The organism is Streptomyces sp. NPDC021012 (assembly GCF_044333355.1).
Taxonomy (GTDB): domain Bacteria; phylum Actinomycetota; class Actinomycetes; order Streptomycetales; family Streptomycetaceae; genus Streptomyces.
Genome location: NZ_JBIRQU010000003.1, coordinates 68647 through 123325 on the forward strand (window position 1 = coordinate 68647; position 54679 = coordinate 123325).

The window sequence follows — 54679 nt, forward strand, 5'->3', positions numbered from 1 at the left end:
AAGTCCGGACTGCACCGGCTCACCGACCGGACCTACGGCAAGCTGCGGACCCGCGCCGCCGAGCGGGGCCTCGCCCCCGACGAGTACACCGCGACCCTCCGCTGCCTCCTCCTCCCCGCCGACCCCGAGTGCCGCACCCGGGTCTTCTTCGGCATCGGCGGCGGCGGTCTCTTCCGGCTCCGCGACGGTTCCTGGCAGGACCTCGAACCGCTCCTGCCCGAACCGGCCGCCGTCACCGGCGCCCCCGTCGTCGGCTTCGGCTCCCCGACCGCCGTTCCCGAGGCGTCCGAGGACGGCGACCGGTTCACCATGGACCTCGGCATCACCACCGCCCCGCCGCTCATCGAGGAGCCCGTACCGGCCCCCGCCGAGCCCTTCCGCTTCCGCGCCTCCGTGGCCCGCCCGGGTGACACCCTCCTGCTCGCCTCGCCCGGCCTCGCCGAGCCGATGCGCGGCGAACCCGCCCTCGCCCACGAGCTCGCCGCCCGCTGGGCCGACCCCGAGCCGCCCGGCCTCGCCGCCTTCCTCGCCGACACCCAGCTGAGGGTGACGGGTTACGCCGACGACCGCACGGGGGTGGCCGTCTGGGAGGCGTAACCCGCCGGGCCGTGTGTTGATGGAGCCATGGCCAAACAGAACGTGGCGGAGCAGTTCGTCGACATCCTCGTCCGCGCGGGCGTCCGGCGGCTGTACGGCGTGGTCGGCGACAGCCTGAACCCGGTCGTCGACGCGATCCGCCGTACCCCCTCGCTCGACTGGATCCAGGTGCGGCACGAGGAGACCGCCGCCTTCGCCGCGGGCGCCGAGGCCCAGATCACCGGCGGCCTCGCCGCCTGCGCGGGCTCCTGCGGGCCCGGCAACCTCCACCTCATCAACGGCCTGTACGACGCCCACCGCTCCATGGCCCCGGTCCTCGCGCTCGCCTCGCACATCCCGTCCAGCGAGATCGGCCTCTCCTACTTCCAGGAGACCCACCCCGACCAGCTGTTCCGCGAGTGCAGCCACTACAGCGAGCTCATCTCCCACCCGAAGCAGATGCCCCGGCTGCTCCACACGGCGATCCAGCACGCCGTCGGCCGAGGCGGCGTCAGCGTCGTCTCGCTGCCCGGCGACATCGCCTCCCAGCCGGCCCCGGAGAAGACGGTGGAGACCGCGCTCGTCACCACCCGGCCCACCGTCCGCCCCGGCGACACCGAGCTCGACGCCCTCGTCCGGATGATCGACGAAGCCGACCGGGTGACGCTCTTCTGCGGCAGCGGGACGGCGGGGGCGCATGCCGAGGTGATGCGGTTCGCCGAGCGGATCAAGGCGCCGGTCGGGCACGCCCTCCGCGGCAAGGAGTGGATCCAGTACGACAATCCGTACGACGTCGGCATGAGCGGACTCCTCGGGTACGGCGCCGCCTACGAGGCCACCCACGAGTGCGACCTGCTGATCCTGCTCGGCACCGACTTCCCGTACAACGCCTTCCTGCCCGACGACGTGAAGATCGTGCAGGTGGACGTCCGGCCCGAGCACCTCGGCCGCCGCTCCCGGCTCGACCTGGCCGTCTGGGGCGACGTCCGCGAGACCCTGCGCTCCGTGACCCCGCGCGTCCGCGCCAAGACCGACCGCCGCTTCCTCGACAAGATGCTGAAGAAGCACGCCGACGCGCTGGAGGGCGTCGTCAAGGCGTACACCCGCAAGGTCGAGAAGCACGTCCCGATCCACCCCGAGTACGTCGCCTCCGTCGTCGACGAACTGGCCGACGACGACGCGGTCTTCACGGTCGACACCGGTATGTGCAACGTCTGGGCGGCCCGCTACCTCTCGCCCAACGGACGGCGCAGGATCATCGGTTCGTTCAGCCACGGCTCCATGGCGAACGCCCTGCCGCAGGCGATCGGCGCCCAGTTCACCGACCGGAACCGCCAGGTCGTCTCGCTCTCCGGCGACGGCGGCTTCTCGATGCTGATGGGCGACTTCCTGACCCTCGTCCAGTACGACCTGCCCGTGAAGGTCGTCCTGTTCGACAACTCCTCGCTCGGCATGGTCGAGCTGGAGATGCTGGTCGCCGGACTCCCCTCGTACGGCACGACCAACAAGAACCCGGACTTCGCCGCCGTCGCCCGCGCCGCCGGGGCCTACGGCGTCCGCGTCGAGAAGCCCAAACACCTCGCGGGCGCCCTCAAGGACGCCTTCAGGCACAAGGGACCGGCCCTGGTCGACATCGTCACCGACCCCAACGCGCTCTCCATCCCGCCCAGGATCAGCGCGGACATGGTGGCCGGCTTCGCGCTCTCCGCCGGGAAGATCGTCCTGGACGGGGGAGTGGGCCGGATGCTCCAGATGGCCCGCTCCAACCTGCGCAACGTGCCCAGGCCCTGAGGGAGTGTCCGTCGTCACCTCATGAATGCGGACGGTGACACGGGGCATGCATCCCCGTGAGCCTGTTCGACGCGACCTGTGGGTGGGGGATATGGCCGGGGAGGCACGACAGCCGACTCAACTGCTCAGAAAGGTGGGATGCGCGGATCTCACCGCGGTGCCGGAGGTGCGACATGCCTTGCGTGAACTGCTGCGGAAGTGGGGCGGACCGGGCGCCTCCGACGTGGCCGAACTGCTCACCAGCGAACTGGTGACGAACGCCCTGGTCCACACCGAGCACGGGGCCGTCGTGACCGCGACGGTCGTCCCGGAGCAGCTGAGGGTCGAGGTCCGCGACTTCGTGCCCGGACTCAAACGGCCGCCCGTACCGCCCGCCGACGACGGTACGCACGGCCGGGGACTCGTCCTCGTCCAGGAGCTCGCCGACTCCTGGGGCGTCGAGGACCACGGAGTGGGCAAGGTGGTGTGGTTCGAACTGAACGGCGGGGCCGCCTGAGAGGCGGCCCCGCCGGATTTCCGTGTCGGCTCAGCCGAACTGCTGCTCCAGGTCCTTGAGCTTGCGCTCCAGGGAGTCGAGACGGGGCAGCGCCTGGGTGTCGTCCTCGGCGGTGAGGTCCACCGTCCGGGACTCGCCGGGGCGGGGCTCATCGCCCCTCACGGCTTGCAGGGAAGGCCGGGGTCGAAGCGGCAGCTGTCCGGGGTCCGCTATGGCGGGCTCCGCGACGGCGGCCTGCACGGCGGCCGTCGCGGAGCCCGAACCACTGCCCGCACCGGGGCCCTGGCCGGTGCCGGAAGAGGCGCCCAGTGCCGCCATCTCGACCTGGCGTCCGCCGCCGCGGCCGAGCCCGAAGGACCGGTGCTGACGGTTGATCGCCTTGAGTCTCGCCCGGTCCAGCTTCACCTGGTCGCGCCGGCGGAGCCGGTTCTGCTCCTTCTCCCGCCGGTCCTCGCGCACCTCGTCGACCGCCTCGTCCAGGGTCCGCACGCCCTCCAGGAGCATCAGCGACCAGGCCGCGAAGGTCTCCCGGGGTGCCCTCAGCCACCGCACGATGCGGATCTGCGGCAGCGGGCGGGGCACCAGGCCCTGCTCGCGCAGCGCGGCCCTGCGGGTCTGCTTCAGCGCCCGGTCGAAGAGGACCGCCGCCGAGAGGGACATGCCCGCGAAGAAGTGCGGAGCCCCGTCGTGACCCATGCCGCGCGGTGCGTGGACCCAGTTGAACCAGGCCGCCGCGCCCGCGAACAGCCAGACGAGCAGGCGCGAGCCGAGGGCCGCGTCGCCGTGGCTGGCCTCGCGGACCGCGAGCACCGAGCAGAACATGGCCGCGCCGTCGAGGCCGAAGGGTACGAGGTACTCCCAGCCCCCGGCGAGGTTCAGGTTCTGCCGGCCGAAGCCCACGAGGCCGTGGAAGGACAGCGCCGCCGCGACGGCCGCGCAGAGGAAGAGCAGCCCGTACGAGGCGAATCCGTAGACGGCCTCCTTGCGTCTGCGACGCTCCTCGCTCCGCTCCCAGGAGTCGTCGGCCGCGGTCTGGTCACCGGCGCGCTTCCCGCGCGCGAGCACCGCCACCGCCGTCAGGACCCCGGCCACCATCACGCCGCCCGGAAGCAGCCAGTCCAGCGATATGTCGGTCAGTCTCATGCGGTGTCCCTTGCATCGCAGTAGGGCGTTTGGCGGCCCATACTGGCCGACCCCATGGGGCGCTCAAGGGGTTTCCGGGCAAGAGCACGCCATCGGGGTCGCGGGGCATACGAATAGGTGCGATCTGGTCGAACGCGCGTACAGGGAAAGGGGTTTGAGTTCGATTTACGGCACTCGTACGGGTGGCGTAATCCCTCGGGGTTCAGGCGGTCGCGGCCAGCCGGCGGACGCGCTCGGCGTCGCAGGTGCGCGGGCAGGTGAGGCAGGTGTCCTCGGGGCGCAGCGTGTAGAAGAAGCAGCAGGCGGCCCGGTCGCGGGTGGCGCGCGGAGCGCCGTCCGGCCCCTCGGACCCGGGCAGCTCGCGGAAGGCCGCCCCGCCCGCGTACGGCTCGTACGGCTTGGGGGTGCCGGGCAGGAGGAGTTCGAGCTCGGCCCTCGCCCGCCGCTCCTCGCCCAGCAGGGCCGCGACGTACCAGAGGCCCTCGACGATCTCGTCCGTGGCCATCCCCCACAGGGCCCGGCGGCCGCGCCGCATCCGGGGCCCGAAACCATCGAGGACGGCCTCGAAGTGCTCGGCGAGCGAGGCGCGCACCTCGGCCCGCAGCGCCTCCTCGCCGTCGACGACCCGGGCGCCGGGCAGGGCCGCCGCGGGGTCGCCCGGTAGGCAGGAGAACTCCTCCACCCGGACCACCAGGCGGCCGGTCGTGCGCTGGAAGGCCACGTTCCGGACGGGCAGGCGGGGCACCCGGCGGTCCAGGAACCACGGGACGGTGACGAGGAGGCAGGCGGGCCAGGCGTACCGGTGCAGTCCGAAGCTCGCGACGACGTCGGGGCGGGCCCGGGTGCCGTAGTCCCGCAGCACCTGCGCGTCGTCCCAGGCGAGGAAGGCGTCGAGGGCGGGGCCGCCGGCCGCCAGCGCCTCCGCGCCCACCCAGCCCGCGCCGTCCGGCAGCCGTTCGCCCCGGCCGGGTTCCTCTATCCGCAGGTTGGGGAAGACCTCCGCGAGCCGGGCGTAGGAAGCCGCGACGGGCGAGGCGAGGGGGGCGGGCAACAGGGCGGGGACGGTCATGCGGACCACCGAATCGCGAGCGTTGGCAGGTTAGCCTTACCTTACCCGATTCGGGGTGGCCTCCCACCTGCGGAGGCGGCCCGTATGCCCCGGATGTCGGTCCGTTCGCCTATGGTGCACAGAGGACCCGGGCGACGCGAGCCGAGCCCGGCACGAGGCCGCAGGAGGGACCCGGGTGGAGCAGGGCGCAGCGCGCGAGCGGACGACGGACCGACCGTCCCCGCCCTTCGTCGACGCCACGGGCCCGCTCGGCGCGTCCGCACGCGTACCGGAACAGCAGACACGCGGCACGGAGACCGCCCGAGGCGAACACACCCACGGCGAGCCGACCTCCGGTGCCGAGGGCAGGCGGGACGGGTTGGCGGCCGGTACGCCCCGCGTCGAGTCGGGGGCCCTCGGGCCCCGGGTCGTGCACCGGCACTCCGTTCGAGGGCAGGTCCTCGAAGCGCTGCGTACGGCCCTCGTCGGCGGTGAGCTCCGGCCCGGCGAGGTCTACTCCGCCCCCGCGCTCGGCGAGCGCTTCGGGGTGTCCGCCACGCCCGTCCGCGAGGCCATGCAGCGCCTCGCCGTCGAGGGGGCGGTCGAGGTCGTGCCGAACCGCGGCTTCCGGGTCACCGAGCGCACCCCCCGGGAGCTCGCCGAGCTCGCCGAGGTCCGGGCGCTCATCGAGGTGCCCGTGATGCTGCGGCTGGCCCGCACGGTCCCCGCCGCCCGCTGGGCCGAACTCCGGCCGCTCGCCGAGGCGACCGCGACAGCCGCCGCCCGGGGCGACCGCGCGCACTACGCCGAGGCCGACCGGGCCTTCCACCGGGCCGTCCTCTCCCTCGCCGGGAACGAGCAGCTGCTCGCCGTCGCCGACGACCTCCACCGCCGCTCCCAGTGGCCCCTGATCAGCGCCCCCGCCCTCCGCCACGGCGACCTCGTCGCCGACGCCGCCGAGCACACCGCCCTGCTCGACGCCCTGATCGCCCAGGACCTGACCGTCGTCCAAGCCCTCGTACGAGAGCACTTCGCCGGATCGGAGTGCTAGGGGGCGCCGTGCCGGCCGGGCTCGTGGCGCCTGGCACCCGCACCTCGCCGCGTTGTCGTCGGTCGCCGGCGCTCCGCGTCGAACTCCCTCCTCCGCCTTGCGGGGCACGGCACCGGACGCCGCTCCCTGATCCGGCCTGCCCGACACGGCACCCCCCGAGCCCCGGGCGACTAAGGTCGGAGGCGTCAGCCGCTCGCACCGCGTCGCCCGTGAGGTGTCCCATGCCGTCCGCGCCCCCGTCCCCGGCATGGGACGGTACGGAAGCCGAGGCCAGTGAGCTGCTCGGCTGGCTGACCGATCCCGAGGCGCCCCGGCTCTGCCTGGTCACCGGGGCCCCGGGCAGCGGCAAGACGGCCCTGCTCGGCTGGCTCGCCGCGTACGGACCGCGCTCCGGCCGGTCCCGCCGCCGGGCGCACCGGATGCTCGTCCCGCTCGCCGGGCAGAGCGCGCTCGGCGCTGCCTGGACGATCGCCGACCGCCTCGGCGTCGTCGCCCGCTCGCCCGGCGACCTCGTCCACGCCCTCGCCACCAGCGAGACGCGGCCCGCCGGCCGGACCGTCCTCCTCCTCACCGACCTGCACGCCGCCGCCGAACCCGCCGCGCTCACCCGGCTCATCGCCGAGCTCGCCGGGGTCGGGAGGGTCCGCCTCGTGGTCGAGGCCCGGAGCGGCACCCCGGCCCCCGCCGTCCTGCGCGCCGAGCGCCGGACCACCGTCGTCGACCTCGACGGCGAGCCGGAGACCCCCGATACCGCCTCCGCGGAGCCCGCCCCGCCGCTGCCGGACCTCTCCGACCCGGCGGCCGTCTGCGCGGCCGACCCGCTGCTCGTCACCACCGCGTACGTCACCGGCGCCGCGCTCGCCGGGGTGCCGGGCACCCTCGACGGGCCCGAACCGTCCGCCCGGCCCGGCGAGGGCACCGCCGACGGGCACGGCGGGCTCCGCACCGCCTGGATGCGCGCCGGACAGTCGCTCTGCCGCGAACAGGCCCCGGCGGAGCGGGCGTTGGTCCTCCTCGCCGCGCTCGGCGACGGCGCCGACCCCCGGCTGCGCCCCGCACTGGCCGAGCTCGCGGCGGGCGCGCCCTGGCGGGTCCGATGGGCCCGCCACCGCGGAGACCTGAACCCGCCCTGGCCGGGCCCGGTCGCCGTGCTCGGCGCGGCGGGCGGCCCGCTGGAGGGCACCCTCCTCGTCGGCGATCCCACCGGCACCGTACGGCTGCTCCACGAGGCCGACGCGAGTCCCGCCGGGCGCCTGGCGCATGCCGTCCCCGGCCGGATCACCGCGCTCGCGCCCGCGCCGGACGGCACGGTGCTGCTCCTGGACGACCGGGGGCGGCTGCATGCCGTACGGGGGACGGCGCCCCGGCCCCCGTATCTGGAGCGGCTCACCGAGGCGGTCTCGGCGACCCTGGCCCGCCATCCGGGCACGGCCCTCGCGGCGATCGCGGGATCGGTGGTGGTGGGGGACCGGCTGGGCTCCGTCCACGCCTTCGGCCTGACGGGTCTTCACCAGTCGGCCTCGCACAGCGGCCGGGTCACGGCCGTCGCGGCGGTCGAGTCCGAGACCCCGTTCGTCTGCTCCGGCGGCGCCGACGGGAGCGTCCGGCTCTGGACCCCCGGCCGTGACACGCACTCCGAGCCCCTCGCCGAACGGCCCTCGCCGGTCGTCTCCCTGCATGCGACGGAGACCCCGCACGGGCCGCTGGTCGCCGCGGCCTGGGCCGACGGCCTCGTCGAACTCCACCGCCCGGAGGGCGGCCCGACGCTCTCCTTCCGTCCGGGCCCCCCGGTCCGCGCGGTCGCGGTCACCGGTGCCGGCTCCCTGCTCGTCGGCACCGACGACAGCCTGGTGTGCCTCGCTCCGAAGGAGAAGTGACGGGACATCACCAGGCTGTCAGCACAAGGGACTTCAGGTGGCGGGCCGGGGTGTCAGCTGGGCCGACAGCCAGGTCGGCACCCCGCCGAGGAGTTGGAAGAGGCGCCGGGCCTCGGCGCGCAGGCGGCCCGCCTCCGGTTCGGTCTCCGTGGTCGCCAGGGCCGTGAGCGCCGGGGCCGTACCGACCAGGTAGCCCAGTTCCTCGCGGATCCGCAGGGACTCCGCGAAACCGTGTCGCGCCTCCGCCAACTCCCCTTCGCGCAGGGCGAGTCCGGCCAGGTGCCGCCAGGTGAAGGAGAGCAGGAGCGAGTCCCCCTGCGCCGTCGCCCCGGCGTGTGCCCTGCGGTACGCGGCGCGGGCCGCCTGCGGGGAGTCGCCGAGGTTCTGGGCGATGAGCCCGCGCCGGAAGTCCAGGAGCGGGCGGCGGCCGCCGGAGGGGGCGATCAGGGCCGCCGCCCGGCCCAGCGCCATCCGGGCCTCGTCGGCCCGGTCGCGTACGCCCAACAGCGTGGAGGCGTAGGCGAGATAGCCGCGTTCGCAGGCCGCCGCGCCGCGTTCCTCGTCGGTGCCGGCCACCGCCTCGGCCGCGCGGAGCGCCTCCTCGGCGTCGGCCCAGCCCTGTTCGGTGTAGAGGCAGCGCTCGATCAGCAGCGCGGCCCGTTCGAGTGCGGCCGCCGGTTCGGACGCGTGCGGCGCGAGCAGCGCGGCCGCGTCCGTCCAGCAACCTCGGGAGCGGAGACGCCATATGGCGGTCTCCACGGGTGTCTCCTTGCCGTAGGCGAGGGACGGATCTTCGCCACCCCTTGATTCGGAACCAGACATGGCGGTATCCGCCACATTGCCCTCCCCGAGCGCGCCATCGAGCTGTTGAGTAGGACGGCATCTCAGCACGAACGGCAGTACCCGGCCAAGGGGTCGGGTGAAAAATTTCACAAACTCGAGCCGGGGTGGAGAGCCGCGCCCCGACCCGGTCCGGCCGGCCGGCGAATCGCCGATCGGCCCGTGATCAAGCCGCTGATCAGGCCCGGGCCCGGTCCGCGGAACCTGACGCCGAAGGCCCGCCGAGGGCCCGGACGCCACTCCTCCGGACTCGCCCGAAAGAGTGAAGCGCCGGGGCCCTGGGCGGGCCCTGGAACGTGCGGATCAGCCGGTGCGCGAGCCCGCTCAGCTCATCCGCAGCGCGAGGAAGAAGTCGAGCTTGTCCTCCAGGCGGGAGAGGTCGCGGCCGGTGAGCTGCTCGATCCGGCCCACCCGGTAGCGCAGCGTGTTCACGTGCAGGTGGAGGCGGGTCGCGCAGCGGGTCCAGGAGCCGTCGCAGTCGAGGAACGCCTCCAGGGTCGGGATGAGCTCCGCCCGGTGGCGGCGGTCGTAGTCGCGCAGCGGGTCGAGGAGGCGGGCCGTGAAGGCGCGGCGGACGTCGTCGGGCACGAACGGCAGCAGCAGCACGTGCGAGGCCAGCTCGTGGTGCCCGGCGGCGCAGACCCGGCCCGGACGGGCGGCGGCCACCCGGCGGGCGTGCCGGGCCTCCTCCAGGGCCCCGCGCAGGCCCTCCGCCGACGCCACGGCCGCGCTGACGCCCAGCGTGAGGCGCCCGTCGCCGTCGAGACCCGAGGAGAGCGGCGCCCGTACGGCGGCGAGCAGCGCGTCCGCATGCAGGCCCAGGGCGGGGGCCGGGCCCTCGTCCTCGCTCTCCGGCAGCGGGCCCGCGGCCAGCGGGACCAGGGCGATCGCCTCGTCGCCGCTGTGCGCGACCGCGATCCGGTCGGCCGACTCGGCGCCGACGGTCGCCGGGTCGACGAGGATCTCCTCCAGGAGCGCCTGCGCGACCGGCCCGCTGTCCACGGGGGTCTGGCCGGCCTCCTGCTCCCACTCCACGCGGGCGACGACGACCTGCCAGTGCGGGGCCGTGCCGAGCCCGGGCAGCAGCACCGGGGCGGCGACCCGCAGCCGGGCCGCGATCTCGGCGGGCGCGGCGCCCGTCTGCACCAGCTCCAGGACCTCCTGGGCGAGCCGGCGCCGTACCGTGCGGGCCGCGTCGCGCCGGTCCCGCTCGACGGAGATCAGCTGGGTGACGCCCTGGAGCAGGTCGAGCCGGGCGGCGGGCCAGTCCCCGGCGTCCGCCTCGACGGCGAGCAGCCAGTCCGACAGGACCGTCTCGCGCACGTCCCGGGAGGCGGGCGCGGCGCCCCGGCCGGTGTTGCGGATCGGGAAGAGCGAGTACGTGGACCCGGCGACGCTCAGCCGGTGCGGGCCGCGCCGGCCGGTCCGGGTGGCGGCCAGGTGCTCGCCCGCCAGGGTGGCGGCGAGCCCGGCCTCCAGGGGCTCTCCCGCGCCCGCGATCTGGCGGCCGGTGGGGGAGAGGACCCAGGCCCGCAGGTCCAGGTCGGAGCCCAGGAGGTCGAGGACGACCTCGGGTCCGCCGCCGGCCGGCCCGGAGGTCATGAGCCTCCTGTGGCGGTCGACGACAGCCGCCAGGTCCCCGGCCCGCTCGCCGGAGACCTGTCGAACAACGTGCTCGGTGATCGTCGCGAACGCAACGGACTCGTTCACTGCGAACAGCGGGAGCCGGTGGCGCAAACACGCCGCCACGAGATCGTCGGGGACGGGACCGAGCTCGGCCTCGCCCGCGGCCAGGGCGGCCACCCCGGCCGCGGCCAGGATCCGGACGAAGGGCTCGCTGTCGGCGGGCTCCGCCCGCCAGGCGAGGCCGGTGAGCACCAGCTCGCCGCCGGACAGGTACCGGCTGGGGTCCTTGAGGTCCGTCGTCATCACGCCTCGGACGGTCCGGTCCAGCTCGTCCTCGCCGCCGAGCAGGCGCAGCCCGAGCGCGTCGTTCTCCAGCAGTGCGCGCAGCCGCATCGTGTCGCCGCCGTTCCTTCGTTCGGTGATGGTGAAAGTGTCGTGTTGTCGACGGTGGCGCGGTGCCACCGTTCCCAGGGGGAAACGGTGAGGTTTCCGTTCTCCGCCTTTCGTTCGAATCTACAAGACGACGACGGGCACCAGCCAACTCCTTCATGGTTTCGGTGACTGCACCCGGGCGATCGTGGCTTGTGTACTAGGCCACACACCGCGTGAACAGCACATGAACACGTCGAGGGCCGGCCGTCCCCCCGGACCCACTGCTCGACCCCCGAACACCAGAATCACTTAGAAGAGAGCCACCATGGACTTCCTTCGCCCCGCCAGCTGGGAGGAGGCGCTCGCCGCCAAGGCCGAGCACCCCACGGCCGTGCCCATCGCCGGTGGTACCGACGTCATGGTCGAGATCAACTTCGACCACCGGCGTCCCGAGTACCTCCTGGACCTGAACCGCGTCGAGCTGCTGCGCGAGTGGGAGGTCGGCGAGGAGAACGTACGCCTCGGCGCCTCCGTCCCGTACACGCAGATCATGGAGAACCTGCGCGCGGAACTCCCGGGTCTGGCCCTGGCCTCGCACACGGTCGCCTCCCCGCAGATCCGCAACCGCGGCGGCGTCGGCGGCAACCTCGGCACCGCGTCGCCCGCCGGTGACGCCCACCCGGCCCTGCTCGCCGCGGGCGCCGAGGTCGAGGTGGAGTCGGTGCGCGGCAACCGCTTCATCCCGATCGACGAGTTCTACACGGGCGTGAAGCGCAACGCGCTCCAGCCCGACGAGCTCATCAAGACCGTCCACATCAAGAAGGCGGACGGCCCCCAGCAGTACTCCAAGGTCGGCACCCGCAACGCGATGGTCATCGCGGTCTGCGCCTTCGGCCTGGCCCTGCACCCGGAGACCCGGACCGTGCGCACCGGCATCGGCTCCGCCGCGCCGACCCCGATCCGCGCCAAGGAGGCCGAGGCCTTCCTGAACGCGGCTCTGGAGGAGGGCGGCTTCTGGGACAACGGAAAGATCATCACCCCGTCGATCGCCAAGCAGTTCGCCGACCTCTGCTCGGCCGCCGCCAACCCGATCGACGACGTCCGTGGCACCGCCAAGTACCGGCGCCACGCCGTCGGCATCATGGCTCGCCGCCAGCTCGGCTGGACGTGGGAGCAGTACCGCGGCGCGGGCCGCACGCTTGAGGGAGCTGCATAACCATGCGCGTCAATTTCACGGTCAACGGTCGTCCGCAGGAAGCCGACGACGTCTGGGAGGGCGAGTCCCTCCTCTACGTTCTGCGTGAGCGTCTGGGCCTGCCCGGCTCCAAGAACGCCTGCGAGCAGGGCGAGTGCGGTTCCTGCACCGTCCGTCTCGACGGAGTGCCGGTCTGTTCGTGCCTGGTCGCCGCCGGCCAGGTCGAGGGCCGCGAGGTCGTCACCGTCGAGGGCCTGGCGGACTACGCCAAGCAGCGTGAGGAGCATGCCGGCTGCGCGAGCGGCGCCTGCGGCACCTCGGTCGACGAGGCCAAGCGCTGGGAGGCCAAGCCCCAGGACTCGCAGACCGGCGAGGGTGTCGAACTCTCCCCGATCCAGCAGGCGTTCATCGACGCCGGCGCCGTCCAGTGCGGCTTCTGCACCCCCGGTCTGCTCGTCGCGGCCGACGAGATGCTGGAGCGCAACCCGTCCCCGACGGACGCGGACATCCGCGAGGCGCTCTCCGGCAACCTCTGCCGCTGCACCGGTTACGAGAAGATCCTCGACGCGGTCCGCCTCGCGGCCGCCCGTCAGGGAGAGGCGGTCTGACCATGGCTGGCACCACCACCGGCATCCCCGGCAACGTCACCCAGAACCACACCAAGGGCGGCGTCGGCGAGTCCACGCTCCGCCCGGACGGCACCCTCAAGGTCACCGGCGAGTTCGCCTACTCCTCGGACATGTGGCACGAGGACATGCTGTGGGGCCAGGTCCTGCGCTCCACCGTCGCGCACGCCGAGATCGTGTCGATCGACACCTCCGAGGCCCTGAAGGTGTCGGGCGTCTACGCCGTCCTGACCCACGAGGACCTGCCGGCCGCGAAGAACTACGGCATGGAGTTCCAGGACACCCCGGTCCTCGCCTACGGCAAGGTCCGTCACCACGGCGAGCCGGTCGCCCTCGTGGCCGCCGACCACCCGGAGACCGCCCGCCGCGCCGCCGCGAAGATCAGGGTCGAGTACCGGGAGCTCCCGGTCATCACCGACGAGGCCTCGGCCACCGCCCCGGACGCGATCCTCGTCCACGAGAACCGCACCGACCACGCCTTCGCCCACGTCACGCACCCGAACATCGTGCACCGCCAGCCGATCATCCGGGGCAACGCCGCCGAGGCCGCCAAGCGCGCCGACGTGATCGTCAAGGGCGAGTACACCTTCGGCATGCAGGACCAGGCCTTCCTCGGCCCCGAGTCCGGCCTCGCCGTACCGTCCGAGGACGGCGGCGTGGACCTGTACGTCGCCACCCAGTGGCTGCACTCGGACCTCAAGCAGATCGCCCCCTGCCTCGGCCTGCCCGAGGAGAAGGTCCGCATGACCATGGCGGGCATCGGCGGCGCGTTCGGCGGCCGCGAGGACATCTCGATGCAGATCCTCGCCTCCGTGCTCGCCCTGCGCACCAACAAGCCGGTCAAGATGGTCTACAACCGGTACGAGTCCTTCTTCGGGCACGTCCACCGGCACCCGGCGAAGCTCTACTACGAGCACGGCGCCACCAAGGACGGCAAGCTCACGCACGTGAAGTGCAAGATCGTGCTCGACGGCGGCGCGTACGCCTCCTCCACGGTCTCGGTCGTCGGCAACGCCTCCTCCCTCTCGATCGGCCCCTACGTCGTCGACGACGTGGAGATCGAGGCGATCGGCCTCTACACCAACAACCCGCCCTGCGGCGCCATGCGCGGCTTCGGCGCGGTCCAGGCCTGCTTCGCCTACGAGGCGCAGATGGACAAGCTCGCGGCCAAGCTGGGCATGGACCCGGTCGAGCTGCGCCAGCTCAACGCCATGGAGCAGGGCACGATCATGCCGACCGGCCAGGTCGTGGACTCCCCGGCCCCGGTCGCCGAGCTGCTGCGCCGGGTCAAGGCCCGCCCGCTGCCGCCGGAGCGCCAGTGGGAGACCGCCGGTGAGAGCGCGGACGTCCGCGCGCTGCCGGGCGGCCTGTCCAACACCTCGCACGGCGAGGGCGTCGTACGGGGCGTCGGCTACGCGGTCGGCATCAAGAACGTCGGCTTCTCCGAGGGCTTCGACGACTACTCGACCGCCAAGATCCGCATCGAGGTCATCAACGGCGAGGCCGTCGCCACCGTCCACACCGCCGCGGCGGAGGTCGGCCAGGGCGGCGTCACCATCCACGCGCAGATCGCCCGTACCGAGCTCGGCGTCCAGCAGGTCACCATCCACCCCGCCGACACCCAGGTGGGCTCGGCCGGTTCGACCTCCGCGGGCCGCCAGACGTACATGACCGGCGGCGCCATCAAGAACTCCTGCGAGATCGTCCGCGAGAAGGTCCTGGAGATCGGCCGGCGCAAGTTCGGCTCGTACCACCCGGCCTGGGCCAACGCCGAACTCCTCCTGGAGGGCGGCAAGGTCGTCACCGACGGCGGCGAGGCCCTCGCGACCATCGCGGACGTCCTGGAGGACCAGGTCGTGGAGGTCGAGGAGGAGTTCCGGCACCGTCCGACCCAGGCCTTCGACATCGTCACCGGCCAGGGCAACGGCCACGTCCAGTACGCCTTCGCCGCGCACCGCGCGGTCGTCGAGGTGGACACCGAGCTCGGCCTCGTCAAGGTCATCGAGCTGGCCTGCGCCCAGGACGTCGGCAAGGCGGTCAACCCGCTCTCCGTGGTCGGCCAGATCCAGGGCGGCACCACCCAGGGCCTGGGCGTCGCGGTGATGGAGGAGATCATCGTCGACCCGAAGACCGCGAAGGTGCGCAACCCCTCCTTCACGGACTACCTGATCCCGACGATCCTCGACACGCCGACCATCCCGGTCGACTACCTCGAACTGGCCGACCCCAACGCGCCGTACGGCGTCCGGGGCATCGGCGAGGCCCCGACCCTCTCGTCCACCCCGGCCGTCCTCGCGGCGATCCGGGCGGCGACGGGCCTGGAGCTCAACAAGACGCCGGTCCGCCCCGAGGCGCTCACCGGCACCCTGTAGGACTCTCCGGGCGGTGCGTGCCTCCCAGGAACGTCACACTTCCACCGCCCACACCGCCCGGAGCACTCCCTCGACGGAGTACCCGCACCACCCGCAGTACCCGCTTCACAGCAGTACCCCGTTCGTCTCGGGCCGTCCCCCGGGTCGTGCAGCCAACTCAATATCCCAAATCCCGCAGCTTCACGTCAGAGCTTCGAAGTCTGATGCGGGTGCCCCTTTGAACCTTGGGAGTAGGCCCCATGACCCAGTCGTCTGTGGAGCCCAAGACCACCGCGGAGGACGCGGGCTCCGGCTCGCGCAACCCCGCCGGACGTTCTTGGCTCGACCGGTACTTTCACATCTCGGAGAGAGGATCCACCGTCGCGACGGAGATCCGCGGCGGCGTCACCACCTTCATGGCGATGGCGTACATTCTCCTGCTCAACCCCCTGATCCTCAGCGGCAAGGACGTCAACGGCGATCTGCTCGGCCAGCCCGCGCTGATCACCGCCACCGCCCTCTGCGCGGCCGCGACCACTCTCCTGATGGGCTTCTGGGGCAAGGTCCCCCTCGCCCTCGCCGCCGGTCTGAGCGTCTCCGGTGTGATGGCCTCCCAGGTCGTCCCCGTCATGACCTGGCCGCAGGCCATGGGCATGTCCGTGGCGTACGGCGCCGTGATCTGTCTCCTGGTCGTCACCGGCCTCCGCGAGATGATCATGAACGCGATCCCGCTCGCCCTGAAGCACGCCATCACCATCGGCATCGGCCTCTTCATCGCGATCATCGGCTTCGTGAAGGCCGGCTTCGTGCACGAGAACCCCGCCCCCGGCGGCGGTCCCGTCACCCTCGGCCCGGCCGGTGAGCTCCAGGGCTGGCCCGTCCTGATCTTCGCCTTCACCCTGCTGCTGATCTTCGCGCTCCAGTCCCGGAACGTCCCCGGCGCCATCCTCATCGGCATCGTCGCCGGCACCGTCGTCGCGGTCATCCTCAACGCGGTCGCCGACATCCCGGCCAAGGCCTGGTTCTCCGGCGCGCCGGAGCTGCACGGCAGCGCGGTCTCCGCACCGGACTTCTCCCTCATCGGGAACGTGTCCTTCACCGGCTGGGGCGACGTCGGCTACATCACGATCACCATGATCGTCTTCACCCTGGTGCTCGCCGGCTTCTTCGACGCCATGGCCACCATCCTCGGCGTCGGCACCGAGGCCAAGCTCGCCGACGACAAGGGCCGGATGCCGGGCCTCTCCAAGGCGCTCTTCATCGACGGCGCCGGCGGCATCGTCGGCGGCATCGGCGGGGCCTCCGGCCAGACGGTCTTCGTCGAGTCCGCGACCGGCGTCGGCGAGGGCGCCCGTACGGGCCTGGCCTCCGTGGTCACCGGCGGATTCTTCGCCCTCTGCCTCTTCTTCACGCCGCTCACCGCGATCGTGCCCCAGGAGGTCGCCGCCGCGGCCCTGGTCGTCATCGGCTCGATGATGATGCAGAACGCCAAGCACGTGGACTGGAGCGACCGCGCCGTCGCGATCCCGGTCTTCCTCACCGTGGTCCTGATGCCGTTCACGTACACCATCACCACGGGTGTCGCGGCCGGTGTGATCTCCTACGTCGTGATCAAGACGGCGCAGGGCAAGGCGCGCGAGGTCGGCGGCTTCATGTGGGGCCTGACCGCGATCTTCATCGTGTACTTCGCGATCCATCCCATCGAGAGCTGGCTCGGCGTCAGCTGACGCCGCACCGCAGCCCTCCCCACACCTTCCAAGGAGAACCCAGATGCTGGACATCGCCGAAGAGCTGCACCGGTGGGTCGAGCAGGGACGCGCGTTCGCCGTCGCCACCGTGGTGGCGGTCGGCGGCAGCGCGCCCCGGCAGCCGGGAGCCGCGCTCGCCGTCGACAGCGAGGGCACGGCGATCGGATCGGTCTCCGGCGGGTGTGTGGAGGGCGCGGTCTACGACCTGTGCGTCCAGGCCCTCGAAGACGGCAGGACCGTCGTCGAGCGCTTCGGCTACAGCGACGAGGACGCCTTCGCGGTCGGCCTGACCTGCGGCGGCATCATCGACATCCTCGTCACCCCGGTCCGCGGCGGGGTCTTCCCCGCCGCGCTGGCCGCCGCCGTCTCGGGGGAGGCGGCGGCCCTGGCCCGGATCGTCTCCGGCCCCGAGGAACTGATGGGCCAGGCCCTCCTGGTCCACCCCGACGGCTCGTACGAGGGGAAGCTCGGCGGCCACCCCGAGCTGGACCGCACCGCGGCCGGCGAGGCCCGCGCGATGCTCGACGCGGGCCGCACCGGCACCGTCGGGATAGGCGAGGACGGCAGCCGCTGCGGACAGCCGCTGACCCTCCTGGTCGAGTCCTCCGTCCCCGCCCCCCGCATGATCGTCTTCGGCGCCATCGACTTCGCCGCCGCCCTCGTCCGCGTCGGCAAGCTCCTCGGCTACCACGTCACCGTCTGCGACGCGCGGCCCGTCTTCGCGACGCGCGCCCGCTTCCCCGAGGCCGACGAGATCGTCGTCGAGTGGCCCCACCGCTACCTCGCCTCGACGGAGGTCGACGGCCGCACGGCCCTCTGCGTCCTCACCCACGACGCCAAGTTCGACGTCCCCCTCCTCCAGGCCGCACTGAGGCTTCCCGTCGCCTACATCGGCGCGATGGGCTCCCGCCGCACCCACGAGGACCGCAACGAGCGCCTCCGCGAGGTCGGCGTCACCGAACTCGAACTCGCCCGCCTCCGCTCCCCGATCGGCCTCGACCTCGGCGCGCGCACCCCCGAGGAGACCGCCCTCTCGATCGGCGCCGAGATCGTCGCCAACCGCCGCGGCGGCAGCGGCGTCTCCCTCACCGGCGCCCACACCCCGATCCACCACGACGTTCCCCGCGAACCGGACGGACGCATAGGTTCGGTCGCATAGCTCCGTTCCCCGTACCGCACCCGCGCCGACGGATGGATTCCCGGTGTGGACCCGCTCACCGCCGAAGACCCGACGCACATAGGTCCGTACCGTCTCGTCGCCCGACTGGGGGCGGGCGGGATGGGCCTCGTCTATCTCGGCCGCGACGACGTCGGCCGTACGGTCGCCGTCAAGGTCGTCCAGTCCGAGTACGCCGCACAGCCGGAGTTCCGCAGACGCTTCGCCCGCGAGGTGGCGGCCGCCCGGAGGGTGGGCGGGAGCTGGACCGCCGACGTCCTCGACGCGGACACCGACACCGGGGTCGCGGTGCCCTGGGTCGCCCCCCAGTACATCGCCGGCCCCGACCTGACCACCGTCGTCGCCAGGGACTTCGGCCCGCTGCCCGAGCACTCCGTCCGCGTCCTCGCCAACCGCCTCGCCCTCGCACTGGGCGTCGTGCACGAGGCGGGCCTCATCCACCGCGACCTCAAACCGTCCAACGTCCTGGTGACGGTGGACGGGCCCCGCGTCATCGACTTCGGCATCGCCCGCGCCATGGACAGCCTGGCCGGGGACAGCCTGCACACCCGCACCGGCATGCTGATCGGCTCGCCCGGCTTCATGTCCCCGGAGCAGGTCCGCGGCCTCGAACTCACCCCCGCCAGCGATGTGTTCTGCCTCGGGGCCGTCCTCGTGTACGCCGCAACCGGTCGCCTCCTCTTCGGCGCCACCGACACCGGTCTGAACGCCCACCTCTTCCGGGTCGCCGAGGAGGAGTCCGACCTCACCGGCGTACCGGAGTCGCTGCTCGGCCTGGTCCGCGCCTGCCTGGAGAAGGACCCGGCCGCCCGCCCCACACCCGAGCGGATCGTCGCCCTGACCGAGGGGGGGCGACGGCGGGGTGTGGCTGCCGGGCGAGGTCCTGGCCCAACTGGGGAGACACGCGGCGCAGTTGCTGGACTACGTGCCGGCGCCGCGGGCGGAGCCGCCTGCGGCGGAGCCCGCCGCCCGGCCTGTCGCGCATCCGGTCACGGAGACGGCACCCGACGGTGCGGTGCCGTGGCCCGGCCCGAGACGTGCCCCCTCCCCGGCGCGTCCGCCCGCCCCCGCGTACACCCCGACGGCTCCGGCGCCCGAGGTGCCCGCACCGGCGCCCCGGCGCCCGAAGGGCCTGGCCGTGATCGTGCTCGCGCAGCTGGCTGCGCTGTTCGGCACGATGACGCAGGATCCCTTCGACTTCGACTTCGGCCGGGACGCACCCGAGTTGTACGCCTTCGCGGTCCCCTTCGGTGCGCTGCTGCTGCTCGGCGGGCACCTCGCCGACCGGCTGGGCGGCCGACGGATGCTGGGCGTCGGCCTGACGGGTCTCGTGGCGGCCTGGGTGCTCGGCGGTTCGGACGGCGCCGCACTGATCGTCGGCCGCGTCCTCCAGGGCGGGTTCGCCGCCCTGGTGACGGCGGCGGTGCTGACCCTGGTGGCCACCGCCTTCCCCGAACCCGGGGCGCGCGTCAGGGCTTTCGGTGTCTACGCCACGGCCGGTATCGGCGGGGCGGCCGTGGGGCCCACGGCCGTGGAGATGGAACAGAAGGCGTTCATGGGCCTCGTCGTCATCCTCGCCGTGATCGCCCTGGTCGGGATCCGCGTCCTGCCGAAGGACCGCCCGCACCGCACCGGCACCCGTCTCGACCTGCCCGGAGTCCTGCTCGGCACCCTCGGGACCGCCGCGCTGCTGTACGGCTCCGTCAAGGCGTGGCCTGAGTGGGGCTCCCCCCTGACCCTGGGCCTGCTGGTGGGCGGAGCGGTGCTGCTCGTGGCCTTCCTGGGGTGGCAGAGCGCCGCGGCGGACCCGCTGCTGCCCCCGTACGTCCTCAAGGACCGCAACCGGCTCGGCGGCCTCCTCGCCGTGTTCCTCTCCGGTGCGGGCATCCTCTCGCTGATACCGTTCCTGGGCTTCATCCTGATGGCGGAGTTCGGATACAGCCCGGCCCGCGGTGGGATGGTGGCCATGGCCCCCGTGATCGCGGCGATCGCCGTCGGCGCCACCCAGGTCTCCCCGCGCCTGCTGCGCCGGGGTGTGGCGCCCCGCCTCCTCATCGTCGCCGGCCTGGTGACCACGGCGCTCGGTGCGGCCCTGACCATGGTCGGCATCCAGAGCGGCGTCGCGTACGGGACCCTCCTCCCGGCCATGATGCTCATGGGTCTGGGCATCGGCCTGCCCTTCGCGCCGCTCTTCGCCACCGTGGTCGCCGCCGGCCTCGGGCGGCACACCGGCGCGGCCGCCGCCGCCGTCGCCACGGCCCAGACGCTGGGCACGAGCCTCGGCACGGCACTCGTCATCGACGACGGCGTGCGGCCCTGGTGGGCGCTCGTCTTCCTGTTCCTGCTGCTCGCGGGTCTCGTCGCGGGCCTGATGGTGACGGCCAAGGGCGGTGACGGACAGGCCCTAGACGCCCAGTAGGCCCCGCAGATGGGCGCAGGCGTCCGCCTCGGTCGCGTGCGTGGCGACCGGTTCGTACGTGCCGCGCTCGTACACCCCGGTCTCCCAGCCGCCGGTGCTCCTGCGCAGGTAGACGAAGTCGGGCGGGGTGGGCGTCGGTTCGTGGACGTCTTCGATCCAGTAGTACGCGGCGGGCACCCCGGTCTCCCGGAGTGCCCGTTCCAGCGCCCGGCGGTCGGTCACGCGGGGACGCGTACCAGGTAGCCGTTGTCGAGGAGCCACTTCACGTTGAGGCGCTGGCCGTCGCCCGGGTCGAGGAAGGCGGGGTCCAGCTTGATCTGGCGGCCGCCGCCCGGCTGCTCGAACCAGGGGGCGATGGAGCCCTCCCAGACGACGAACTCCCTCGTCACCTCGTACAGGTGGTAGTCGCAGGGGAAGGCGGCGTCGCGGGTGTTGAGGTTCTGCGGGGGCAGGGCGCGCTTGGCGTAGTCGTCGCCGGCGGGGGCCAGGTAGCCGCCGTACTCCGAGCCGAAGCGGTCCAGGCGCTCGCCCTCCTCCAGGAGTTCCGGCGCCTTGTCGACGGTGCCGTTGACCTCGGCGAAGCCGTCGTTCGGCGGGTACTTCCAGCTGCCCGTGTCGGCCGGGCCCTCCCAGTACTTCTTGAGGAAGTCGGCGGAGGAGAGCTGCCCGGTGCGGTGGTAGCGGTTGAGGAGCGGGCCGACCGGCTCCTGCCACTTCTTCGGCAGGAACTTCGGGCCGAGCCGCTTGTCGCCCTCGAACTCCCCGGTGCAGGGGGCCGGGGGAGCGGCGACGGGCTTCCCGGCGGGGGCGGCCTGCGCCGCGGGGGCCGCGGCGAGGGCGGCGGTGACGCCCATGGCGGCGAGGACGGTACGGATCCTGAGGACGGTACGGCTGCGCTCCACGCGGAGGCTCCCTGGGGTGGGGTGGAGTGGTCAGTGGCGCCGCACACAGTAGTGGATCACCTGCGCTGAGTGATCGAACGCGGGCGGAAACCGGCCATGCGCGTCCGGTGGGTTCGGTCAGGCCCTGCGGAGGCCGCTGAGCAGCAGTTCGGCCAGCTGGTCGTACGCCTCGGCGTCGGCGAGGCCGGTCGCCGCGGCCACCTGGCGGCGCTGGATGCGGACCATCACCGAGGAGATGACGTCGGCCGCGAAGGTCACGTGCACCTCGCGGAACACCCCGGCCCGCACCCCCTCCTCGATGAGCTGCTGCACCCGGCCGGCCGCCGCGCGCGTATTGCGCTCGTACACCTCCGCCGCCGGCTCGAAGGCCGCCACGTCGTCGAAGAACTGCGGCGAGACGGGGGCCAGCTCGGCCGAGACCGCCCGGAGGTACGCGGCGAGCCGCTCGGCCGGATCGCTCGCGGCGGCGAGGACCGCCTCGACCCGGGCCGTGGCGCGCCGGAAGAAGTGCACGACCGCCGCCCGCACCAGCTGCTCCTTGCTGCCGGCCAGGCCGTACAGGGTCCGCTTCGAGCAGTGCAGCCGCGCGGCGAGGTCGTCGAGCGTCAGCCGGGCGAAGCCCTCGCCGACGAGGAGGGCGACGAGGTTCTCGAAGAGGGCGGAGCGCCGCGCGGCTCCGCGGCCCGTCAGCTGCGGGGCATCGGCGGCGGAGGTCTCGATCACCCCGCCAGTATTCCAGGCCGCCGTTCGAGGGGGTTACGTCAGCACCCTTCTGCGCTACGCTAACCGGTACTGCAGTACCTCCCCCAGTACCACTTTGCGCGCCGCTGGAGTCGCCATGGATGTCGACCGCCTGCTTCCCACCCCCGAGGCGGCGGACCTCATCGCCCTCACCCGGGAGATCGCCGACAAGGAACTCTCTCCGCGGGTGGACGAGCACGAGGCCGCCGAGACCTATCCCGAGGGGCTCTTCGCCACCCTCGGCGAGGCCGGGCTCCTCGGCCTGCCGTACCCCGAGGAGTACGGCGGCGGAGGCCAGCCCTACGAGGTCTACCTCCAGGTCCTGGAGGAGCTCGCCGCGCGCTGGGCGGCCGTCGCCGTCGCCACCAGCGTCCACACCCTCGCCAGCCACCCCCTGCATGCCTTCGGCACCCCGGAGCAGAAGGAGCGCTGGCTGCCCGCGATCCTCGAGGGCCGGACCATCGGCGGCTACAGCCTCTCCGAGCCGCAGGCCGGATCCGACGCCGCCGCCCTCACCTGCAAGGCCGAGCGCCAGGAGGACGGCAGCGGGTACCGGGTCACCGGCACCAAGGCCTGGATCACCCACGGCGGCAAGGCCGACTTCTACGCCCTCTTCGCCCGCACCGCCCCCGGCAGCCACGGCATCTCCTGCTTCCTCGCCCCCGGCGCCACGGAGGGCCTGAGCTTCGGCGCGCCCGAGCGCAAGATGGGCCTCCAGGCCGTGCCGACGACCGCCGCGTACTGGGACGGCGCCCTCATCGAGGAGGACCGGCGCATAGGCGACGAGGGCCAGGGCCTCCAGATCGCCTTCAGCGCCCTCGACAGCGGCCGCCTCGGCATCGCCGCCTGCGCCACCGGCCTCGCCCAGGCAGCCCTGGACGCCGCCGTCGCGTACGCCAACGAGCGCACCACCTTCGGCCGCCGGATCGTCGACCACCAGGGCCTCGGCTTCCTCCTCGCCGACATGGCCGCCGCCGTCGACGCGGCCCGCGCCACCTACCTGGACGCGGCCCGCCGCCGCGACCTCGGCCGCCCCTTCAGCCGCCAGGCCAGCGCGGCCAAGCTCATCGCGACCGACACGGCCATGCGGGTCACCACGGACGCCGTCCAGGTCTTCGGCGGCTACGGCTACACGCGGGACTTCCCGGTCGAGCGCTACATGCGCGAGGCGAAGATCATGCAGATCTTCGAGGGCACCAACCAGATCCAGCGGCTGGTCATCAGCCGTGGCCTGGCGACGGCCCAGAACTCCGCGCGGTAACCGCCCGCAGCGTCGTGTACGCGGCCCAGGCGTCCAGGAGCGGCGGCATCGCCGATCGCCGGCGCCCGGGCCCGTGCGTCACCGCGTACCGTACGGCCGCCGGGGTGGCGTCCGGGAACGCCGAGCGGAGCAGGGCGACCGCCCCCGTGACGAAGGGCGCGGCGGCGCTCGTACCGCTCAGGAGGACGGGGCGGCCGTCGAGGCCCACGCCGGGGACGCGGTCGCCGGGAGCGCCGACTCCGTTGCGGCCGATCGAGATGCCCCGGTTGGAGCGGGGCAGGGGGCGTCCGGCGTGGTCGTACGCGACCACCGGGATGACCCACGGGTGGTCGGTGAGCGGGGAGGAGCCCGTCCGGCCCTGGTTCCCGGCGGCCACCACGACGATCACGCCCCGGTCGGCGGCGTGACCGAGGGCCGCATCCAGCGCGCGGTCGCGGACACCGGAAGGCGCGGGCTGGGCCAGGCTCAGGTTCAGGACGTGGGCGCCCGCGTCGACGGCCTCCGTGATCGCCTCCGCCAGCTCCGCGACGCGTACGCCAGCCAGGCAGGTCGCGGGGCCGCCTTCGGTCGGATGGTCCGTGAAGAGGGGCCGGGACAGCAGCGTGCAGCGCGGGCACACGCCCCGGTCCCCGGCGAGGAGCGCGGCGACGGCGGTGCCGTGGGCGCAGCACACGTCCGCGCGGGCGCAGGATCCCGCCCCGGCGGCCGGACGCAGTTCCCGGACCGGACGGCCCGCGAAGGCGGGGTGGTTCGGGGCCACGCGGCCGTCGATCACGCCGACCACGACCGAGGACCGGCCGGAGGTGCGCGCCATGAGCGGCGTGAGTTCGACCAGGTCCAGGGGGTCCATGCGTACCTCTCTCCACCGCTGCCGGGGGACTAGTAGGTGTACAGGTGGCCGTACGGGTCTACGGGGCCGACCGGTTCGCACTCGTAGTGACACCTCTCCGAGCAGGCGTTCAGGCAGTCGCCCGCTGCGTAGGAAGGGCTGTCCTGGCACTCGTCGGCGCAGAGGTTCGAGCACATCGTGTCGCAGTGGGCGTCGATCTGCGGGCGGAGCAGGTCACCGGGGGCGGTGGGCCGGGCGGTCGGGAAGGCCCGGGTGAACCCTGGCAGGCTCATGGCGACTCCAGCAGGGGAGGAGCCGGTCGCCCGGCGTTGCGGGGGCCGGGCGAGCGTTCTCGTGGGCACTCTCGTGCGCGGGTTCGAATCGGGGGACGCCCGTCAGGCGTCACTACCACGGATCCTTCGAGCAGAACGCGTCCAGGCACTTCCTCACGCACTTGCGGAAGTCATGGCTTCCTCTGCAGTTGTTGCGGCAGACCGGGCCCAACTCCAGCTCGCAGAGGGCGTCCTGAGGGCGGACCAGATCGCCGGTCCGTGTGTCGCGCGTCGGCGGTTCGACGGCGAATCCGGGGATGCTCATGTCCGTTCGCCTCCTTCTCTCTTCCTTCTCTCTGTCGCCCGGGCCGGCGTTGCCCGGGTCAGCGGACGAAGTACTCCTGGAACGGTGTCACCAGGAAGGGGAAGAACCCGGCGAGACCCACGCGGACGAAGTACTTCTCGACCACGTTGGTCTGGAGGTCGGTGTAGGAGAACACGACCGTGATGACGGCCTGCGACCGGGTGCTCAGCCGGGAGGGACCGGCTTCCACCGAGGAGAGGACGCAGCCCGCCGCGCGCTTCTCGTTGGTCTTCTGGTACATCTCCTGGCAGCGCACCGTCAGGTAGTTGAGGGCCCGGCCGACCGGGTCGGTGCCGGCGTTGTCGCTGAGCTGGAGCAGCCGGTCGAGCAGGGATCCGACGACCTTCGCGAACTCCTTGCGGGAGGCGCCCTGGGGGCGGTCGATCGCGCCGATGAGTTCCTTGCGGTCGAACCCCCAGGTCTTCACCACTCTGACGACGGGGACGGAGAGACCCTGGCAGGCACTCGGGGGCGCGATCGGGCCGAGCGCGCCGACCACCACGGCGAGGTCGCGCCCGTCGGCCACCGGACGCAGCGCCTCCACCAGCTCGTCGAGACCGGTGGGGTCCGTGGCCTCCAGGATGTAGGTGTCGACGCCCTGGACGGACAGGACGAAGCACATCTGCCGGGCGAGATAGCGGTTCTCCGGGGCGGAGAGCACGCGGTACATCGCGTCGGCGTCGGTGCTGTCGGTGTGCCCGCCGGCCCCCGCCACCTGGAAGAACTCGTGCTGGACCGAGATGTCGGGGAAGACGGCACGGACGCGGCCGAGCACATAGACGTAGCCGTCGTCGGCGTCCCCTCCGTCGTCGGGGGAGGCGGCCGCGGTACAGCCGCAGGACGACTGGACGACGGTCGGATCGTCGGCGCGCGCGGGGCCGGGGTCGCGCGCGGGCCCGGGATCCTCCGCCGCGAGCACGGGGCCGGGCGGAGCGGGCCGGGTGTCGGTCTCCGGAGAGAGGCCCGCGGCGGGGGCAGTGTCGATGATCTCGGGGTTCATCAGTCACTCCTCACACGCACTCTGCCGGGCCGTCAGAAGCGAGGGCGCTCACGGGGACCGCCCGTCGGGCAGGCGTCGCGCACGGTGCCCGGAGGTACCGGAACAGCGGCTCAGCGGTCCGGCCCGCCACCGATCGTCATCCACCGGTTCAGCGCCTCGGCCCGGCGGCCGCAGCCACCGCAGGGGCGGATCCCCATGGCCGAGGTCGCCCGGGCGACGGCATCGCCCAGCCCGATCTCCGTACCCTCGCCGCCGGGCCGCGCGAAGCCGGGGATGCGGACCCGATGCCGGGGGCCGTCGTGGCGACGGCTGTCACGGGAGTCGTGTGCCGTCCCCTTCCGGGGCTCACCCCGACTGCTCGTTGAGTGGTCAACCATCCTGCTCACATCCAGGACTTGGGCCGTGCGGCGCCGACCGCGCGCTCCCACCCCTTTCCAGGCTCCTCCCGAACGGCGCCGCCCGCACGCCGACTCGGGCGGGCCGGGGCCTTACTTACCGAGCGTGGCGACACCGGCCCGGGCGAACTTCTCGTCGAGGTCACCGGACGGGGCGCCGGCGACGCCGATGCCCGCGATCGGGGCGCCCTTGGCGGTGACGGGGGCGCCGCCGGCGAGGAAGAGGGTGCCGGGGATGTCCTTGAGGGTCGGCGCGTTGGTGAGGCGCTTGGCCAGCTCGGAGGTCGGGGCGTTCCAGGACACGGCGGTGTACGCCTTCTTCACGGCCGACTCGTAGGACTGCGGGCCCGCGCCGTCGCCGCGCAGGGTGACGATCGTGTTGCCGTTGCGGTCCACGACCGCGACGGACACCCGCTGGTTCTCCTTCTCCGCGGCCTCCAGCGTCGCCTTCGCCGCCTTCGTCGCGGCCTCGATCGTCAAGTGGGTGGAACGCGTCGTGTTCTTGTTCTTGGCGTCGGCCTCGGCGGCGGCCGGAGCGGCCGCCGCCTCCTCGCCGGTGGCGCTCGCGGAGTAGGCCCCGAAGCCGCCGAGGGCGAGGGCGGCGACGATCGCGCCACCGGTCACGACACGGGTGCGCGAGGAGGTCTTCTTCACGTGCTTCATGGGATCTGCTCCAGTGAAATCGGGGAACCGCGGGGGCCGTCGGGGACGCCGTGGCCCGCTCTGCTTCCCATCCTGGTGCCGTACCCTGCCGCCGCCCGTCGTCGTCCCGGCTGCACCCGGCGCCCCGGGTGGTCGACCCCGGGGTCATCCGATCGGTCGACCCCGTGCCTCCTCTCCCCATGAAGCGGCCAGTTCGGTGAAGGCGCCCGCCGCCGCGCTCCGGTAGCCGGCCGCGCGCCGCAGCAGCGCCACCGCGCGGGACGGCAGCGAGGGGGAGAGCGGCACCGGGCTCAGCCAGGGATGGTCCCGGGTGACGGCGTCCGGCAGGACGGTGGCCAGTGTCGTACGGCGGACGATCTCCGTGAGCGCGGTCACCGAGTCGGCCTCCACCGCGATCGTCGGCCGGACCCGGTGCTCGGAGACGTACGCGTCGATGTGCAGGCGGGTGGCGAAGTCACGGTCGAGAAGGGCGAGATGATGGTCGCTCAACTCCTCCGCCCGTACCGGGGTCCTCCTCGCCGCGAAGGGGTGCTCGGGGCCCACGACCAGGCCCAGGGTCTCCGTGAACAGCTCCACGGCCTCGATGCCCGCGAGGTGCTCGCCGTGGAAGGCGATGCCGAGGTCGAGCCGGTCGGCGAGGAGTTCGGCCTCGATGCGGTCCTGCGGCAGCTCCCGCACCTCCACGCTGATGCCCGGATGGCGGGTGTGGAAGTCGGCGACCAGGGGGCCGGTGAGGTACGCGGTGAAGGTGGGGGTGACGGCGAGCCGGAGGTGGCCCCGGGACAGGTCCTGCACGTCGAGCACCGCCCGCTCGCCCGCCGCCAGGTCCCGCAGCGCCCGCCGGGCGTAGCGCGCGTACGTCTCCCCGGCGTCCGTGAGGCGCACGGTACGGCCGGTGCGGTCCAGGAGCTGCGCCCCGAGGGCCTTCTCCAGCTGCTTGACCTGCTGGGACAGCGTGGGCTGGGCGATGCGGAGCTCTTCTGCCGCGCGGGTGAAGTTGGCGTGCTCGGCGACGGCGAGCAGATAGCGGAGATGGCGGATTTCCGGCTGCATGCGGCCGACTATAGATGTCATCTATAGCTGATATCGACAGTAGGTCTTGGACGCTATAGGTGCTGGTCGTGCACGGTGGGGACATGCCTCACTTCGCCGAGGGAATCGCCCGCTTCCAGCGGGAGGTCTTCCCTGCCAAGGCCGGCCTCTTCGCCCGCCTGGCCACCGCCCACCGGCCCGGCACGCTGTTCATCGGCTGCTCGGACGCCCGCGTCGTACCGGAGCTGATCACCCAGACCGATCCGGGTGAGCTCTTCGTCATCCGCACCGCCGGCAACCTCGTCCCCGCCCACACACCGGGCGCCGACGGAGTCACCGCCGCGGTCGAGTACGCCGTCACCGTCCTGGGCGTACGGGACATCGTCGTCTGCGGACACTCCGCCTGCGGCGCGATGACCGCGCTCGCCGAGGGCCACGACCTGAGCGCCGCGCCCGCCGTCGCCGCCTGGCTGCGGCACGCCGACGCCTCCCTCGCCCGCGCCGCCGCCGGCGGAACGGCCGACGTGGCCGCCCTGGTCCGGGAGAACGTCGCCGCGCAGCTGGCCAACCTCGCCACCCACCCGTCGGTGGCCCGCGCCCTGGCCGCGGGCCAAGTGCGGCTGCACGGCTGGGTCTTCGACATCGCCGACGGCACCGTCGAGGAACTCCCCGTCGCGGCACGCCCCGCGCTCGCCGCCTGATCCCCCCGCGTTTCCTTCAGAAAGGACGTACCTCTCATGGTGCACGCCCAGTTCGACCCCACCGCCCGCCGCGCCCTCGCGGTCGCCGCCGTCGACGCCAAGATCCGCAAGGACCTGAGCTGGCAGCAGATCGCGGACGCCGCAGGCCTCTCCGTCGCCTTCACCACCGCCGCCGTCCTCGGCCAGCACGCCCTGCCGGAGGAGTCCGCGAAGGCCGTCGCCGAGCTCCTCGGCCTCGACGAGGACGCGGTGCGCCTGCTCCGTACGATCCCCACCCGCGGCTCGCTCGACGGCACCGTCCCCACCGACCCGACCATCTACCGCTTCTACGAGATGCTCCAGGTCTACGGCACCACGCTCAAGGAGCTCGTCCACGAGCAGTTCGGCGACGGCATCATCTCCGCGATCAACTTCAAGCTGGACGTGAAGAAGGTCGCCGACCCCGAGGGCGGCGAGCGCGCCGTCATCACCCTGGACGGCAAGTACCTGCCGACCAAGCCCTTCTGACGAGAGGTCAGTCAGCGGCCTCGGCGCCGAGGAGGGCCAGGGAATCTGGCCACAGGGCGTCGAGGCGGCCCGGGTCGTCGTACAGCTTGGCGAAGAGGACCCGGCCCTCCAGCTGGGCGACCAGGGCCCGCGCGGCCGCGCCGGGGTCGGCGACCGTGACCTCACCGCGCGCGCGGGCCTCCGTCACGGTCTCCGCGACGAGGGCCGCCTGCTCGTCGAAGATCTCCCGCAGCCGCGCGCGGACGCTCTCCGTCCGGGTGCTCAGCTCCAGGGCCAGGTTCCCGAGGAGGCAGCCCGTGACCGTGCCGCAGCTCTCCCGGCCCGTCCGCAGCTCGGCCTCCGTGGACTCGTACAGCCGCCGCAGCCGCCGGAGCGGCGGGAGGTCGTCGCCGAGCGCGCGCGACCACTCCGCGCGCTGCCCGGCCCAGTGCTCCTCGACGACGGCGAGGGCGAGCTCCTCCTTCGACGCGAAGAAGTAGTAGAAGCTGCCCTTCGGCACACCGGCCGTCGCGCAGATCTCGGCCACGCCCAGGGCGGAGTAGCCGCGCGCCAGCATGAGCGTCCGCGCGGCGGTCAGGATGCGCTCGCGCGCGTCACTCGTTCGCCCCATGGCGAGAGTGTACGACCGGTCGACTACTTCCTCCCCCGTGTGCGCTCGGCCTCCGCTTCCGGGGGTGCCGCACACGGTTCTATGGTGGGCGGCGCAGATCGCGCGGACCGCGCGGTCCCCCGCGGGCGCGCGCCCGATCCGGCGGCCAACCCGGCGGCAGGGTCGTACCCGCACGACACGAACGAGGAGTTCCATGGACATCGCCGGCTCCGCCGCTCTCGTCACCGGCGCCGCTTCCGGCCTCGGCGCCGCCACCGCCGCCGCGCTCGCCGCCCGTGGCGCCACCGTCTACGGCCTGGACCTGGACAAGGCCGTGGCCGCCGCCGGGCCGCTGCCCGAGGGCGTCCGCCTGCTCGCCGCCGACGTCACCGACGAGGACCAGGTCCGCGAGGCGCTCGCCGCGATCGACGCCGACGGCGCCGAGCTGCGGCTCGCCGTGAACTGCGCCGGCATCGCCCCCTCCGCCCGCGTCCTGGGCCGCAAGGGGCCGCACGACCTCGACCTGTTCCGTACGGTGCTCAACGTCAACCTGCTCGGCACCTTCAACGTGATGCGGCTCGCCGCCGAGGCCATCGCCCGCCACGAGCCCGACGAGCACGGACAGCGCGGCCTCGTCGTCAACACCGCCTCGATCGCCGCCTTCGAGGGCCAGGTCGGGCAGATCGCGTACGCCGCCTCCAAGGCGGGCGTCGCCGGGATGACCATCACCGCCGCCCGCGACCTGGCGCAGTTCGGCATCCGGGTCGTCACCATCGCCCCCGGCATCGTCGACACCCCGATGATGGCCGGCTTCGGCGAGGACGTCAGGGCCGGTCTCGCCGCGAGCGTCACCTTCCCGCAGCGCCTCGCGCGCCCGGAGGAGTACGCCCGGCTCGTGACGATGATCGCCGAGCACGACTACCTCAACGGCGAGACGATCCGGATGGACGGCGCGCTCCGGATGGCGCCCCGCTGAGCCCTGGCTGAGCTCCCGCTGAGCCTCCGCTGAGTCTCCGTACCCCCGGGACAGCACTCGGTGTCGGAAGTATCCGGCACCGAGTGCCGCGCGGATGCGCGGCGAGTGTTAGGTTCGGGCCATGGGAACAGCGTCGACGAACTCCACGAAGCCCGCGATGCGGGACTCCCTCATCGCCGCGGCCTTCCAGCTCTTCCTGGAGCGGGGCTACGAGCAGACCACCGTGGACGACATCGTCACGCTCGCGGGCGTCGGCCGGCGGTCCTTCTTCCGGTACTTCCCCTCGAAGGAGGACGTGGTCTTCCCCGACCACGAGCAGTGCCTCGCCGACATGACCCGCTTCCTCGCCGCGAGCGCCGACTCCGACGACCCGGTCGTCCGCGTCTGCGACGCCGCCCGGCTCGTCATGCGGATGTACGCCGAGAACCCCGACTTCTCCGTGCAGCGCTACCGGCTCACCCGCGAGGTGACCGGACTGCGCACCTACGAGCTGTCGGTGGTCTGGCGGTACGAGAAGACCCTCGGCGACTACCTGCGCACCCGCTGGGCCGACCGCAGGGACGGCACCCTGCGCGCCAACGTCGTGGCGGCGGCCGTGGTCGCCGCCCACAACCACGCCCTGCGGCACTGGCTGCGCTCGGGCGGCGAGGGCGACCCGCTGGCCGAGGTCGACGGGGCCCTGGAGTTCGTGCGCGCGACCTGGGCCGGCGGCCAGGCGGCGGACGCGCCGGCCGGGGAGACCGAGGACGTCGTCGTGGTGATCACCAAGCGGTCCACCCCGATGTGGCGCGTGGTGCGCGAGGTGGAGTCGAGCCTCGGGGAGGACTGAGGGGCGCCTGAGGCCTTCAGGGTTCTCAGTATCTCTAATTGAGGGAACTCAGGTCTTTATTTGATGGCACTCAGTGCCATATCTTTGCTCCATGCACGGTCGAGCCGCCGAGTGCAAGGAGAAGGCATCGTGTTCCACACGGGACTGAGGAGCGGGACAGCCGTCCAGGCCGAAGAGTCGGCCCCCGACTCCGAGCTGTACTTCCAGCGCTGCCGCTGGTGCCACACCACCACGTTCCAGCGCCTGCTCTGTCCGACCTGCGGGTCGACCGACCTCGCGCCCGAACTCAGCGACGGCGAGGGCGTGATATCCGTACGCCGCGGGGTCGCCGCCGCCGATGCCGACCTCTGGCCGGTCCACATGACCGAGGGCTTCGTCGTCCGCTGCCGGGTCGACGGACCGCTGCACGCCGTGCGCCCCGGGGTCCGGGTCAAGGTCTCCGGCACCGCGGTCTCCGGGCGCAGGCCGGTCGTCCGGCTCTGCGAGGAGGTCCCGCTCGACGGCTGGTACTGAGCCTCCGTACGACGAAGGGGTGGGTGGCACAGAGTGCCACTCACCCCTTCTCGCGCTTCGGGTGGATCAGCGCGCGGCGATCTCGTCCGTCAGCTGCGGCAGCACCTCGAAGAGGTCGCCGACCACGCCGTAGTCGACCAGGTCGAAGATCGGGGCCTCGGGGTCCTTGTTGACCGCGACGATCGTCTTCGAGGTCTGCATGCCGGCCCGGTGCTGGATCGCGCCGGAGATGCCCGCCGCCACGTACAGCTGGGGCGAGACCTGCTTGCCGGTCTGGCCGACCTGGTTGGAGTGCGGGTACCAGCCGGCGTCCACGGCGGCGCGGGAGGCGCCGACGGCCGCGCCGAGCGAGTCGGCCAGCTTCTCGACGACCGCGAAGCCCTCGGCCGCGCCGACACCGCGGCCGCCGGAGACCACGATCGCGGACTCGGTCAGCTCGGGGCGGCCGGTGGAGACGCGCGGTGTGCGCGAGACGACCTTGGCGGCGTTGCCGGTGAAGGCGACGGCCACGTTCTCGACCGTGCCGGCGGCCGGAGCGGCCTCCGGGGCGGCGGAGTTCGGCTTGACGGTGATGACCGGGACGCCGTGCGAGACCGTCGACTTCACCTGGTACGAGGCGGCGAAGACGGACTGGGTGGCGACCGGGCCGTTCTCGCCGGCCTCCAGCTCCACGGCGTCGGTGATCAGGCCGGAGCCGAGGCGGAGCGCGACGCGGGCCGCGATCTCCTTGCCCTCGCCGGAGGAGGTCACCAGGACGGCGGCCACCCCCTTGTCCTTCGCGATCTGGGTGAGCGCGTCGACCTTCGGGACGACGAGCTGCTCGGCGAACTCGGCGCCGTCCGCGACGTACACGGTGGCCGCGCCGTACTCGCCGGCCGTGGCGGCGATCGAGGCGGCGGCCTCGCCGGCGCCGAGGACGACCGCCGTGGGCTCGCCGATGCGGCGGGCCAGCGTCAGCAGTTCGAGGGCCGGCTTGCGGACCGCACCGTCGGCGTGGTCCACGAGAACCAGGATCTCAGCCATGATTCCTTGCTCCTGAGGTGGGGTGACGGTGGGTCAGATGAACTTCTGGGTGGCGAGGAACGCGGCGAGCTGCTTGCCGCCGTCACCCTCGTCCGTGATGATCGTGCCCTGCGTGCGGGCCGGGCGGGCGGCCGCCGAGTCGACCAGGGTCCAGGACCCGGCGAGGCCGACCTCGTCGGCGTCGATGTCCAGGTCGTCCAGGTCCAGCTCCTGGACCGGCTTCTTCTTGGCGGCCATGATCCCCTTGAAGGAGGGGTAACGGGCCTCGCCGGACTGGTCGGTGACCGAGACGACGGCCGGCAGCGGGGCCTCCAGGTGCTCGGTGGCGGCGTCGCCGTCACGGCGGCCCTTCACGAGGCCGTCCTCGACGGAGAGCTCCGACAGCAGGGTGACCTGCGGGAGGCCCAGGCGCTCGGCGAGCAGGGCGGGCAGGACGCCCATCGTGCCGTCGGTCGAGGCCATGCCGCAGACGACCAGGTCGAAGCCGGTCTTCTCCAGGGCCTTGGCCAGGATCGCGGAGGTGGCGATGACGTCGGAGCCGTGGATGTCCTCGTCGTTGACGTGGACGGCCTTGTCGGCGCCCATCGAGAGCGCCTTGCGCAGGGCGTCCTTGGCGTCGTCCGGACCGACCGTCACGACGGTGACCTCGGCGTCGTCGGACTCCTCGGAGATGCGCAGGGCCTGCTCGACCGCGTACTCGTCGAGCTCCGACAGCAGCCCGTCCACGGCCTCGCGGTCGGTCGTCAGGTCGTCGGCGAAACCGCGGTCGCCGGTCGCGTCGGGGACGTACTTCACACAGACAGCGATCTTCAGGGTCACGGCCTGTCTCCTTTCGAGAGGCTGGTGGTTACGGGAGGTTGCGGGCCATGACGATGCGCTGGACCTGGTTGGTGCCCTCGTAGATCTGGGTGATCTTGGCGTCGCGCATCATGCGCTCGACGGGGTAGTCGCGGGTGTAGCCGTAGCCGCCGAGGAGCTGGACGGCGTCGGTGGTGACCTCCATGGCGACGTCGGAGGCGAAGCACTTGGCGGCGGCGCCGAAGAACGTGAGGTCGCCGTCGACGCGCTCGGACTTGGCGGCGGCGGCGTAGGTGAGCTGGCGGGCCGCTTCGAGCTTCATGGCCATGTCGGCGAGCATGAACTGCACGCCCTGGAAGTCGGCGATCGGCTTGCCGAACTGCTTGCGCTCCTTGACGTAGCCCTTGGCGTAGTCGAGGGCGCCCTGGGCGATGCCGATGGCCTGGGCGGCGATGGTGATGCGGGTGTGGTCGAGGGTCTTCATGGCGGTGGCGAAGCCGGTGCCCTCGGCGCCGATCATGCGGCTGGCGGGGATGCGGACGTTGTCGAGGTAGACCTCGCGGGTCGGGGAGCCCTTGATGCCGAGCTTCTTCTCCGGCGCGCCGAAGGACACGCCCTCGTCGCCCTTCTCCACCACGAACGCGCTGATGCCCTTGGAGCGCTTGTCGGGGTCGGTGACGGCCATCACCGTGTAGTACTCCGAGACGCCGGCGTTGGTGATCCACCGCTTGACGCCGTTGAGCACCCAGGAGTCGCCGTCGCGCACCGCGCGGGTCTTCATGCCGGCCGCGTCGGAGCCCGCGTCGGGCTCGGACAGGGCGTAGGAGAACATCGCCTCGCCGCGGGCGAGGGGGGCGAGGTACCGGTGCTTGAGCTCCTCCGAGCCGGACAGGATCACCGGCAGCGAGCCCAGCTTGTTGACGGCCGGGATCAGCGAGGAGGAGCCGCAGGCGCGCGCGACCTCCTCGATCACGATCACCGTGGCCAGCGCGTCCGCGCCGGCGCCGCCGTAGGCCTCCGGGACGTGCACGGCATGCAGGTCGTTGGCGACCAGGGCGTCCAGGGCCTCCTGCGGGAACCGGCCCTCCTCGTCCACCGCCGCCGCGAACGGCACGATCTTCGCCTCCGCGAGGGCACGCACCGACTCCCGAAGCATGTCGTGCTCCTCGGAGGGCCGATACAGGTCGAAGTCCTTACCCATGATGTGGAGCTCCCCTAGACGCTTGTGGCACTGAGTACCCTCAGCAAAACACACTCAGTGCCATGACGCCAGAGCGCCCCGACGCGGTTCCGTGTCGGGGCGCTCTCCATACCGTGCGGTCGGTTTTCTCGACCCTACGGCTCCTCGGCGTTCAGCTCGTCCCTGCGTCGCCGGTCCTCCTCGTACCGGGCGCCGAGCTCCCGCGCGTACTCCTCGGTCAGCCGGAGCCCGGTCAGCAGCGCCGGCGTGCAGACGCTCGGCATGTAGTGCTGGAGGAGGACCGAGACGCGATGGAACAGGTCGGTGCGGTCGCACAGGACCTGGGACATTGCCTGGACCCCGGAGTAGGCACCCGAGAACAGCGCGGCCGAATCCGTGACGTTGACGTGGGGGAGCAGCTCGCCGCGCGCCTTCGACACCATCAGGATCTCCGAGAGCTGGTCGATCCACGCCTGGAACGGGGCGACCCGGTCGATCCCGGTGGCACCGCTGTCCAGGGCCAGGGCGACGCTCGCCCGCACGAGCGGGTCGCGCTGCAGCCGGTGGGCGAGCAGGAAGGCCTGGTCCGCGAGCTCCTGGAGCTTGATCGCCTGCGGCGCCAGCGGTACGTCGAGCATCTGCGCGTCCAGCACCCCGAGGGCGAGGTCCTCCTTGGAGGCGAAATGGAAGTACAGCGCCCCCTTGGTCACCCCGGCGCGCACCAGGATCTCTCCGATGGTCGTGCGCTCGTAGCCCCGCTCGGCGAAGACGGCCGCGGCCGATTGCAGGATCGCCTGCCGGGTCTTGATTGCACGCGCTTGCTGCGCCAAGGCGCCTCCCGCTGTATCGCTGTCTGTGCTCGTGGTGTGACGTGAAGGATTGAAAAGAAAACCGCGCTGTACGTACCCTAGGCCGGGCGGGCACGCCGCCCTGGGGCGCGGGGACGCGAGGGGGATCCATGGAGCAGGACGCTCGGGGAGCGACGGCGCAGGTTCCCGGAGAATTCGTCCACCGGTCGGACCCCGCGGACATCTTCCCCACGGGCTGGACCCGCCTGGCCGAGAACCGCTTCTCCGTATCCGCCCACTGGCCCGCCGTACATCCCTTCTTCTCCCCGGTGGCAGGTGACCGCCACGACCCCGTACTGGTGGCCGAGACGATACGCCAGAGCACCATGCTGCTCGCTCACGCCGAATTCGGGGTACCCGTCGAGGATCAGTTCGTCATGTGGGGCCTCCACTACACGGCCGACGCCGAGACGCTCGCCGTGGACGGCCTCTCCTCGGAGGTCACCCTCGACATCGTCTGCTCCGACCTCGACATCCGCCGCGGCGCCCTCCGCAGCCTGCGCACCACCATCGTGCTCACCCGCGACGGCCGGCACCTCGCCACCGGCGGCCTCCAGACCCGCTGCACCTCGGCCCTCGCGTACCGCAGGATCCGGGGCGAGCGGATGGCCATGATCGGCCGGCCCGTCCCGCTGATCACGGGCGTGGCCCCGCGGCTGGTCGGCCGCGAGGACGGCAAGGACGTCGTCCTCGCCCCGGGCACCCGCCCCGGACAGTGGCAGCTGCGCGTCAACACCGTCCACCCGACCCTCTTCCGGCGCCCGAACGACCACGTGCCCGGCATGCTGCTCCTCGAAGCGGCCCGGCAGGCGGCGACGGCGGCCCTCGGCGACGGGGCATGCCTGCCGACCGAGCTGGACGTCTCCTTCGTGCGCTACGCCGAACTCGACAGCCCCTGCTGGATAGAGGCCGAGATCCTGCCCGGCTCCGCCTCCGGGGCGGCCACCGTCCGGGTCACCGGCCGGCAGGACGGGGAGCCCGTCTTCCTCTGCACGCTCACCTCTCCGTCCCGGGCCCTGGCGGTGGCCGGAGCCGGCTCCGGCGCCCGTATGACGGGCTGAACCGGACCGGACCGAAACGGAACCATGGGGCCACGCATCCTCATCACCGGCGCGACCGGATTCATCGGCGGCCGGGTGGCGGCGAAGGCGGCGGCCGCGGCGCGGGCCGCGGCCGGCCCCGCGCACGTGCGACTGCTCGCCCGCCGCCCGCTCGACCCGCCGGTCGGCCCGGGGGCGGAGACCGTCCCGGGCGACCTCCGTGACCACGCCTCCCTGCGCCGCGCCTGCGAGGGCGTCGACGTACTGATCCACTGCGCCTCGGCGATCGGCGCGGACGAGGACCTCGCCCGCGCGGTCAACGACGAGGGGACCCGGGCCCTGGTCGACGCGGCCGTACGCGCCGGGGTGACCCGGATCGTCTCCCTGAGCACCGCCTCCGTCCACGGCCGCGGACCCTTCCGGGCGGCGGCCCCCGGCACCCTGCCGCTCGCCCCGGGCTCGGTGACCAGCCGCACCCGGGCGGCGGGGGAGCGGTACGTCCTCGACGCGGGCGGTACGGTCCTGCGGCCCCACCTCGTGTACGGCACGGGCGACCGGCAGCTGATGCCCGGCGTCGTCCGGCTGCTCGCCGCCCTGCCCGGCCCGCTCGACGGCGGTTCCTCGCTGCACTCCATGATCGACGCGGACGGTCTGGCGGGGGCCCTGCTCGGGGCGGCGCTCTCCCCGGGGACGCGGCCCGGACCCCGCTACGTCAACCATCCGGAGCCGGTCCCGGTGGCGGAACTGCTCGCGACGGCCGAGGCGGTCCTCGCCGGACGGTCAGGGCCCCGGGGGCCCGCGGTGGACATCGCCGGGGCCCGCGCGCTGCTCGCGGACCTCCCCTTCGCGCAGCACCACCTCGCCATGCTCGCCAGTGACCACTGGTTCGCGGACGACCGGCCCTGGCGGGAGTGGGGCTGCGACCCGGGGCGGGGTTTCGCCGCGACGATCGCGGACCACCTGCCCTGGTACCGGGGCCTGCCCGTCCCCTCCTGACGCGGGACGTCTCCGCGCGGAACCTCCGCGCCGTCCGGGCGGCTACGAGCTCTGACTGCCCGCGGGTTCGAGTCCGGCGAGCGACTCCGGGTCCGTCAGCATCCGGAACAGCGTGTGCCACAGGCCCGTGACGGTCCGGGGCGACAGCCATTCGCCGTTGTCCCGGCCGAGGGTCTCCAGACCGATCGTGGCGGCCACGATCGCGCGGGCGAGGTCCTGGTGGCGCCCGGCGCCGGCGGCGAGCAGGCCCTCGTCGGCCGCCTCCGCGAGCCGCTGCTGCACGCAGCTCTGCCATTCCTGGCGCGGGTTGAGCTCCGTACGGGCGTCGTCGGCGCAGCCGAGCCGGAACCCGGCGCGGACGACGACGTCCTCGCGGAGCAGGCGGGCCAGCGCGTGCGAGGTGTCGGCGAGGTTCTGCAGGGCGTTCGACCGTCGTCCGTACACGATCCGGGCGGTGCGGCGCAGGACGGTGGAGGCCTCGTCCTCGACGGCGGCGGCGACCGCCGCCTTGTTCTCGAAGTGGAAGTGGAGCGCGCCGGGGCTCACGCCCGCTCCCGCGCTGATCGCGGACAAGGTGGCCAGGGCATAGCCGTGCTGCTCGAACTCCCTGGCCGCGGACCTGATCAGCGCGTCGCGGGTCCGTGTGCCCCGCTCTTGTTTGGTCACCCATGGCTCCCGTAGCACCAAGCGTCTCAGCGGCAGAGGCCCGCGCCCCACCGCGCCGTACCGCTCGACGGAATGAAACCGACTGCTTGGTATTGTACGAGGCCGGCACTCGCCGACACGGCTTTTTCCTCAGCGCTCCGGCTGCCCCGGCGGCGCTCCCCGCGCGGGGCGGCCGGTGGTCACCCGGCCGTCGTCCCGTACCGGGCGAGGAGACGGGCCCGGCGGGAGGGCTGGAGGTTCGCGCGGGTCACGTCCCCGCCGTAGTGGGCGAGGACCCGGTGGTCCATGACGCGCCGCCAGAGCGGGGGCACGTACGCGAGGACGATCATCCCCGCGTACCCCGTCGGCATCTCGGGGGCCTCGTCGAAGTGGCGCAGCGACTGGTAGCGCCGGGTGGGGTTGGCGTGGTGGTCGCTGTGCCGCTGGAGGTGGTACAGGAAGACGTTCGAGGCGATGTTGTCGCTGTTCCAGCTGTGGCGCGGGGCGCAGCGCTCGTACCGGCCGCTCGCGGTGAGCTCCCTCTTGAGGCCGTAGTGCTCGGTGTAGTTGATGACTTCGAGCAGGCAGAAGCCGAAGACCGCCTGGACCGCGAGGTACGGCAGGACGCCGGGCCCGAAGGCGAGCGCGAGCGCCGTGAAGAGCGCGAACGACAGGGCCCAGGAGCTGAGGACCGTGTTGCGCGGGCTCCACGCCGACCGGCCCCGCCGTTCGAGCCGGCGCTTCTCCAGGCGCCAGGCCGAGGTGAGGCTGCCGAGGACGGTCCGGGGCAGGAAGCGCCAGAAGCTCTCGCCGAGCCGGGCGCTCGCCGGGTCCTCGGGGGTGGCGACGCGGATGTGGTGGCCGTGGTTGTGCTCGACGTAGAAGTGGCCGTACCAGGTCTGGGCGAGCGCGATCCGGGAGAGCCTGCGCTCCAGGACCTCCGTCTTGTGCCCCAGTTCGTGGGCGGTGTTGATGGCGATGCCGGCGACGCCGCCGAGGGTGAACGTCAGCCCGATCCGGTCCGCGAGGGCGAGGTCGCCCCGGGTGATCAGCCAGCAGCCGAGGACGAGCCCGGCGTACTGGAGGGGGAGGTAGAGGTAGGTGCACCACCGGTAGTAGCGGTCCTGTTCCAGGTGGGCGATGGCGCTGTCCGGCGGGTTGGCGGAGTCCTTGCCGATCAGGTGGTCGACGACCGGGAAGGCCACGTACAGGACGAGGACCCCGGTCCACCAGAAGAGACGGAGCCCGGTGGCGTTCACCAACCCCCAGGAGAGGAAGGGGAAGGCCGGTATGAGCAGGCCGAACAGCCAGAGCCAGCGCTTGGGGTCGCGCCAGGCGGCGGGGGCTTCGGGGGAGTCGCTGTGCAGGGCCAAGGCCGGCTCCTCGGGGAGATGGACACTTCACATGCCTACTGTCCAGTTGATAGACGGATCGCCTGTCGGACGTCAATGCTCTGGACAGGGACCGGTGGATAAAGTGGGGGCACGATGACACGTTTCCGCGAGAGTGTTCGGTCCCTCCTGCGCGAGCAGGTGCTCGACGCCGCCTACCGGCTCGTCGCCGCCGACGGCTGGGGAGGGCTGCGCATGGCCGGGATCGCGCGGGCCGCCGGCATCAGCCGCCAGACGCTCTACAACGAGTTCGGCTCGAAGGAGGCCATCGGGCAGGCCCTGGTCCAGCGCGAGCTGGAGGGCTTCCTGCTCGGTATCCAGCGCGAACTCGACGCCCACCGGAGCCAGTTGGAGGCGGCGGCCGCGGCGGGCGTCGGCTACACGCTCCAGCAGGCCGTGGACAACCCCCTCATCAAGGGCGTCCTGCTCGCGGCGCGCGGCGGCGAGGACGATCTCCTCGCCTACCTCACCACCCGCCCGGAACCCGTCTTCGGCACGGCGATGACGATGCTCGACGCGTACGCGACCGAGGCCTGGCCCGACGTCGACGAGGAGTCCCGCGGCCTCGCCGTCGAGACGATCGTCCGCCTCACCGTCAGCCACATCGTCCAGCCGGTGGGCCCGCCGGAGGAGTCCGCGCGGCGCATCGCCAGGATCACGGCGCGGATCGCGTACCCGGGCGGGGCCTGAGCCGGAGCCTTGCCGGGAGCCGGGAGCCGGGAGCCGGGAGCCGGGAGCCGGGAGCCGGGAGCCGGGAGCCGGGAGCCGGTGCGGATCGCGTACCCCGGCGGGGGTGCGTGCTCCGGCGGGGCCTGACGCGGCGGGAACCGGGGAGTGGCGGCGGCCGACTGCCTCGACGTGACAGAACCGTCGGGCCCTTCCACCTCCTGGGGGAGAACCATGAACCGCCGCAACCTGCTCCGCGCCACCACCGCCCTCGGCGCCACGGGCGCCCTCGCGGGCGTCACGGGAACCGCCACCGCCACCGCTGCCGCCACGGCCGCCGCCGCCGCGTCCGAGCGCCGCCCGCTCCGGGTGCACCTCGTCCTCTTCGACGGCGTCGAGGAGCTCGACTTCGCCGCCCCCTACGAGGTGCTCTCCGCCTCGGGGTTCTTCTCCGAGCGTCCGGTGGACGTCCGGTACGTCTCCGTCGACGGGCCCGGCACCGTCACCGCCGCCTTCGGCACCGAGGTCCGCGTCGAGCACCCCTGGGCCCCGCGCGAGGCCGACCTCCTCGTCGTGCCGGGCGGCGGCTACGCGCGCCGGGACAGCCCCGGCGTCTGGGCCGAGCTCGACCGGGGCGTCCTGCCCCGCGCCCTCGCGGCGGCGGTCCGGCCGGGGCTCACCGTCAGCGCCCTGTGCACCGGCGTCATGCTGCTCTCGGCCGCCGGGCTCACCCGGGGCCGCCCCTGCACCACCCACCACAAGGCCCGACCGGACCTGGAGCGGCAGGGCGGCGTCCTGAAGGGCGCGCGCGTGGTGGACGACGGCGACCTGGTGACCGCCGGCGGCGTCACCTCGGGCCTGGAGCTCGCCCTCTGGCTGGTCCGCCGGGAGCTCGGCCCCGAGGCGGCGAACGGCCTGGAGGCCATGCTGGAGTACGAGGCCCGCGGCACGGTCTGGGTCCGGCCGGACTCGCGCTGACGAAAAGGGCGAGGGCGAAAAGGGTGAGGCCCGCTGCCGGAAACGGGGGATCTTCGGCAGCGGACCTCTGTTGAACATTGTACTAGATCGTTAAGGGTGGTGCGCCGTCCGGAGGGCGGCGGTGGCGAAAGGCGGCCGGGCGGGGTACATCTCCCCTGAGACATCTCCCCGAGGCGACGACGAGGAGGCCGCCGTGGAAGGCAGAAGCAAAGGGATCGTGCACTCCTTCAACCGTCTCGCCGGGTACGGCTTCGTCGTCCCCATGGGGTCCGAGGAGCAGGTGTACTTCCGCGCGGAGGACATCGAGAGCGCGACGCGGACGGTCTCCGAGGGGCAGCAGGTCTCCTTCGTCCTGGTCCTCGGAGACGGCCGCTTCGAGGCCAGGGAGCTGCGCGTCTGACACGGACCGGGCCCCGGGGCGGGGGCGCCGCCCGGTGGTACTGTGCCGAGGCCAGTCGCACCTTTGTACGCACCTGAACGGGTACGTGCACGGGTCAGGGAATCCGGTGGAAGACCGGAACTGACGCGCAGCGGTGAGGGCGACGGGCGGAGCATCGGCCACTGGGCGGCACGACGGGCCCGGGAAGGCGCCCCGTCCGGCCGACCCCGAGTCCGAAGACCTGCTGGCGGCCCCGGCGGCACGCCGCCGCCCGGGGAGGACCGTACGACAGGCTCCGCGTATGAGCCGTGGCCGCAGAGGAAGTTCCCGTGCCGCTCGCACACCCCGTCCGCTCCGCCGTGCTCGCCCTGGCCGGCGTCCTGCTCCTCACCGCGACGGTGACCGGCTGCGGAGGCGGGTCCTCCGCGCCGTCCGGGAAGAGCGCCCCCGAGCACGGGTACCCCGTCACCCTCGACGAGAACTGCGGACGGCCGGTCCGCGTCGACCGCGCCCCGCGCCGGGCCGTCGCCCTCGACCAGGGGGCGGCGGAGATCATGCTCTCCCTCGGCCTCGCCGACCGCATGGTGGGCACCGCGACCTGGACGGACCCGGTGCTCAAGGGACTTGAGCGGGAGAACGCGAAGGTGCCGCGCCTGGCCGACCGCTACCCCTCCTTCGAGAAGGTCCTCGACACCGAACCCGACTTCGTGGCCGCCTCGTTCGGGTACACCCTCGGCAAGGGCGGAGTGGCGCCCCGCGAGCGCTTCGAGCAGCTCGGCGTCCCCACGTACCTCTCGCCCACCGACTGCGTCGGCAAGGACAACAGCGGCGACGGCGACGGCGTCCGCACCCGCCCCCTCACCATGGAGACCGTCTACGGCGAGATCCGCGACCTGGCCCGGGTGTTCGCGGTCCCCGAGCGCGGCGAGAAGCTCGTGGCCGGGCTCAAGGCCCGGGTGGCGAAGGCCACGGCGGCGGCCGACTTCACCGACGCCACCGTCCTCTACTGGTACTCGGACTCCAAGTCGCCCTACATGGCGGGCTGTTGCGGAGCGCCCGGGATCGTCACGAACGCGCTCGGGGCGAAGAACGTCTTCGACGACACCCGCGAGGAGTGGCCCCAGATCAACTGGGAGACCGTCGCGGACCGCGACCCCGACGTCCTCGTGCTCGGCGATCTGACCCGCCGCGCGCAGTCCGCCGAGAGCGCCGCCAAGAAGATCGAGTTCCTGGAGTCCGACCCCGTCACCCGGAACATGGCGGCCGTGAAGCACAAGCGCTACGTCCTGCTCAGCGGCCAGGCGCTCAACCCCACCCTCCGCACCGTCGAGGGCATCGAGAAGGTGGCGGCCGCGCTCCGCTCGTACGGTCTCGCGAAGTGAGCACGCCCCTCCTGGCAACCCGGCCGGCCCGGCCGGTACGCCTCACGGCGCTGCTGTGGACCGTGGCCGGGCTCGTCCTGCTCGGCCTGTCCGTGGCCGTGGCCATCACCATCGGCCCGGCGGACATCGGCGTCGGCGAGGTCGGGTCCGTGGTCGCCGCCCACCTCGGCGGCGGCGCCTCCGAACTCTCGCCGATCCGCGACGGGATCGTCTGGGACCTGCGGCTGCCCCGTACCCTCCTCGCCGCCGTCTGCGGCGCCGGACTCGCCGTCTGCGGGGCGGTGATGCAGTCGCTGCTGCGCAACCCGCTCGCCGACCCCTTCGTCCTGGGCGTCTCCTCCGGCGCCTCGACCGGCGCGGTCGCGGTCGTCGTCCTCGGTGTCGGCGGCGGCCTCCTCTCCGTCACCGGCGGGGCGTTCCTGGGGGCCGTGGTCTCCTTCGCGCTCGTGCTGCTGCTGAGCCACACCCTCGGCGGCTCGACGGACCGGGTGGTCCTCGCCGGCGTCGCCGCGATGCAGCTCTTCTCCGCCCTCACCTCCTTCGTCGTGATGACCGCCGCCGACGCCGAGACCACCCGGGGCGTCCTCTTCTGGCTGCTCGGCTCGCTCTCCGGGGCCGGCTGGAGCGAGGTGCGGGTGTGCCTCGCCGTCCTCGTGGCGGCCCTGCTGATCTGCGGCGGGCACGCGCGGACCCTGGACGCCTTCGCCTTCGGCGAGGAGGCCGCCGCCTCGCTCGGCGTCGCCGTCGCGCGGACCCGGCTCGTCCTGCTGTGCGTCACCGCCCTCCTGACGGCCGCCCTGGTCTCCGCCGCCGGCGCGATCGGCTTCGTCGGCCTCGTCCTGCCGCATGCCGCCCGCGCGCTCGCCGGCCCCGGGCACGCCCGCCTGCTGCCGGTGACCGCCCTGGCCGGGGCGGTGTTCCTCGTCTGGGCCGACACGCTCGCCCGCACGGTCCTCGAACCGCAGGAGGTCCCGGTGGGCGTGGTGACCTCGCTGATCGGCGTACCGGCCTTCGTCCTCGTCCTGTACCGCACCAGGAGTGCGCGATGAGCCCTTCCGCAGACGCCGGACTCCGCGCCGAGCGGGTCTCGCGCACGGCCGGCGGCACCCTCGTCCTCGACGGGGTCAGCCTCACCCTGGCCCCCGGCACCGTCACCGGCCTGCTCGGGCCCAACGGCTCGGGCAAGTCCACTCTGCTGCGCCTGCTCGCCGGCGTCCTCGCCCCCGACTCCGGGTTCGTCACCCTCGACGGCGAGCCGCTGGACGGGCTCGGCCGCCGCGCGGTCGCCCGGCGCCTCGCCACGGTCGAGCAGCAGGCCGACACCCAGACCGACCTGACCGTCGCCGACGTCGTACGCCTCGGCCGCATCCCGCACCGCAGGGCCTGGACCCCGCCCTCGGAGGCGGACGAGACCGCCGTCCGCACCGCCCTCGAACGGACCGGGCTCACCGACCGCGCCCGGCAGCCCTGGCGCACCCTCTCCGGCGGCGAACGCCAGCGCGTCCAGATCGCCCGCGCCCTCGCCCAGGAACCGCGCGAACTCCTCCTCGACGAACCCACCAACCACCTCGACATCCAGCACCAGCTGGACCTCCTCGCCCTCGTCGCGGACCTCCGCCTCACCGCCGTCGTCGCCCTCCACGACCTCAACCTCGCGGCCATGTACTGCGACCGGCTCGTGGTCCTCGCCCGGGGCCGGGTGGTGGCGGGCGGCCCGCCGGAGGAGGTCCTCACCGAGGAGCTGATCGCCGAGGTCTACGGGGTCCGCGCCGCCGTGACCCGGCCGGGACCCGACGGGCGCCCGCACATCCGCTTCCTCGGTACGGTGGGCGCATGTCCGAGCCCGTAGACGCCACTGGTCGCTCCCACCCGCACGAGCGGACCCCGGGGGCACGCGAACTCACGGCGGCGGCCGAGGTGTTCGGTCTGCTCTCCGACCCCACCCGGCTCCATCTGGTGTGGCTGCTCACCCGGGGCGAGGCCGACGTCACCGCCCTCACCGAGGCCTGCGGGGCCGCACGGCCCGCCGTCAGCCAGCACCTCGCCAAGCTGCGCCTCGGCGGGCTCGTCACGACCCGCAAGGACGGCCGCCGGGTCGTGTACGCGATGCCGGACGGGCACCTGAAGCGCCTGGTCGTCGAGGCGATCAGCCGCGCCGACCACCAGGTGACCGGGGAGCCCTGGCACGACTGAGACGAGCGGCGTAAACATGTGCGCACTCGTGCACGCGTCGGCTACGGTGGAGACCTCAGCCGTCCGCCGTCGCCGACCGGGGGCGTCCTCATGCTGTCCGTGCTGCGCAACCGCACCTACCGGCGCCTCTTCTGCGCGCAGGTCGTCGCCCTCGCGGGCACCGGCCTGGCGACCGTGGCGCTGAGCCTGCTCGCGTACGACCTGGCCGGGGCCGACGCCACCGCCGTGCTCGGCACCGCCCTCGCCCTCAAGATGGCCGCGTACGTGACGATCGCCCCGCTCGCCGGCGCGCTCGCCGACCGCGTGCCCCGGCGCGCGCTCCTCGTCTCCATGGACCTGGCGCGGGCGACGGTCGTGCTCGCCCTGCCGTTCGTCACCCAGGTCTGGCAGGTGTACGTCCTGATCCTCCTGCTCCAGGCCGCCTCCGCCACCTTCACCCCGGCCTTCCAGGCGACGATCCCGCAGGTGCTGCCCGGGGAACGCGACTACACCGAGGCCCTCTCGCTCTCCCGGCTCGCCTACGACCTGGAGAGCCTGGCCAGCCCGGTACTCGCCGCCGCGCTGCTGGCCGTCGTCCCGTACGACTGGCTGTTCGCCGGCACGACCACGGGCTTCCTCGCCTCGGCCCTCCTCGTACGGACGACCACCCTGCCGACGCCGCCGGAGCACGGGGATCCCGGGGCCGCCGGGGCTGCCGGGGCGGGCCGGGGCGCGGGTGCCGTCCCGGCCACCGGGGCGAGCCGGGGCTCGGGTGTCGTCCCGGCTGCCGGCGCGGGCCGGGGCTCGGGTGCCGTCCTGGCCACCGGCGCGGGCCGGGGCTCCCGTGCCGCCTCGGCCGTCGGTCGGCTGTACGCCAAGGTGGCCTTCGGCGTGCGGCTCGTCCTCGCCACCCCGCGCCTGCGCGCGCTCCTCGCCCTCGACCTCGCCGTCGCGGCGGCCGGGGCCGTGGTCCTGGTCGACACCGTGCTCCTGGTCCGCGACACCCTCGGCCGTCCCGCCGGGGACGTGCCGTTCGCGCTCGGCGCGTACGGCGCCGGGTCCATGGCCGTGGCGCTGCTGCTGCCGCGCGTCCTCGGCCGGGCGGACGACCGTGCGGTCATGGTGCGGGCGGCCTTCGTGCTGCCCGGGGCCCTCGTGCTGCTCGCCGTGGGTCTCGCCACCGGCGCCCGGTCCTGGCCCGCGCTGCTCGCGGTCTGGCTGGTCGTCGGGGCCGCGGGCTCCGCGGTGCTCACCCCCGGCGGCAGGGTGGTGCGCCGCTCGGCCGACGGCGGCGACCTGCCGGCCGCGTTCGCGGCCCGGTTCTCCCTCTCGCACGCCTGCTGGATGCTCGCCTACCCGCTCGCCGGCGGACTCGCCGCCTGGGCGGGGCCCGCCGTCTCGGCGGCCGTGCTCGCCGCCCTCGCCCTGGTCGGGGCCGTGGGCGCGGCGTACCTCTGGCCCCGCGAGGACCCGGCCGAGCTGGAGCACGTCCACCCCGAACTCCCGGCGGGGCACCCGCACCTGGCCGGGTCCGGCGGGCGCCACGCGCACGCGTACCACATCGACGCGCTGCACCGCCGGTGGCCGACGCCGTCCGGTCAGCGCGGGAGCCGCATCTCCAGACCGTCCAGGACCACGTCCAGGCCGTAGGCGAACTTGGCGTCCCGGATGGCGACCGGGTCGACCACCGCGTGGGCGGCGGCCTCGTCGTAGGCGGCGGCGAGGTGGTCGTGGTCGGCCGCCGCCCGCTGCGCGGCGGGCATGAGCCGGGCGATGAACCCGGCCTCGGTCTCCCCGGAGCGGGCGACCGTGGAGAGCCAGGCGGCCTCCGTGGTGCTCATGCCGATGACGTACGACAGGAGGGTGTCGATCGCGCGGCTCGGGTCGGGGAAGCCGGCGGCCGTGAACAGGGCGGCGAGCCGCTCCGAGTACGACATCAGGTTGGGTCCCAGATAGGCGAGGCCCGCCTGCCCCAGGGTCGACGAGAGCCAGGGGTGGCGCAGGGCCGTCGCGCGGAAGGACCCGGCCGCCTCGGTGGCGGCGGCCCGCCAGGGGCTGTCCGCGGGCGGGACGACGATCTCGCCCGCGACCTCGTCCACGGCGAGCTCCATCAGCTCGTCCTTGGTGGCGACGTGGCGGTAGAGGGAGGTCGCGCCGGCGTTCAGGCGGGCGCCGAGCTTGCGCATGCTGAGCGCCTCGATGCCGTCGGCGTCGAGCATGGCGACCGCCTCGCGCACGATCGCGGCCCGGCTGAGCGCGGGCTGATCGGGGGCGGACTGCTCGCGGGCCCATACGGACGGGACGGGGTTCGCCTTGGCGGCCATGGTCCTCCTTCACTGCGCATCCACTGCGTACGTCGTGCGCATCCAGCGTACAGCTCTCCAGTGTTGCGAACAGTGTGCGCAGCTGCGTACAGTGTTCGCATCGAAGGAAGACGGACGAGAACCGAGGGGGAACTCCCGATGGAAACCCGCAACCCACGCCGCTGGTGGATCCTGGTCGTGCTCTGCCTCAGCACCCTGGTGCTGGTCGTCGACAGCATGGCGCTCACCGTCGCCGTCCCCTCCATGACCGGGGACATCGGCGCGAGCGCCCAGGACATCCAGTGGATCCTGGACTCCTACATCCTGGTCTTCGCAGGACTCCTGCTCACCTCGGGAAGCCTCGGCGACCGCTTCGGCCGCCGGAAGGTCATGGTCCTCGGCCTGCTGCTGTTCGGCGCGGCCTCACTCGCCGCCACCGTCTGCGCCAGCCCCGGCGAGGTCATCGCCGCCCGCATCACCATGGGCGTCGGCGGCGCGCTGATCATGCCCTCGACCCTCTCCATCCTCATCACCGTCTTCGACGAGGACGAGCGGCCCCGCGCCATGGCCGCCTGGGGCTCCGTGTCCATGCTCGGCCTCGTCGGCAGCCCCGTCCTCGGCGGCGTCCTGATCGACCACTTCTCCTGGCACTCGATCTTCTTCGTCAACGTCCCGGTCGTCGCCCTCGCGATCCTCGCCGCCCTCACCCTGATGCCCGAGTCCAGGGGCCCCTGGCAGAAGCCCGACCCGCTCGGCGCGGTCCTCTCCGCCGTCGGCATGACCGCGCTCATCTGGTGGATCATCGAGATCCCGCAGCACGGCGCCTTCGAGGGCCGCTCGCTCCTCACCCTCGCGGTCGCCGTCGTCACCCTCGCCGGATTCGTGATCTGGGAGAACGTCACCCCCGAGCCGATGGTGCCGCTCGTGCTCTTCAAGCACCGCAACTTCAGCGGCGGTTCGCTCTCGCTGACCCTCGTGCAGATCGGCAACGGCGGACTGCTCCTCGTCCTCACCCAGTACCTGCAGTTCGTCCTCGGCTACTCGCCCGTCAAGGCCGGCCTCGCCTTCGTGCCGCTCGCCGTCGCCGCCCTCATCGGCAACGGCGCCGGCGCCGGCCTCGCCGCGAAGACCGGCAACCGGCTCCTGATCCTCGCCGGGATGCTCGTCATGGCCGGCGCCTTCGCCCTGCTCACCACCGTCGACGCGCAGTCCGGCTTCACCGTCCCGGCCGTCGCCCTCGGACTGCTCGGCCTCGGCGCCGGGCTCGCGATGCCCGCCGCCGTCGGCGCGCTGATGAGCACCATCCCCGAGGAGAAGGCCGGCGTCGGCTCCGCCCTCAACGACACCATCCAGCAGGCCGGCACCGCGCTCGGCATCGCCATCCTCGGCTCGCTCCTCACCAGCACCTTCGCCGCCGAGATGCCGGCCGACGCCCCCGAGCGGGCCAAGCAGTCCATCGGCGGCGCGCTGGCCGCCGCCCGGGGCGACGCCGGACTGATCGCCGCCGCCCGCGAGGCCTTCGCCTCCTCGATGTCCACCACCTTCACCATCAGCGCCGTCGGAGTCCTCGCGGCGGCCGTCCTGGCCACCCTGGTCATGCGGGACACCAAGCCCGCGACCGAGCCCGCCTCCGCCGACGGGGCGGAGGAGAAGACGCTCGCCGCCTGACCCCCGTACCCGCGGAAGAGACGGAAGAGCCGGCGCCCCAGGGCGCCGGCTCTTCCGTCACGAGGCCCTGAGGACCAGCGGATCAGACGAGGACCGGCAGGGTGTGCGGCCGCCGGTGGCTCGGCGCGGAGCCCTCCTCCCCGGCCGGATCCCGCTCCTCGCCGCCGGTCAGGGCCGCGACGAGGGAGGCGCGGGCCCGGGCGACCCGGGACCGTATCGTGCCGACCGGGCAGCCGGTGGCCTCGGCGGCCTCCGCGTAGGAGAGGCCGAGGAGCTGGGTCAGGACGAAGGCCTCGCGGCGCTCCGCCGGGATCGCGGCGAGGAGTTCCGCGAGGGCGATGCCGTCCTCGAAGCCGGGGAGCCCGCAGGGCTGCGCCCGCTCGGCGGCCGTCTGCCAGTCGTCCTGGTCCGAGAGCCGGGGCCGGGCCGCCGCGCGCCGCAGGCTGTCCACGACCGTGCGGCGGGCGATGGAGAGCAGCCAGGTGCGGGCGGAGGAACGCCCCTCGAACCGGGGCAGCGCGGTGAGCGCCCGCAGGAAGACCTCCTGGGTGAGGTCGTCCGCCGCCTGCCGGTCGGCGCTGAGGTACGCCACGTACCGCCAGACGTCCCGGTGCAGCGCCCGCACGAACAGATCGGCCTGGGAAGGGGAACCGTCCCGGGCGGCCAGCGCGAGACGGGTCGTCGCCGCGTCGCTCTCGGGCGAGGGCAGGGAGCGCGAGGAGCTTGTGCGCGCGTTCACAAGGTCGTGGTGGGCAGGGTTGTTCCGGGCAAGAGTCATCGCCGAAGGTCCTTACGGGCAAGAGGGGTCCGGCGCGCCGACCGGGCGCCGCCGGTGAGTCGTACGACCCGCCGCGGGGCAGGCCGATGCCCGGGGCGAGGAACGGGCCCGTCGCCCCCGGGGATCCGGCTGTCAGAAGACAGCGATCGCCCGGGGAGGCCCTCGGGTGAGCAGCGCGCGTGCGAGGAGGAGACGCCGGGGAACCCGCCCGCCGCCGGACCGCGCACGCCGGACGCGCGGCCGGTCCACGGCCACGGGCAGCACCGCGAGGAGCAGCAGCAGGGGCCGGAAGACCCGGGCGGGCACGGTGCGCAGCAGCCGGAACACGGCCCGCTCGCCGTACGCGAGCCAGAGGCCGCTGAGCAGCGCGGCGAGGAGGTGGGCCGCGAGCATCCCGGCGGAGGAGGTCAAGTCCGTCATGTCGTGGCCGGCGGGCGCGGCACTCCGCCCCGTGGCGGAGTGGCCCATGGCGGCGTGTACCAGGGCCATGTGATCCATCGTCAGGCGACCTGTGCCGGCGCGGTTCATCGTCATTCCGGCCATGCCGACGTGGTCCATGGCCGTGTGAGCCGCCGTCGGTGCGGCGACGGACGTCTGCGACCGCGAGAAGAGCAGGTGCAGCGCCGACTGGAAGGCGACGGCTGCGGAGGTCACGGCCAGGAGCCCGCGTTCACGCCCGCCGAGTACCCACGCGGCCACCGCCGTTCCGGCGAAGGCCGCCCCCAGCGTCCCGCCGGGCATGGCGCGGCCCGACATGAGGACGTGGCCGATGGCCGCGAGCAGCACGCAGACGGCCGCGAACAACGCGGCCCGCACGGCTCGGGAACATCGGCCTGGTGTCATGGCGCGCCCATCCTTGCACCCCTTCCGCAGGCATGCGGGCGGGCAGCACGACCACGGCCGCCCCCTCGACCTGTCCCGCACATGCCTACGCGAGATGTGGCGCGTCCCACAAGACCGCCCCGGGAACTCCCCCGCCCCGCGAGCCGACTTCCTCGGACGAAGGTCGAAGGCCGACGGCTGGGGAGTCCTGGACCCGGCCGCCACGGGAAACGGGAAGGGGAGGCGTGTGGGAAGCGGGAGAGCGGCGGCGCCGCCCGGGCGCGGCGGTGCCCCGGGCCGAGGCGGCGGCACCGGCCGGGGGCTGACCGCGCTGCTCACGACCGCCATGGCCTTCTCGATGATGCAGCTCTACCTCCTCGGCGCGCTCGGGCCCCGCCTCGTCGACCGACTCGGCGTCTCCGAGACCGAGTTGGGCCTGACGACGACCGTCGGGTTCGGGACGGCCGCCGTGCTCTCGCCCGTCGGCGGCCGCGTCGTCGACCGGGTCGGCCCGCGCCGCTCCCTGGTCGCGCTGCTCGCGCTCTCGGCGGTGGCGCTCGGACTCATCGGCGCCGCCCCGGGCGTGGGCCTGCTGCTCGCCGCCGTCGCCCTCGGCGGTGTGCCGCAGGCGCTGGCCAACCCGGCGACCAACAAGGCGATCCTGGCCGCCGTGCCCGCCGCGCGGCGCGGCGCGGTCACCGGGACGAAGCAGTCCGGAGTGCAGCTCGGGGCCTTCGTCGCCGGACTCCCGCTCGCGACGGCCGCCGGTCTCGTCGGCTGGCGGGGCGCGGTCGGTGTGGCGGCCGGCGCGGCGCTGCTCGCGGCGGCGTGGGCGTGGCGGGCGCTGCCGGCGGCCCCCGTGACGGACCCGCCGGCGGTACCGACGCGGGCGGGGGAGGCAGGAGGAGGGCCGGTCGCCTGGCTGGCCGGGTTCTCGCTCTTCCTGGGCGCCGGGATCGCGTCCGTGAACACGTACCTCGTGCTCTTCGGCGTCCAGCGCCTCGGCATGGGCCCGGCGGTGGCGGGCGCGCTGATCGCCGTGCTCGGCGTGGCGGGCATCGCGGGCCGGATCGGATGGTCGCGGGCCGCCGTGCCGGGCCGCGCCGAGTGGCTGCCGGGAGCGCTCGCGGCCGGTGCGGTGGGGGCGGCGGCGCTCCTGGCCGCCGCCCCGTACGCGAAACCGCTGGTCTGGGCGGCCGCCGTCGCGGTGGGCGTCTTCGCGGTCTCCGGCAACGCCGTCTCCATGGTCCTCGTCATGCAACGTTCCGCCCCGGGCCGGGCCGGGCGGGACTCGGCGCGGGTGGCCGCCGGGTTCTTCGCCGGATTCGCCCTGGGGCCGCCGCTGTTCGGGCGACTCGCGGAGAGCGGCCGGTACGGGACCGGCTGGGCCCTGGTGGCCGCCGAGTTCGCCGTGGCCGGGGCGGTCGCCCTCGCCTGGGCCACCGGGGACCGCCGCCGGAGGGGCCGTGAGTGAACTCCGGTGGGCCGACGAGGCCCTGGAGGCGGTGCTCCGGCGGGCCGGTGAGACGGCACGGCAGGTGGGGGAGCGGTTCCCGTTGTACGCGGACCCCGCCGACGGGCACTGGACCACGACCGGCCGGGGCTCCTGGGCGGGCGGGTTCTGGGCCGGGCTGCTCTGGCTGCGGGCCCGCCACACGGGAACGGCCGCCGACCGCGCGGCGGCGGCCGCATGCACGGCCCGCCTCGCGCCCTGGACGGAGGCGGACACCGCGACCCGGGGCCTGATCCTCTGGTACGGAACGGCACTCGGCGACGACGGGGAGGCCGAGGCCCTGCGCGCACGGGCGGCGCGGTCCGTACGCGCCGCGTACGACCCGGCCCTCGGCCTCGTCCCCTGGGGAGCGGCCCTCGGCGGCCCCCGGGCCCGCGCCCGCGCGGACGGGGTCCCCGGCCTCGTACCGCTCCTCGCCTCCGCCGGGGCCCGGGGAGACGCGGTGGCGGCGGGTCACCTCCACCGCCACCTCGACCTCTGCCTCGGCGGCGCGACTGCCGAACGCCCCTCCCCTTCCTGGGATTTCACCGAGGCGTCCGGCTGGCACGCCCGCCCCGAACCGGAGGTCGGCTGGAGCCGGGGCGAGGCATGGCTGCTGCTGGCCGTCGCCGACGCGCTGCTCCGCGCCCGGACGCCGCCATGGCGACCGGAGAGACTGCGCGGGGCCGCGCAACTGCTCCTGGAACAGGGCGGGTTCCTGACCGGACCCCTGGTCCCGCCCGCCCTCGCCCGACGCCCGGACGGGCCGCTCGACACCTCGGCCGCCGCGATCGGCGCGGTCGCCCTGCTGAAGCTGGCGCTGCTGCCCGGACCGGAAGCCCCCGCGTACCGCGAGCGCGCCGAGGACGTCCTCCGCCACCTGACCCGGACCCACCTCACCCCGCCCGGCACGCCGCACCCGGCCGGAATGCTCCGGGACGGCTGCTACGACGCGGCCTCGGGCACGGCCGTCCGCCACGCGCTCGTCTGGGGCGACTTCTTCCTGGCCCTCGGTCTCGCGGCCCTGCGCGGCCACGTCGACCTCGGGCGGGTGTAGAGCACGGGAGGGGCCGTACGCGGGGCGTGTCGGGTCGCCGGGCGCGAGCGGGCAGGTGGTTACGTGGCGCGGACGACCCCGAACCCCCTGGGCCCGCCGTGACGCGGCGGCCCGGAGCCGTACCTCCCGGAGGAGAACGCCATGCGGATCCACGTGACCAGTGTCTTCGTCGACGACCAGGACAAGGCCCTCGGCTTCTACACCGAGAAGCTGGGCTTCGTGAAGAAGACGGAGGTCCCCCTCGGCGACTACCGCTGGCTGACGGTCGTCCCGCCGGAGGCCCCCGACGGCACCGAACTGCTCCTGGAGCCCGACGCGCACCCCGCCGCCAAGGCGTACGCGAGGGCCCTCCTCGCGGACGGCATCCCGGCCACCTCCTTCGCCGTGGACGACGTCCGCGCCGAGTACGAGCGGCTGCGCGCCCTCGGCGTCCGCTTCACCCAGGAACCGACGGAGGCGGGCCCGGTCACCACGGCGGTGCTGGACGACACCTGCGGCAACCTGATCCAGATCGTCCAGCTGCCCTGAGCGCCGGGCGGCCGGGCGCGGGTGCGGGAGGCGGCCGCCCTTTCCGGCGGTCAGCCGACGTGGACGCGGGGGCGCCGCTCCCGGTCGGGCTCCGCCTCGCGCAGGACTTCACGGGTGACGGGGGCGATCTCGCCCTGGCCGAAGAGGAAGAAGCGGAGGAAGTTGGCGAAGGGGTTGCCCTCGGTCCACTCGAAGTAGATGTGCGGGCGGACGCCGGTGAGGTCGCGGGCGTGCAGCAGCAGGGCCGCGAGGGCGTTGGGTACGGAGGAGGATTCCACGGTCAGGACCCGGAAACGGTCGTGCAGCACCTCGCCCTTCACCGTCAGACCGGCCTCGAACTCGGAGGGATCGGTGACCGTGACCTCGACGAAGACGAAGTCCTCGGTGCTGGGCAGGTCGTTGTCGGCGCGGATCTGGTCCTTCTTCGCCCGGTACTCCTCGACGTCCCGGTTGTCGGGTTCGTTGGCGATGAAGCGGGGGGTGCGGCGGGAGATGTCCTGGATGAAACGTTCCGCCATCTCGTCGAGCTCGATGTGGGTGACACGCAGCTCGAAGGCCCGCCCGAGCCGGGAGAGCAGCGAGATCAGGATGATGCCGGCGATGAAGCAGGCACCGATCTTCAC

The 54679-nt window shown here is 73.4% G+C and carries 55 protein-coding genes, 1 pseudogene and 1 riboswitch (2 of these 57 running past the window's edge); of the genes and pseudogenes, 32 read left to right on the plus strand and 24 right to left on the minus strand.

Annotation, left to right across the window (positions count from 1 at the left end; all coding sequences use genetic code 11):
• The 3 genes from ACH4TP_RS10075 to ACH4TP_RS10085 all read left to right on the plus strand — a co-directional run.
• Positions 1–597, plus strand: partial view of a protein phosphatase 2C domain-containing protein gene (locus tag ACH4TP_RS10075; RefSeq protein WP_398436938.1) — the 3' end only. It extends 960 nt beyond the left edge of the window; 597 of the gene's 1557 nt are visible here — the last part of the coding sequence; its start codon lies beyond the left edge, outside the window; it ends in the stop codon at positions 595–597.
• A gap of 27 nt (positions 598–624) precedes the next feature.
• A complete protein-coding gene (locus ACH4TP_RS10080; RefSeq protein ID WP_389227159.1) occupies positions 625–2367 on the plus strand; it encodes a pyruvate dehydrogenase in 1743 nt (580 codons plus the stop codon).
• 91 nt (positions 2368–2458) lie between these two features.
• Complete coding sequence (locus tag ACH4TP_RS10085; RefSeq protein WP_389227162.1) at positions 2459–2863, plus strand: ATP-binding protein; 405 nt, start codon at positions 2459–2461, stop codon at positions 2861–2863.
• Between the two features lie 30 nt (positions 2864–2893).
• On the opposite strand, the gene ACH4TP_RS10090 is transcribed toward ACH4TP_RS10085, so the two are convergent.
• Both ACH4TP_RS10090 and ACH4TP_RS10095 read right to left on the minus strand, forming a co-directional pair.
• Positions 2894–4006 (minus strand): DUF2637 domain-containing protein, encoded by a 1113-nt coding sequence (locus ACH4TP_RS10090; RefSeq protein WP_398436940.1) that lies wholly within the window; start codon positions 4004–4006, stop codon positions 2894–2896.
• A 202-nt stretch (positions 4007–4208) separates the two neighbouring features.
• Complete coding sequence (locus ACH4TP_RS10095; protein ID WP_389227169.1) at positions 4209–5075, minus strand: (2Fe-2S)-binding protein; 867 nt, start codon at positions 5073–5075, stop codon at positions 4209–4211.
• A gap of 175 nt (positions 5076–5250) precedes the next feature.
• Between ACH4TP_RS10095 and ACH4TP_RS10100 the strand changes: the two genes are divergently transcribed.
• Both ACH4TP_RS10100 and ACH4TP_RS10105 read left to right on the plus strand, forming a co-directional pair.
• A complete protein-coding gene (locus ACH4TP_RS10100) occupies positions 5251–6105 on the plus strand; it encodes a GntR family transcriptional regulator (protein ID WP_389227172.1) in 855 nt (284 codons plus the stop codon).
• A 221-nt stretch (positions 6106–6326) separates the two neighbouring features.
• The gene (locus ACH4TP_RS10105; RefSeq protein WP_398436942.1) at positions 6327–7982 is read left to right on the plus strand and encodes a WD40 repeat domain-containing protein; all 1656 of its coding nucleotides are present in this window, start codon (positions 6327–6329) and stop codon (positions 7980–7982) included.
• Between the two features lie 33 nt (positions 7983–8015).
• Here ACH4TP_RS10105 and ACH4TP_RS10110 read toward each other — a convergent pair whose 3' ends face one another.
• Positions 8016–8804 (minus strand): hypothetical protein, encoded by a 789-nt coding sequence (locus tag ACH4TP_RS10110; protein ID WP_389227178.1) that lies wholly within the window; start codon positions 8802–8804, stop codon positions 8016–8018.
• Between the two features lie 342 nt (positions 8805–9146).
• A complete protein-coding gene (locus ACH4TP_RS10115) occupies positions 9147–10841 on the minus strand; it encodes a PucR family transcriptional regulator (RefSeq protein WP_389227181.1) in 1695 nt (564 codons plus the stop codon).
• 304 nt (positions 10842–11145) lie between these two features.
• Between ACH4TP_RS10115 and ACH4TP_RS10120 the strand changes: the two genes are divergently transcribed.
• The 7 genes and pseudogenes from ACH4TP_RS10120 (at position 11146) to ACH4TP_RS10150 (ending at position 20336) form a co-directional block, all read left to right on the plus strand.
• The gene (locus ACH4TP_RS10120) at positions 11146–12036 is read left to right on the plus strand and encodes an FAD binding domain-containing protein (RefSeq protein WP_398436945.1); all 891 of its coding nucleotides are present in this window, start codon (positions 11146–11148) and stop codon (positions 12034–12036) included.
• Between the two features lie 2 nt (positions 12037–12038).
• Positions 12039–12623, plus strand: coding sequence for a (2Fe-2S)-binding protein (locus ACH4TP_RS10125; RefSeq protein ID WP_389227185.1), 585 nt, complete (start codon positions 12039–12041; stop codon positions 12621–12623).
• Between the two features lie 2 nt (positions 12624–12625).
• Positions 12626–15013 carry a xanthine dehydrogenase family protein molybdopterin-binding subunit gene (locus ACH4TP_RS10130; RefSeq protein WP_398185510.1) on the plus strand — a complete coding sequence of 796 codons (2388 nt, stop codon included), beginning with the start codon at positions 12626–12628 and terminating at the stop codon, positions 15011–15013.
• 239 nt (positions 15014–15252) lie between these two features.
• Positions 15253–16719 (plus strand): NCS2 family permease, encoded by a 1467-nt coding sequence (locus ACH4TP_RS10135; RefSeq protein WP_389227190.1) that lies wholly within the window; start codon positions 15253–15255, stop codon positions 16717–16719.
• Positions 16720–16762: 43 nt separating this feature from the next.
• Entirely contained in the window at positions 16763–17899 is a 1137-nt protein-coding gene (locus ACH4TP_RS10140) for an XdhC family protein (RefSeq protein ID WP_389227193.1), read from the plus strand.
• Positions 17900–18019: 120 nt separating this feature from the next.
• A pseudogene (locus tag ACH4TP_RS10145) lies at positions 18020–18691 on the plus strand (serine/threonine-protein kinase); the annotation flags it as partial.
• A gap of 364 nt (positions 18692–19055) precedes the next feature.
• On the plus strand, positions 19056–20336 hold the full coding sequence (locus tag ACH4TP_RS10150) for an MFS transporter (RefSeq protein WP_398436948.1): 1281 nt from the start codon (positions 19056–19058) through the stop codon (positions 20334–20336).
• On the opposite strand, the gene ACH4TP_RS10155 is transcribed toward ACH4TP_RS10150, so the two are convergent.
• From ACH4TP_RS10155 to ACH4TP_RS10165, 3 genes are all read right to left on the minus strand, one after another.
• Positions 20322–20558 carry a hypothetical protein gene (locus ACH4TP_RS10155; RefSeq protein ID WP_389227199.1) on the minus strand — a complete coding sequence of 79 codons (237 nt, stop codon included), beginning with the start codon at positions 20556–20558 and terminating at the stop codon, positions 20322–20324. The two genes, ACH4TP_RS10150 and ACH4TP_RS10155, sit on opposite strands and share 15 nt — an antisense overlap.
• Positions 20555–21190 (minus strand): TNT domain-containing protein, encoded by a 636-nt coding sequence (locus ACH4TP_RS10160; protein WP_398437822.1) that lies wholly within the window; start codon positions 21188–21190, stop codon positions 20555–20557. Before ACH4TP_RS10160 ends, ACH4TP_RS10155 begins: the two co-directional genes overlap by 4 nt.
• 165 nt (positions 21191–21355) lie before the next feature.
• Positions 21356–21961 carry a TetR/AcrR family transcriptional regulator gene (locus ACH4TP_RS10165; RefSeq protein WP_389227202.1) on the minus strand — a complete coding sequence of 202 codons (606 nt, stop codon included), beginning with the start codon at positions 21959–21961 and terminating at the stop codon, positions 21356–21358.
• 115 nt (positions 21962–22076) lie between these two features.
• On the opposite strand from ACH4TP_RS10165, the gene ACH4TP_RS10170 reads away from it, so the two are divergent.
• Positions 22077–23240: an acyl-CoA dehydrogenase family protein gene (locus ACH4TP_RS10170; RefSeq protein ID WP_389227205.1), complete on the plus strand. Its 1164-nt coding sequence runs from the start codon at positions 22077–22079 to the stop codon at positions 23238–23240.
• Here ACH4TP_RS10170 and ACH4TP_RS10175 read toward each other — a convergent pair.
• The 6 genes from ACH4TP_RS10175 to cynR form a co-directional block, all read right to left on the minus strand.
• Complete coding sequence (locus ACH4TP_RS10175) at positions 23200–24090, minus strand: S8 family peptidase (RefSeq protein WP_398436951.1); 891 nt, start codon at positions 24088–24090, stop codon at positions 23200–23202. The genes ACH4TP_RS10170 and ACH4TP_RS10175 overlap by 41 nt on opposite strands.
• Positions 24091–24119: 29 nt before the next feature.
• Positions 24120–24362 (minus strand): hypothetical protein, encoded by a 243-nt coding sequence (locus ACH4TP_RS10180; protein ID WP_389227211.1) that lies wholly within the window; start codon positions 24360–24362, stop codon positions 24120–24122.
• 112 nt (positions 24363–24474) lie between these two features.
• Positions 24475–24666 carry a hypothetical protein gene (locus ACH4TP_RS10185; RefSeq protein ID WP_389227214.1) on the minus strand — a complete coding sequence of 64 codons (192 nt, stop codon included), beginning with the start codon at positions 24664–24666 and terminating at the stop codon, positions 24475–24477.
• 58 nt (positions 24667–24724) lie between these two features.
• Positions 24725–25705 (minus strand): hypothetical protein, encoded by a 981-nt coding sequence (locus ACH4TP_RS10190; protein WP_398185499.1) that lies wholly within the window; start codon positions 25703–25705, stop codon positions 24725–24727.
• A 488-nt stretch (positions 25706–26193) separates the two neighbouring features.
• Positions 26194–26754, minus strand: a complete 561-nt coding sequence (locus tag ACH4TP_RS10195) for a heme-binding protein (RefSeq protein ID WP_398437823.1) — start codon at positions 26752–26754, stop codon at positions 26194–26196.
• Positions 26755–26907: 153 nt separating this feature from the next.
• On the minus strand, positions 26908–27816 hold the full coding sequence (gene cynR / locus ACH4TP_RS10200; RefSeq protein WP_398436953.1) for a transcriptional regulator CynR: 909 nt from the start codon (positions 27814–27816) through the stop codon (positions 26908–26910).
• Between the two features lie 83 nt (positions 27817–27899).
• Here cynR and ACH4TP_RS10205 point away from each other — a divergent pair, with 83 nt between their 5' ends.
• Together ACH4TP_RS10205 and cynS are read left to right on the plus strand one after the other, a co-directional pair.
• The gene (locus ACH4TP_RS10205; RefSeq protein ID WP_398436954.1) at positions 27900–28496 is read left to right on the plus strand and encodes a carbonic anhydrase; all 597 of its coding nucleotides are present in this window, start codon (positions 27900–27902) and stop codon (positions 28494–28496) included.
• Positions 28497–28532: 36 nt separating this feature from the next.
• A complete protein-coding gene (gene cynS, locus ACH4TP_RS10210) occupies positions 28533–29003 on the plus strand; it encodes a cyanase (protein ID WP_398185493.1) in 471 nt (156 codons plus the stop codon).
• A 7-nt stretch (positions 29004–29010) separates the two neighbouring features.
• Here the strand turns inward: cynS and ACH4TP_RS10215 are convergent, their stop codons facing one another.
• On the minus strand, positions 29011–29613 hold the full coding sequence (locus ACH4TP_RS10215) for a TetR/AcrR family transcriptional regulator (RefSeq protein ID WP_398436956.1): 603 nt from the start codon (positions 29611–29613) through the stop codon (positions 29011–29013).
• Between the two features lie 193 nt (positions 29614–29806).
• On the opposite strand from ACH4TP_RS10215, the gene ACH4TP_RS10220 reads away from it, so the two are divergent.
• The 3 genes from ACH4TP_RS10220 (at position 29807) to ACH4TP_RS10230 (ending at position 31910) form a co-directional block, all read left to right on the plus strand.
• Positions 29807–30568: an SDR family NAD(P)-dependent oxidoreductase gene (locus ACH4TP_RS10220; RefSeq protein WP_388862855.1), complete on the plus strand. Its 762-nt coding sequence runs from the start codon at positions 29807–29809 to the stop codon at positions 30566–30568.
• Positions 30569–30689: 121 nt separating this feature from the next.
• Entirely contained in the window at positions 30690–31397 is a 708-nt protein-coding gene (locus ACH4TP_RS10225; RefSeq protein ID WP_389227235.1) for a TetR/AcrR family transcriptional regulator, read from the plus strand.
• A 129-nt stretch (positions 31398–31526) separates the two neighbouring features.
• Positions 31527–31910 carry a zinc ribbon domain-containing protein gene (locus ACH4TP_RS10230; RefSeq protein WP_389227238.1) on the plus strand — a complete coding sequence of 128 codons (384 nt, stop codon included), beginning with the start codon at positions 31527–31529 and terminating at the stop codon, positions 31908–31910.
• Between the two features lie 66 nt (positions 31911–31976).
• On the opposite strand, the gene ACH4TP_RS10235 is transcribed toward ACH4TP_RS10230, so the two are convergent.
• The 4 genes from ACH4TP_RS10235 to ACH4TP_RS10250 form a co-directional block, all read right to left on the minus strand.
• A complete protein-coding gene (locus ACH4TP_RS10235; protein ID WP_389227241.1) occupies positions 31977–32933 on the minus strand; it encodes an electron transfer flavoprotein subunit alpha/FixB family protein in 957 nt (318 codons plus the stop codon).
• A gap of 33 nt (positions 32934–32966) precedes the next feature.
• Positions 32967–33752 (minus strand): electron transfer flavoprotein subunit beta/FixA family protein, encoded by a 786-nt coding sequence (locus ACH4TP_RS10240; protein ID WP_398185486.1) that lies wholly within the window; start codon positions 33750–33752, stop codon positions 32967–32969.
• Positions 33753–33780: 28 nt separating this feature from the next.
• Positions 33781–34932, minus strand: coding sequence for an acyl-CoA dehydrogenase family protein (locus ACH4TP_RS10245; protein WP_398436959.1), 1152 nt, complete (start codon positions 34930–34932; stop codon positions 33781–33783).
• Between the two features lie 134 nt (positions 34933–35066).
• Positions 35067–35741 carry a ScbR family autoregulator-binding transcription factor gene (locus ACH4TP_RS10250; RefSeq protein WP_389232579.1) on the minus strand — a complete coding sequence of 225 codons (675 nt, stop codon included), beginning with the start codon at positions 35739–35741 and terminating at the stop codon, positions 35067–35069.
• Positions 35742–35869: 128 nt separating this feature from the next.
• Between ACH4TP_RS10250 and ACH4TP_RS10255 the strand changes: the two genes are divergently transcribed.
• Positions 35870–36820, plus strand: a complete 951-nt coding sequence (locus ACH4TP_RS10255) for a ScbA/BarX family gamma-butyrolactone biosynthesis protein (protein WP_389232582.1) — start codon at positions 35870–35872, stop codon at positions 36818–36820.
• A gap of 24 nt (positions 36821–36844) precedes the next feature.
• Complete coding sequence (locus ACH4TP_RS10260) at positions 36845–37795, plus strand: NAD-dependent epimerase/dehydratase family protein (RefSeq protein ID WP_398436961.1); 951 nt, start codon at positions 36845–36847, stop codon at positions 37793–37795.
• Positions 37796–37837: 42 nt separating this feature from the next.
• Here ACH4TP_RS10260 and ACH4TP_RS10265 read toward each other — a convergent pair whose 3' ends face one another.
• Together ACH4TP_RS10265 and ACH4TP_RS10270 are read right to left on the minus strand one after the other, a co-directional pair.
• Positions 37838–38461 carry a ScbR family autoregulator-binding transcription factor gene (locus tag ACH4TP_RS10265; protein WP_389232588.1) on the minus strand — a complete coding sequence of 208 codons (624 nt, stop codon included), beginning with the start codon at positions 38459–38461 and terminating at the stop codon, positions 37838–37840.
• Positions 38462–38640: 179 nt separating this feature from the next.
• Complete coding sequence (locus ACH4TP_RS10270; RefSeq protein ID WP_398436963.1) at positions 38641–39813, minus strand: alkane 1-monooxygenase; 1173 nt, start codon at positions 39811–39813, stop codon at positions 38641–38643.
• 114 nt (positions 39814–39927) lie between these two features.
• Here ACH4TP_RS10270 and ACH4TP_RS10275 point away from each other — a divergent pair, with 114 nt between their 5' ends.
• The 8 genes from ACH4TP_RS10275 to ACH4TP_RS10310 all read left to right on the plus strand — a co-directional run bounded on the left by ACH4TP_RS10275 (position 39928) and on the right by ACH4TP_RS10310 (position 47058).
• The gene (locus tag ACH4TP_RS10275) at positions 39928–40521 is read left to right on the plus strand and encodes a TetR family transcriptional regulator (RefSeq protein ID WP_398185474.1); all 594 of its coding nucleotides are present in this window, start codon (positions 39928–39930) and stop codon (positions 40519–40521) included.
• A gap of 210 nt (positions 40522–40731) precedes the next feature.
• Positions 40732–41475 (plus strand): DJ-1/PfpI family protein, encoded by a 744-nt coding sequence (locus tag ACH4TP_RS10280; RefSeq protein WP_398436965.1) that lies wholly within the window; start codon positions 40732–40734, stop codon positions 41473–41475.
• 193 nt (positions 41476–41668) lie between these two features.
• Complete coding sequence (locus tag ACH4TP_RS10285; RefSeq protein WP_389232600.1) at positions 41669–41875, plus strand: cold-shock protein; 207 nt, start codon at positions 41669–41671, stop codon at positions 41873–41875.
• A 96-nt stretch (positions 41876–41971) separates the two neighbouring features.
• A riboswitch (cobalamin riboswitch) is annotated at positions 41972–42097 on the plus strand.
• A gap of 86 nt (positions 42098–42183) precedes the next feature.
• Complete coding sequence (locus ACH4TP_RS10290) at positions 42184–43236, plus strand: ABC transporter substrate-binding protein (RefSeq protein ID WP_398185469.1); 1053 nt, start codon at positions 42184–42186, stop codon at positions 43234–43236.
• Entirely contained in the window at positions 43233–44285 is a 1053-nt protein-coding gene (locus ACH4TP_RS10295) for a FecCD family ABC transporter permease (RefSeq protein ID WP_398185466.1), read from the plus strand. Before ACH4TP_RS10290 ends, ACH4TP_RS10295 begins: the two co-directional genes overlap by 4 nt.
• Positions 44282–45085, plus strand: coding sequence for an ABC transporter ATP-binding protein (locus tag ACH4TP_RS10300; protein ID WP_389232609.1), 804 nt, complete (start codon positions 44282–44284; stop codon positions 45083–45085). Before ACH4TP_RS10295 ends, ACH4TP_RS10300 begins: the two co-directional genes overlap by 4 nt.
• Positions 45070–45429, plus strand: a complete 360-nt coding sequence (locus ACH4TP_RS10305; protein WP_389232612.1) for an ArsR/SmtB family transcription factor — start codon at positions 45070–45072, stop codon at positions 45427–45429. Before ACH4TP_RS10300 ends, ACH4TP_RS10305 begins: the two co-directional genes overlap by 16 nt.
• Before the next feature lie 90 nt (positions 45430–45519).
• A complete protein-coding gene (locus tag ACH4TP_RS10310; RefSeq protein WP_398436969.1) occupies positions 45520–47058 on the plus strand; it encodes an MFS transporter in 1539 nt (512 codons plus the stop codon).
• Here ACH4TP_RS10310 and ACH4TP_RS10315 read toward each other — a convergent pair.
• Positions 47007–47732, minus strand: a complete 726-nt coding sequence (locus ACH4TP_RS10315) for a TetR/AcrR family transcriptional regulator C-terminal domain-containing protein (RefSeq protein ID WP_398185461.1) — start codon at positions 47730–47732, stop codon at positions 47007–47009. The genes ACH4TP_RS10310 and ACH4TP_RS10315 overlap by 52 nt on opposite strands.
• Before the next feature lie 138 nt (positions 47733–47870).
• Between ACH4TP_RS10315 and ACH4TP_RS10320 the strand changes: the two genes are divergently transcribed.
• On the plus strand, positions 47871–49379 hold the full coding sequence (locus ACH4TP_RS10320) for an MFS transporter (RefSeq protein ID WP_398436971.1): 1509 nt from the start codon (positions 47871–47873) through the stop codon (positions 49377–49379).
• Between the two features lie 82 nt (positions 49380–49461).
• Here the strand turns inward: ACH4TP_RS10320 and ACH4TP_RS10325 are convergent, their stop codons facing one another.
• Both ACH4TP_RS10325 and ACH4TP_RS10330 read right to left on the minus strand, forming a co-directional pair.
• Positions 49462–50157, minus strand: a complete 696-nt coding sequence (locus ACH4TP_RS10325) for a sigma-70 family RNA polymerase sigma factor (protein WP_398436973.1) — start codon at positions 50155–50157, stop codon at positions 49462–49464.
• Positions 50158–50289: 132 nt separating this feature from the next.
• Entirely contained in the window at positions 50290–50973 is a 684-nt protein-coding gene (locus tag ACH4TP_RS10330) for a hypothetical protein (RefSeq protein WP_398436975.1), read from the minus strand.
• Positions 50974–51325: 352 nt separating this feature from the next.
• Here ACH4TP_RS10330 and ACH4TP_RS10335 point away from each other — a divergent pair, with 352 nt between their 5' ends.
• The 3 genes from ACH4TP_RS10335 to ACH4TP_RS10345 all read left to right on the plus strand — a co-directional run bounded on the left by ACH4TP_RS10335 (position 51326) and on the right by ACH4TP_RS10345 (position 54056).
• Positions 51326–52453 (plus strand): MFS transporter, encoded by a 1128-nt coding sequence (locus ACH4TP_RS10335; RefSeq protein ID WP_398185978.1) that lies wholly within the window; start codon positions 51326–51328, stop codon positions 52451–52453.
• Positions 52446–53528, plus strand: coding sequence for a sugar ABC transporter permease (locus tag ACH4TP_RS10340; RefSeq protein WP_398436976.1), 1083 nt, complete (start codon positions 52446–52448; stop codon positions 53526–53528). The genes ACH4TP_RS10335 and ACH4TP_RS10340 overlap by 8 nt, the downstream gene beginning before the upstream one ends.
• A gap of 141 nt (positions 53529–53669) precedes the next feature.
• Positions 53670–54056, plus strand: a complete 387-nt coding sequence (locus tag ACH4TP_RS10345; protein WP_398185449.1) for a VOC family protein — start codon at positions 53670–53672, stop codon at positions 54054–54056.
• Positions 54057–54106: 50 nt separating this feature from the next.
• Here the strand turns inward: ACH4TP_RS10345 and ACH4TP_RS10350 are convergent, their stop codons facing one another.
• Positions 54107–54679 carry the 3' end of an APC family permease gene (locus tag ACH4TP_RS10350; RefSeq protein ID WP_398436978.1) on the minus strand. Its footprint extends 1383 nt past the window's final position, so only the last 573 of its 1956 coding nucleotides appear in the window; its start codon lies beyond the right edge, outside the window; the stop codon is at positions 54107–54109.

Coding starts and splice junctions, on each gene's coding strand:
- ACH4TP_RS10080 (WP_389227159.1), top strand. CDS start 625: ATGGCCAAACAGAACGTGGCGGAGCAGTTCGTCGACATCCTCGTCCGC.
- ACH4TP_RS10085 (WP_389227162.1), top strand. CDS start 2,459: ATGGCCGGGGAGGCACGACAGCCGACTCAACTGCTCAGAAAGGTGGGA.
- ACH4TP_RS10090 (WP_398436940.1), bottom strand. CDS start 4,006: ATGAGACTGACCGACATATCGCTGGACTGGCTGCTTCCGGGCGGCGTG.
- ACH4TP_RS10095 (WP_389227169.1), bottom strand. CDS start 5,075: ATGACCGTCCCCGCCCTGTTGCCCGCCCCCCTCGCCTCGCCCGTCGCG.
- ACH4TP_RS10105 (WP_398436942.1), top strand. CDS start 6,327: ATGCCGTCCGCGCCCCCGTCCCCGGCATGGGACGGTACGGAAGCCGAG.
- ACH4TP_RS10110 (WP_389227178.1), bottom strand. CDS start 8,804: ATGTCTGGTTCCGAATCAAGGGGTGGCGAAGATCCGTCCCTCGCCTAC.
- ACH4TP_RS10115 (WP_389227181.1), bottom strand. CDS start 10,841: ATGCGGCTGCGCGCACTGCTGGAGAACGACGCGCTCGGGCTGCGCCTG.
- ACH4TP_RS10120 (WP_398436945.1), top strand. CDS start 11,146: ATGGACTTCCTTCGCCCCGCCAGCTGGGAGGAGGCGCTCGCCGCCAAG.
- ACH4TP_RS10125 (WP_389227185.1), top strand. CDS start 12,039: ATGCGCGTCAATTTCACGGTCAACGGTCGTCCGCAGGAAGCCGACGAC.
- ACH4TP_RS10130 (WP_398185510.1), top strand. CDS start 12,626: ATGGCTGGCACCACCACCGGCATCCCCGGCAACGTCACCCAGAACCAC.
- ACH4TP_RS10135 (WP_389227190.1), top strand. CDS start 15,253: ATGACCCAGTCGTCTGTGGAGCCCAAGACCACCGCGGAGGACGCGGGC.
- ACH4TP_RS10140 (WP_389227193.1), top strand. CDS start 16,763: ATGCTGGACATCGCCGAAGAGCTGCACCGGTGGGTCGAGCAGGGACGC.
- ACH4TP_RS10160 (WP_398437822.1), bottom strand. CDS start 21,190: ATGGGCGTCACCGCCGCCCTCGCCGCGGCCCCCGCGGCGCAGGCCGCC.
- ACH4TP_RS10170 (WP_389227205.1), top strand. CDS start 22,077: ATGGATGTCGACCGCCTGCTTCCCACCCCCGAGGCGGCGGACCTCATC.
- ACH4TP_RS10175 (WP_398436951.1), bottom strand. CDS start 24,090: ATGGACCCCCTGGACCTGGTCGAACTCACGCCGCTCATGGCGCGCACC.
- ACH4TP_RS10180 (WP_389227211.1), bottom strand. CDS start 24,362: ATGAGCCTGCCAGGGTTCACCCGGGCCTTCCCGACCGCCCGGCCCACC.
- ACH4TP_RS10185 (WP_389227214.1), bottom strand. CDS start 24,666: ATGAGCATCCCCGGATTCGCCGTCGAACCGCCGACGCGCGACACACGG.
- ACH4TP_RS10190 (WP_398185499.1), bottom strand. CDS start 25,705: ATGAACCCCGAGATCATCGACACTGCCCCCGCCGCGGGCCTCTCTCCG.
- cynR (WP_398436953.1), bottom strand. CDS start 27,816: ATGCAGCCGGAAATCCGCCATCTCCGCTATCTGCTCGCCGTCGCCGAG.
- ACH4TP_RS10205 (WP_398436954.1), top strand. CDS start 27,900: ATGCCTCACTTCGCCGAGGGAATCGCCCGCTTCCAGCGGGAGGTCTTC.
- cynS (WP_398185493.1), top strand. CDS start 28,533: ATGGTGCACGCCCAGTTCGACCCCACCGCCCGCCGCGCCCTCGCGGTC.
- ACH4TP_RS10215 (WP_398436956.1), bottom strand. CDS start 29,613: ATGGGGCGAACGAGTGACGCGCGCGAGCGCATCCTGACCGCCGCGCGG.
- ACH4TP_RS10220 (WP_388862855.1), top strand. CDS start 29,807: ATGGACATCGCCGGCTCCGCCGCTCTCGTCACCGGCGCCGCTTCCGGC.
- ACH4TP_RS10225 (WP_389227235.1), top strand. CDS start 30,690: ATGGGAACAGCGTCGACGAACTCCACGAAGCCCGCGATGCGGGACTCC.
- ACH4TP_RS10235 (WP_389227241.1), bottom strand. CDS start 32,933: ATGGCTGAGATCCTGGTTCTCGTGGACCACGCCGACGGTGCGGTCCGC.
- ACH4TP_RS10245 (WP_398436959.1), bottom strand. CDS start 34,932: ATGGGTAAGGACTTCGACCTGTATCGGCCCTCCGAGGAGCACGACATG.
- ACH4TP_RS10255 (WP_389232582.1), top strand. CDS start 35,870: ATGGAGCAGGACGCTCGGGGAGCGACGGCGCAGGTTCCCGGAGAATTC.
- ACH4TP_RS10260 (WP_398436961.1), top strand. CDS start 36,845: ATGGGGCCACGCATCCTCATCACCGGCGCGACCGGATTCATCGGCGGC.
- ACH4TP_RS10275 (WP_398185474.1), top strand. CDS start 39,928: ATGACACGTTTCCGCGAGAGTGTTCGGTCCCTCCTGCGCGAGCAGGTG.
- ACH4TP_RS10280 (WP_398436965.1), top strand. CDS start 40,732: ATGAACCGCCGCAACCTGCTCCGCGCCACCACCGCCCTCGGCGCCACG.
- ACH4TP_RS10300 (WP_389232609.1), top strand. CDS start 44,282: ATGAGCCCTTCCGCAGACGCCGGACTCCGCGCCGAGCGGGTCTCGCGC.
- ACH4TP_RS10305 (WP_389232612.1), top strand. CDS start 45,070: ATGTCCGAGCCCGTAGACGCCACTGGTCGCTCCCACCCGCACGAGCGG.
- ACH4TP_RS10310 (WP_398436969.1), top strand. CDS start 45,520: ATGCTGTCCGTGCTGCGCAACCGCACCTACCGGCGCCTCTTCTGCGCG.
- ACH4TP_RS10315 (WP_398185461.1), bottom strand. CDS start 47,732: ATGGCCGCCAAGGCGAACCCCGTCCCGTCCGTATGGGCCCGCGAGCAG.
- ACH4TP_RS10320 (WP_398436971.1), top strand. CDS start 47,871: ATGGAAACCCGCAACCCACGCCGCTGGTGGATCCTGGTCGTGCTCTGC.
- ACH4TP_RS10325 (WP_398436973.1), bottom strand. CDS start 50,157: ATGACTCTTGCCCGGAACAACCCTGCCCACCACGACCTTGTGAACGCG.
- ACH4TP_RS10335 (WP_398185978.1), top strand. CDS start 51,326: ATGGCCTTCTCGATGATGCAGCTCTACCTCCTCGGCGCGCTCGGGCCC.
- ACH4TP_RS10345 (WP_398185449.1), top strand. CDS start 53,670: ATGCGGATCCACGTGACCAGTGTCTTCGTCGACGACCAGGACAAGGCC.